The organism is Latilactobacillus sakei subsp. sakei DSM 20017 = JCM 1157 (assembly GCF_002370355.1).
GTDB classification, from domain to species: domain Bacteria; phylum Bacillota; class Bacilli; order Lactobacillales; family Lactobacillaceae; genus Latilactobacillus; species Latilactobacillus sakei.
In genome coordinates this window covers 1,730,142-1,787,812 of record NZ_AP017929.1, presented here as the reverse complement: position 1 = coordinate 1,787,812, position 57,671 = coordinate 1,730,142, and the positions used below count along the sequence as shown (strand labels likewise).

Sequence of the window (57,671 nt, the reverse complement as noted above, 5' to 3'; positions counted from 1 at the left end):
GTGTTGAAACCGTGACGGCCAGTATTGACCAATTAAATTTTATTGCGCCGTTTAAATTACAGGATTCGTTGTGTATCGAAAGTTACGTCGTTGGTGTTGGTCACCGCTCAATTGAAGTTTTTACAAAAATTATTGGTGAACATCTACAAACTGGGGAGCGTTTCTTAGGTTTGACGGCTTTTTTAACCTTTGTCACGACGGAAAAAACGCCGAACTTACCAGAGATTGCACCAACGACGGCAGAGGAAGAATTTATCTGTGCGGGTTATAGCCAAAGAAAAGTACAGCGCTTAGCTAATTTTAAAAATCAACAAGCCTTTAATCAACAAATTAATCTCGATTATCCATGGGATTATTAACCGAAAAAGCTAGCCACTTTAGTGACTAGCTTTTTTGATGCCTTCATCAGGAATAATGAATAGTTAATGATAGATGAGTTTTTAAAATACTGGATTGGCAGCACATCTAAATTATGATAAAGTTGACATGCTTTATGATGCGAACAAATCCACGGGAGGTAGTTTTGTTGGGATTTGGCTAAAGATAATGGTTATTACTGTTAGGGTGGTTTATTTTGAGGAGGAGTAGGTGAAATGCAACAGGTCAAACTGTTTTTCTCAAAGGGCTCAAACATTATGTTGAGCATCCTTTTGTTAATTGTTTTTGTGTGTTTAGTGATTACATTGAAGCCACGCGATAGTGGGGTGCAGTCGATCAACTTAGATCGTGATCGATTGCAGTATCGTGGGGCGGTTGAAAAGGGCCGTTTCAGTGGTGATGGCAAACTAATGTTAAAAAATGGCGACTATTATACCGGCCAATTTAAAAATGGTCGGTTTGAAGGCGCTGGTCAATTTATTTCTCATGAAGGTTGGCAGTATAAAGGCCAATTTAAAGCGGGTGCACCTTATGGTAAAGGTGAACTGAAGAAAAACCATGTGACTTATAAGGGGGATCTCGTTAATGGGAAGTATCAAGAAAGCAAGAATTAGATGGTTTAGTTTAATTCGCATTTTTGGCCTAGGGATGGTTTTATACTATCACTATTTTAAAACAAGATATGCCGGTGGCTTTGTTGGGGTTGATGTCTTTTTTACCTTTTCAGGTTACTTAATCACAGCACTATTTATTGATGAATTTATCCGGCGCGATAAAGTGAAACTATGGGCATTTTATCGGCGTCGGTTTAACCGGATTTTTCCGCCATTATTATTAATGGTTCTAATCGCGGTGCCACTGTCTTTAATTGCGAATCCGGATTTAAGAACGAACTTAACGAAACAAATTACCGCCACTTTAAGTTTTACGACGAATTTTTATGAAATTAGTACAGGTGGCAGCTATGAAACTAATTTCATTCCGCACTTATTTGTGCATACTTGGTCATTAGCAGTTGAAATGCATTTTTATTTAATTTGGGGCTTAATTGTCTATCTTGTTTCAAGAACTGTCAAAAGTGCGAAGTATTTCAGAACGGCTATCTTCAGTGTTTCGTTTGTTTTATTTGCCGTTAGCTTTCTATCAATGTTTACGCAAATTAAAGGTTTATCTGAATATTCACCAATTTATTTCTCAAGTTTAACGCATGGTTATCCATTCTTTGTCGGTGCGATGATTGGGAGCTTTTGTGGGGTTGGTCAATCAGCACAAGGCTTTAATCAATTAACGAGTCACTTGGCCTGGAAGACACCATTAATTGGTTTCGTGGTCAGTGCGTTGTTATTATTTGGTTTAGGAACGCGTATGAAGTTTGATCAAGCTAGTACGTATGCTTATGGCATCTTACTAGGGAGTTTAATCACAGGATGTCTCATTATTTTTGCACGTCTATTGCATGATAAAGCACCCAACGTGGCTGAACCACGCTTCATTACTTATCTAGCGGATATTAGCTATGCAATGTATCTTTTCCACTGGCCATTGTACATTATCTTTTTAAGTTACTTTAACAATAATATTAAAGCAGTCGTGGCGGCCTTAATTGGCTCGGTTATTTTCTCAACACTGTCTTATTATTACATCGAACCGCTTTTGATGGGCAAACCAGTTGCTTACCAAAAGGCGGTCGGTGGTCCGTTGTTGTTTGCGATGGTGATTTTAGGTGTGGTGACAGCCAACTATGCAGTTGACGCACCACATATGTCTTCTTTGGAACAACATCTCTGGGTCGGTAATCTTTATCAGGACGCTGATCAAATTCAGGCGGTTCACGCTAAGGTTAGTCAACCCAAACAAACGGTGCCAGTTAGCCAAACTAACTATAATGTGCCCCAAGGCATTAGTATTATCGGTGACAGTGTCACATTAGGCGCACGGAGTTACTTATTAGAACACGTTAAAAATAGTGACATTAACGCTGAAGGTAACCGTCGAATGGACCAGGCGTATGACGTATTGATGAATCAACAAAACAATAATCAATTGCGAGAATATGTCGTGATCTGTATCGGGACGAATGCTTTTCCAGATTTCAAAGAACAAATCGATAAGATTATTCATGATTTGAAAAAAGGACATCGTCTAATTTTTATGACCCCTTACGATGGTCATGCGGATGCGACTTATGATAGTACCAAAATCGCAGTCTATGAACGGACGTTACCGGCTAAATACCCATTTATCACGGTGACGGATTGGAATAAGATTGCTGCTAGCCATCCAGAAGTTTTTGAAGGCACTGATGGGACGCATTTCGGTGGCATTGAAAAAGGCAATATTTTATATACTAAGGGCATTAATGATGCCATTAAGACGGCTGGTAAGAAGACCGTTAAAGCATAATTTCAAAAAGAGCACCAATTAGTTAGTTTTTAATCGCTAGCTGATTGGTGCTCTTTTTAGTATCAAAGTAATAGTGGTACTTGAAATAACTGTTACGTCCCTTAACTGTTGGTATGAGTGGTTTTTTGATGAAGTAGACTTATGGTTGTAACTTGGTTGTAATATGAATGTAACATTATTGGTCTATACTATAACCTATTAATAAAACACGGGGTAATTATAAAAAATGTCTTTCAAAAAAGTAATCACAAGTGCAATTGTAATGAGTATGGTAGCCGTTTCAGCACTAAACACAGTCGCAGCTAATGCAGCAACAGTTGATGAAACACAAGAAGCCATTACAAATAATAAAAGTGAAACAGCCAAATTATTAAAGGATATTGCAACAGCCAATGCTGATAATATCAAACTACAACAACAAATCACTGATAACACAACTAAAATTGAAACGACTAAAACAAATATTGATCAATCAACACAAAAAATCGCAACCTTAAAAACACAAATCACAAGCGCAAAAGCTGAAGTTCAAAAAAGAACGACAGTGCTTAAGGCCCAACTTGTTGCATTACAAAAACAAACAGGGGACACTGTCAGTGGCAATGTTTACTTTGATTTTGTCTTAAACTCAAAAGACTTTTCTGATCTTGTTGCAAGATCATTCACAGTCAATAAGTTGAACCAAGCAAGTAAATCAGCACTAGAAGATGTTAAAGCAGCTAAAGCAGAATACTCAAATTTAATGACAGAACAAGAAACAACTAAATCTAATTTACAATCTGAAAAAACAAGTCTTGAAGCACAACAAACTGATTTGAAGGCCATGAAGGCTAAATCAGATCAACAACAAGATGCATTAAACCAAAAGGTTAATGACAATAAGGCAACATTAGAAGCGCTACAAACACAATATGATGAAGCTGCTTCTGCTTTAAAAGTTGCTAACGATACTAAGGCTAAAGAAACAAAAGTAGTAAAGACTGCTGTTTCTACTAAAGATACTTCAGATAAAGCAGAAGCAACAAGTACTTCAAACGATAGCAAAGCAAGCACTTCAAGTAAAATTGAAAATAAAACAAGCGACAATAGTGAATCAAAGAAATCTAATGACGATAGTGATAGCCAAGGCGACGGTAGCACACATGGTAACGTTGCTGGCAACTCATACGCATGGGGTCAATGTACTTGGTATGTTAAGCAAGTTGCACCTTGGGCTGGTAATAACTGGGGTAATGGCGGTCAATGGGGTGCTTCTGCATCAGCAGCTGGCTTCCGTGTCGATCATACACCATCAGCCGGTGCAATCATTGTCTTTGTACCTGGTCAATCTGTAGGTGGTCAATGGACTGCTGATCCTACGTACGGTCACGTTGGGTATGTTCAATCAGTTAGTGGCAGCAGTGTCACAATTACGCAAGGCGGGATGGGTTTTGCTAACGCAGCTGGCCCAAATACTGCAACACTTTCAGATGGCGGCAGTTACATGTATATTCACCGTTAATCTTTAAATGATGATCTTAAAAGTTTAGTGAAAAAGGCTTATTCTTTCGGGGGATAAGCCTTTTTTGTTGCAACTGGTTATTTCAGGATGAAAGTTCAGGTAGCGTTCCTTTTTAAGATAACAATATTGTCACTTCTAATGCTAGCATAAGTATTGTACATTATTAATAACGAGAGAAGATTATCATTTGGGGAGGGTAATTAGGTGGCGAAACGAAAATTAGTGATGATTGGCAGTGTTGTCATTATATTAAGTGTTTTTTTAGCGGGTGGCTATGTTGTTAAAGAGCAAATTGATCAGAAAGCAGCTCAACAAGAAAAAATCGAAAAACAAACGCAACAACGAAAACGTCAAAGTGAAAAAGCGGCGATGGTTAAATCTGAAAGTATTCAAAAACAAAAAGCGCGTGAAAAAGAAGCGACTAAGCCAATGCCAACGGTGGTTGCTGATAATGCGTTAGATCAATATTTTAAGCAAGTTAACTTTTCAGGAACAGCATTAATTGTTAAAGATAACAAAATTATGCTTAATAAAGGGTATGGCACAGCTAATGAAGCGGCCAAAAAATTAAATACACCGGACACGTTATATCCAATTGCGTCAACTGAAAAAGCACTGATCGCAACCGGTATTTTACAATTAAATCAACAAGGCAAGTTGAAGGTTACCGATCCAGTGGCGAAATATTTACCCAAATTTCCTAATGGTCAGCAGATTAAATTGACGGACTTACTGCATCATACTTCTGGCATTGTTGGACGTAATCAGGACAATCAAGAAAAGACCAGCGACCAATTATTAGCTGAGATTATTGAAAATGGGACTAAGGGCCAACCAGGCAGTTGGCACTATTTAGATGCTAACTATATTGTTTTGGTTAAGATTTTAGAAAAAGTGAGTCATCAAAATTACCAAGATTACTTACAAAATAAGATTATCAAACCAAGTAAAATGATGCATACTGGGTTTATGTCAGCGCAATACCCACAGTTAGCAAATGCCTCTATCGGGTATGAAACCAAAGGTGGTGTTAAAAAGGCTGAAATGTTACCGAATTTTAGCCAGCTCTATGGCGTTGGAGATATGTATATGACGGCTATGGATATGTACCGTTTTGATAAGGCACTTTGGACTCACAAATTAATTAACCAGCAGCAAACCGATTTAATGTTTAAACCGGGTAGTGATTCTCATTATGGGATGGGCATGTATAATGATCCGGCATTAATCGTCAATCGCGGCTATCTTTCTGGTTGGAGTGTTTCAAACGGCTTTAGTCATGGCGGCCGAATTTATATTGTATTATTCTCGAATGTTAAGAACGATAAAACGTCGTTAAGTAAGATGAATAGTGATTTATACAGTAAATTAGTGGCAACAATATAAGTTTAAAAGACGGGGAGCGAAGGGCTCAACCGTCTTTTTTTGTGACTTTTAACCCACTATAATGATTGTGTGAAATTTAATTTAGGCAAAACGCTTCCATTTTGGATACCGGTAATCTATAATAAAAAACAAGGAAACGTTTTCCAAAGAAATTTTGTTAAAGGAGGATTAAAATGACTGAAAAATACATTCTTGCGATTGATGAGGGGACGACAAGTACTCGCTCAATCATTTTTAACCACGATGGTCAAAAAGTCGCGGATGCACAACGTGAGTTCCCGCAGTACTTTCCTGAACCCGGTTGGGTAGAGCATAACGCTAATGAAATTTGGAACGCCGTTTTATCAACTATTGCAAACGCTTTTATTAAATCTGGCATTCAACCGAACCAGATTGCGGGGATTGGGATTACTAATCAACGTGAAACGACGGTTATCTGGGACAAGGCAACTGGCCTACCAATTTACAATGCGGTGGTTTGGCAATCGCGGCAAACCAACGATATTGCTGAAAAGCTTAAGACAGATGGTTACGAAGATTTAATCCATAAGAAGACGGGCTTGATTGTTGATGCCTATTTCTCAGCAACCAAGATTCGCTGGATTTTAGATCAAGTGCCAGGCGCACAAGAACGTGCTGAAAAGGGCGAATTGCTCTTTGGGACAATTGATACTTGGATTACTTGGAAATTAACCGGGGGTGCAACGCACGTCACTGATTATACTAATGCCAGTCGGACGATGATTTTTAACATTCACGACTTGGACTGGGACGACGACATCTTGAAGCTGCTCAACATTCCACGGGCAATGTTACCTGATGTGCGGCCAAATTCTGAAGTTTATGGTGAAACGGCGCCTTATCATTTTTATGGCAGCAGCGTACCAATTTCAGGGATGGCCGGTGATCAACAAGCTGCCTTGTTTGGTCAATTAGCTTTACAACCCGGAATAGTCAAGAATACTTACGGGACAGGCTCATTTATCGTGATGAACACTGGTGAAAAGCCAACGATGTCTGAAAATAACTTATTAACGACAATCGGTTATTCAATCAATGGTAAAGTGAACTACGCTTTGGAAGGCTCAGTCTTTGTCGCTGGTTCGGCCATTCAATGGTTGAGAGATAGCATGCAATTAGTTGAGAAATCTTCAGATTCCGAAGCTGCTGCTAAAGCTTCAACGAGTTTAAATGAAGTTTACGTTGTACCAGCCTTTACTGGTTTAGGTGCACCTTATTGGGACGCTGAAGCACGGGGCTCGATTCTTGGTATCACGCGTGGGACGAACCGTCAGGATATTATTAAAGCAACACTGCAATCATTAGCTTATCAAACACGTGACGTTGTTCAAACCATGCAAAAAGATACGGGGATTGATATCAAGATGCTACGTGTCGATGGGGGTGCTGCTAATAACAACTACCTCATGCAATTCCAGGCAGATATTTTAAATAGTGCCATTGAAAAAGCCGCAAACTTAGAAACAACGGCCATGGGTGCTGCCTTCTTGGCCGGCCTAGCTGTTGGTTTTTGGCAGGATACAGATGAATTAGCGCAAATCTTCTCTGTTGGGCAGCGTTTCGAACCTAACATGCCAGAAGAAGAACGTGAAGATCTATATGCCGGTTGGCAACAAGCCATTGAAGCAACAAAAATTTTCAAACATCGTCCATATAAGATGAACGAATAAGGAGGATTATTATGACATTTTCATTAGAAAGCCGTCAACAAGCCATTCAAAACTTAAAGAACGAACAACTTGATTTATTAATTATTGGTGGGGGGATCACTGGTGCAGGGGTCGCCATTCAATCTGCCGCATCTGGTATTAAAACGGGTTTAATCGAAATGCAAGATTTTGCTGAAGGGACATCATCACGTTCAACGAAGTTAGTCCATGGTGGGATTCGCTACTTGAAGACTTTCGACGTCGGGGTTGTTGCCGATACTGTTAGTGAACGTGCGGTTGTTCAAGGCATCGCACCTCACATTCCACGGCCTACACCAATGCTTTTACCAATTTATGATGAACCTGAAGCAACTTATGACATGTTCAGTGTTAAAATTGCGATGGATTTATACGATAAATTGGCAGGGGTTACTGGGACACAATATGCTAACTACACAATTGATCGTAAAGAAGTGCTTCAACGCGAACCTGGTTTGAAATCAGATCGTTTGATGGGTGCTGGTGTCTATTTGGACTTTGTGAATAACGATGCCCGTTTAGTAATCGAAAATATCAAAGAAGCTGACGAATTAGGCGCAACAGTTGCCAGCCACGTTAAAGCTGTTGGGATGACTTATGATGCTAATGGCCGCGTTAATGGCTTGAAAGCACATGATGAATTAACAGATGAAACATTCGATATTCATGCCAAATTAGTGATTAATACAGCTGGCCCTTGGGTTGATAAAGTTAACGCTTTGAATACTGAAGTGAAAGCGCAAGAAACACTTCGTCCAACTAAAGGAATTCATTTAGTTGTTGATAGCAGTCGCTTATCAGTGCCACAACCAACTTATTTTGATTCAGGTCTCCATGATGGTCGCATGATTTTCGTTGTGCCACGCGAAGGCAAGACATACTTCGGAACAACGGATACAGATTACACAGGCGACTATAAACACCCACGTGTTGAACAAACCGACGTTGATTACTTATTAAAGGCTATCAATAACCGTTATCCTAGCGTTGATATCGCATTAAACGATATTGAAGCAAGCTGGGCTGGTTTACGACCATTAATCTCAAACAACGGTAGTTCTGATTATAATGGCGGTGGTGCTAATAGTGGTAAGGTTTCAGAAGAATCATTCAATAACCTAATCAAGACTGTTGATGACTATGAAAATAAAACAGCTGCTCGTGCTGATGTTGAAAAAGCAATCAGCCAATTAAGAACAGCCCATGCTGAAGAAACGGTTAACCCTTCACAAGTCTCACGTGGGAGTTCACTTAAAGTGGCTGAAAACGGCTTGATGACTTTATCAGGTGGTAAGATTACGGATTACCGTAAGATGGCTGCTGGCGCATTAGAAATGATTCGTGATATCTTGAAGAAAGACTTCAACGAAACGGTTCGTGAAATTGATTCTAAGAAGTTACAAGTATCAGGTGGTCATTTTGATCCTAATAACGTTGAAGAAACACTGAAGTTCTACACGAAAGTAGCGATGAGCAAGGGTATTTCAGAAGATGATGCCACTGACTTAGCTAATCGCTTTGGTTCAAACGTTAGCCGTGTAGTTTCATATGCAGATCAAGGCACAGCTGAAGGTTTGAACTTGAAGGAAACGATTAGTTTGAGATATTCAGTTAACGAAGAAATGACGTTAACACCAGTTGATTATTTATTACGTCGGACAAACTTCGTCTTATTCCACAATGATCAATTGGCAGCCATCAAACAACCAGTTATCAACGAAATGGCCCGTCTCTTGAACTGGGATGCTGCTGAAAAAGAACGTCAAACAGCACAATTAGATGCCGCAATTGCTGAAGCACAACTCGACTATTTAAAATAGTGAGTTGAATAAGGAGGAAACCTTATGGATAATTCAATAATGGTCCAAGCACTAGGCGAATTAGTCGGTACATTTATCTTAGTCCTCTTAGGGGACGGAGTCGTTGCCGGCGTTAGTTTAGCAAAGACTAAGGCCAACGGTGCTGGTTGGATTGCAATTACGTTAGGTTGGGGGTTTGCCGTAACGCTAGGTGTTTACGCATCAGCATTTATGGGTCCTGCCCATTTAAACCCAGCGGTCACGCTCGCCTTTGCAATCATCGGTAAAGTATCATGGTCTGTTGTATTACCATTTATCATTGCCCAAATGATTGGGGCTTTCTTGGGGGCAGTCGTTGTCTGGATTCAATACTACCCACATTGGCAAGCGACAGATGACCAATCAGCGATTTTAGGGACTTTTGCAACCGGTCCTGCAATTAGAAGCCCATTTGCCAACTTAATGAGTGAAATTATTGGGACATTTGTCTTAGTATTCGCATTGTTAGCATTGACACGGGGCCAATTCACAGAAGGCTTAAACCCACTCGTAGTTGGTGTTATCATTACTGCAATCGGGTTATCACTTGGTGGAACAACTGGGTATGCAATTAATCCGGCTCGGGATCTAGGCCCACGGATTGCGCATGCAGTTCTACCAATTGCCAACAAGGGTGATTCTGACTGGCAATACAGTTGGATTCCAGTTATCGGCCCATTCGTTGGTGGGATTTTAGGGGCATTATTGTTTGTCCTGTTACCATAATAAACGCCTTTAAAAAGAGTGACTCATTCATTAATGAGTCACTCTTTTTTGTTCGTCTTTTTAAATAACTAATATTTTACGAAAGATATTTATTAATTATTTTGCACGTAACACGTACAATTTATAAAACTATAATAAAATAATACGGATTTCCCTTTGACTTATGCCGTCGTCGTTGTTAAAATCAAACCATAATCAATTAAGAAAGCAGGCTAATCGAATGACTGATGTAGCGATTGTGATGGGATCGATCTCTGATTGGGAAACAATGCAGGAAACGGCTCAGATTTTAACGGATTTGAATGTGAGTTATACCAAAAAAGTCATTTCGGCACACCGGATGCCAATTGAAATGATTGCTTTTGCGCAAAGTGCGGCGGAAGAAGGTTATCAAGTGATTATTGCAGGTGCCGGTGGTGCAGCACATCTACCGGGGATGTTGGCTGCTAACACTGTTCTGCCCGTTATCGGGGTACCAATTCAAAGCAAGGCGCTCAATGGGATGGACTCATTGTTGTCAATTGTCCAGATGCCAAGTGGTGTGCCGGTGGCAACGGTAGCGATTGGTAAGGCAGGCGCAATTAACGCTGGTTTGTTGGCAACCCAAATCTGCGGGCTTAAAACACCAACTTATCAAAAGGCATTAGTGCAATACAAACAAGCACTTCATCAAAAGGCGGTGGCAAGTAATGACCAACTTAACTAAACAAATTTTACCAGGACAAGTCATTGGGATTATTGGTGGCGGTCAATTAGGACAGATGATGACCTTGGCCGCTAAGTCGATGGGCTTTAAAGTCATCGTTCTTGATCCGCAAGTTGATTGTCCGGCCGGTCAAGTGGCCGATGACCAAATTGTTGCGGCTTACGATGACGAGAATCAAATCATTGAATTGGCAAAACGTTCGGATGTCGTGACTTATGAATTTGAAAACGTCGATGCAACGACGATTGAAAAAGCACAACAACTAACGCAAATTCCGCAAGGAACCAAGGCGTTACGGATTGCACAAGACCGTGTTTTGGAAAAACAATTCTTAGCAATCGAGAAATTACCGCACGCCGCTTTTAAAGTCGTAACATCGATTAGTGAATTAACTAAAGCGGTCGCTGAGATTGGCTTACCCTGTCTCTTGAAAACGGCCCGAGGTGGGTACGACGGTAAAGGGCAACTTGTCTTAAGACGGGCCAGTGATATTGAAGCCGCTAGAGCACTTCTGGATTTTGGCGTTTGTGTGTTAGAAGAAATGGTGACTTTTGATCAAGAGATTTCAGTCATGATTAGCCAGAATTGGGCAGGGCAACAGGCACTTTTTCCAGTCATTGAAAACCAACACCGGCATAACATATTACATATTAGTATTTGCCCTGCACGGGTACCGGCGGCGGTTGCACAAGAGGCTAAGAAAATTGCCCAGAAAATTGCGACCGAAATAGAATTGGTGGGGACACTCGGGGTAGAGTTCTTCGTGACCCCAACTGGCCAGTTGTTTGTAAATGAAATCGCACCAAGACCGCATAATTCGGGTCATTTAACGATTGAAGCTTGTGACTTGTCGCAATTTATGGCGCACATCCGGGGGGTTTGCAATTGGCCACTTCAAACGCCGCGTCTTTGGCAATCAGCTGTAATGGTCAATGTCTTGGGCCAAGATGTACCAGGTGCGCTGGCTAAGAGCTGCCAGTCAACTGATTGGTCTTATCACGATTACGGTAAGGCTGAGCGCAAAGAAAATCGGAAGATGGGGCATATCACCCTGTTGACTGATGATCTAAACAAAACACTTTCTGAAATTGAAGCAACACAAATTTGGGCATTACCAAAGGAGCAGACAAAATGATTGAACGTTATACAAATCCTGAAATGGGTGCCATTTGGACCGATCACAACAAGTATGAAGCATGGTTAGCAGTTGAAATTTTAGCGGATGAGGCGTGGTCTAAATTAGGGCATATTCCGGCAGAAGATGTCGCTAAGATTAAAGCCAACGCGCAATTTTCAATTCCTCGCATTCTAGAAATTGAACAGGAAACAAGACATGATGTGGTGGCGTTCACTCGGGCCGTTTCGGAATCACTAGGTGCTGAACGAAAATGGGTTCATTATGGGTTAACGTCTACTGATGTCGTTGATACGGCTTACGGCTATTTATTGAAACAAGCGAACGCCATTTTACGAGCTGATATCGACGCTTTGATAGAAGTGATTGGTAAGTAAGCTAAACGTTATCAAGATACAGTTATGATGGGGCGGACACATGGTGTGCACGCTGAACCGACGACTTTTGGTTTGAAATTAGCGCTTTGGTATTCCGAATTAAAACGCCATAAAGAACGTTTTGAAACAGCGGCAGAAGGCGTTGAAGCCGGTAAAATCAGTGGGGCTGTGGGGACGTTTGCGAATATTCCACCGTTTGTTGAAAGTTATGTTTGTGATCAATTGGGGATTCGGGCTCAAGAAATTTCAACTCAAGTCCTACCGAGAGATTTACATGCTGCTTACGTTGCTGAAATGGCGTTATTAGCGACATCTATCGAGAAATTCGCGACTGAAATTCGTGGTTTACAAAAATCAGAAACGCGCGAAGTGGAAGAATACTTTGCTAAAGGTCAAAAAGGTTCTTCAGCAATGCCCCATAAACGCAATCCAATTGGTTCTGAAAATATCACAGGCTTAACGCGGGTTATTCGCGGTCATATGGTAACGGCTTATGAAGATGTGGCACTGTGGCATGAACGCGATATTTCACATAGCTCCGCTGAACGGATTATTTTACCGGATACAACCATTTTATTAGATTACATTCTCAAACGGTTTACAAAAATTATGACGAACTTGACGGTCTTCCCAGAAAATATGAAACGTAATATGGGTCGGACTTTTGGTTTGATTTATAGCCAACGCGTGTTATTGAAATTGATCGATCACGGCCTTTCAAGAGAAGCGGCCTATGATTTGATTCAACCTAAGACGGCCCGTTCTTGGGATGAACAAATTGATTTCAGACCGTTATTAGAAGCCGACGAACAGGTAATGAGCATTCTAACGCCAGCTGATTTGGATGATGCGTTTGACTATCATTATCATATTCGGCATGTGGCCGAAATTTTTGAGCGTGTTGGTTTGGGTTAAAAATAAACGAACTTTGAAATAGCGATCATTTCAAAGTTTTTTTATGGCAAAACTAAAAACGAACAATTATTAATTATTTTATAAAATAATATGTCTATTGGAGGAAGAAACGATGAGTGAAACGTTACTTTATTCAGGGAAAGCCAAGGACTTATTCTCAACTGACGACCCCGAAGTCTTAAAAATGATTTATAAGGATCAAGCAACTGCTTTAAATGGTAAGCGGAAAGAACAGATTACTGGCAAAGGGGAAGTTAATTATGAAATTTCAAAATTAATTTTTGCTTACTTAAGTCAACAAGGGATCGAAACCCATTTAATCAAAAATGTATCTGAAACCGAACAACTCGTCAAAAAAGTCACCATTATCCCGTTGGAAGTGGTCTTGAGAAATGTGGTCGCCGGAAGCTTTGCACGGAAGTTTGGTCAACCGTTGGGACAACGATTAGAACAACCGATTATTGAATATTATTACAAAAATGATGCTTTGGACGATCCGGCTATTAATATCTCGCAAGCAACGGCTTTGAAACTGGTGACACCTACGGAAGTGGCTACGATTGAAGCGATGACGAAACAGATTAATACTTTGTTGATTAAGTTATTCAATGAAATTGGTATTGATTTAATTGATTTTAAATTGGAATTTGGTCGATATCAAGGACGCTTAATTTTAGCGGATGAATTTTCACCAGATAATTGTCGGCTTTGGGATCAGAAAACACACTCATCATTAGATAAGGATGTTTTCCGCCAGAATAAGGGCGACTTAGTCACGGTCTACGAGACGGTTTTACAACGCTTAACAAAAATGATTGGGGGTTTTGCAAATGTATAACGTGCAAGTTTATGTCACCTATAAAGATTCAGTTCTAGATCCACAAGGTCAAGCGGTTCAAGGTGCGATTCAACGCTTAGGTTTTGAAGGGATCAGTCAAATGCGAATTGGTAAGTTTTTCGAAATGCAAGTGACTGGTACGGATCAAGCCGCTGTGATTGATAAAGTTGAAGCGATTTGCGATCGACTATTGGCTAATCCAAATATGGAACAATACCGCTACGACTTACAATTGGTGGAGGACGCAAAATGAAATTCGCAGTGCTTGTTTTTCCAGGATCGAATTGTGATGCCGATTTATACCACGCAATTGTCGATGTCTGCCATGAAGAAGCGGCTTATGTCTCTTACACAGCAACTAGCTTAGCCGGTTTTGATGCGGTGCTAATTCCAGGTGGCTTTTCATACGGTGATTATTTACGCAGCGGCGCGATTGCTAAATTGGCACCAATTATGACGGCGGTGGTGGCTTTTGCTAAAGCGGGCAAACCGGTTTTAGGAATCTGCAACGGTTTCCAGATTTTGACGGAAGCGGGCTTATTGCCAGGAGCGTTGTTGCCCAATCGCCAAACGCATTTCATTTGCGAAACGGTAACTTTGCAGGTTGAAAATAGCGACACACGCTTTACAAATCAATATGCAAAAGGGACCACGATTGCGTTGCCAATTGCTCACGGTGAAGGTAATTATTATTGTGATCCAGAAACGTTGGCCCAATTGCACGCCAATCATCAAATCGCATTTACTTATACAACTGACGTTAATGGTAGTTTAGACAATATCGCGGGCATCACGAACGAAGCGGGAAATGTTTTAGGGATGATGCCACACCCTGAACGTGCAGTCGAAGCCTTATTGGGCAGTGCGGATGGGCTGGGTGTCTTCCAATCAATTTTGACAACTTTGAAAAGCGGGGTAGTAACTCATGGTGAATAATCCAACGGCAACTGAGATTCAACAAACCAAGTTATACCAACAATGGGGCTTAACCGATAGTGAATACGAATTGATTTGCACTAAAATCTTAAAACGGTTGCCAAACTACACAGAAACGGGTCTCTTCTCAGTCATGTGGAGTGAACACTGTTCTTATAAAAATTCCAAGCCAATCCTTAAAAAGTTTCCAACGGATGGTCCCTACGTCTTACAAGGGCCAGGGGAGGGGGCCGGTATTTTAGATATTGGTGATGGTCAAGCTGTTGTTTTCAAGGCTGAAAGTCATAATCATCCCTCTGCTGTTGAACCTTATGAAGGGGCAGCTACTGGTGTCGGTGGGATTATCCGCGATATTTTTTCAATGGGTGCAACGCCAATCGCGATTTTAGACAGCTTGCGGTTTGGGGAACTCAATGATAACCAAACCAAGTATTTGGTCCAGGAAGTGATCGCTGGGATTGGTGGTTACGGTAATTGTATTGGGATTCCAACAGTTGGCGGTGAAATCAGTTTTGATCCGTGCTATCAAGCTAATCCGCTGGTGAATGCGATGTGTGTCGGTTTGATTGAACAAAAGGATATTCAACAAGGTAAAGCGCGGGGGGCTGGCAACAGCGTATTGTACGTCGGCGCCAAAACAGGCCGCGATGGGATTCACGGGGCCACCTTTGCATCGGATGAATTTGCAGAAGGGAAAGCAACGCAACGCTCGGCCGTTCAAGTCGGCGATCCATTCATGGAAAAATTATTGATGGATGCCTGCTTAGAATTAATTTTGCAACATTCAGATTGGTTGGTCGGGATTCAAGATATGGGGGCAGCTGGATTGGTTTCATCAACTGCTGAAATGGCGGCTAAAGCGGGAACCGGGATGATTTTAGACCTTGACCAAGTACCACAACGCGAAACCGATATGTCTGCTTATGAAATCATGTTATCCGAATCGCAAGAACGAATGGCTTTATGTGTTAAAGCCGGTTATGAAGACCAAGTGATTACCTTATTTAAAGGCTACGACTTAGATGCCGTTCGGATTGGCGAAGTGACAACCAAAGAACAATACCAACTATGGCACCAAGGCCAATTGGTTGCTGATTTACCAGTAGCATCCTTAACAGATGCCGCACCGGTCTATCATAAGGACCAAGCAAAACCAGAACGCTTAGCAACTTTTGCCGCCCAAGCGCCTTATGTGCCTAGATTGACGGACACTCAGGCAATTTGGTTGGCACTATTAAAACAACCAACAATCGCGGATAAAAGTTCGTTCTACCACCACTACGATGCCCAAGTGAAAACCAATACCGTCGTTTTACCTGGTAGTGATGCAGCCGTAGTGCGCATTCGTGGCACCAAAAAGGCCCTTGCGATGACGACTGACTGTAACGGTCGCTATCTTTATCTAGATCCCCACGTGGGTGGCCAAATTGCAGTCGCTGAAGCAGCTCGAAATATTGTCGCTGCTGGTGGGCAACCATTAGGGATTACGGATTGTTTAAACTACGGTAACCCTGAGAAACCGGCTGTTTTCTGGGAATTTGATCAGAGCGCGCAGGGAATTGCCGCTGCTTGTGAGACTTTTGGCACCCCAGTGATTTCGGGAAACGTCTCACTGTATAACGAATTTAACGGAGAAGCGATTTACCCCACACCAATGATTGGGATGGTCGGTTTAATTCGGGACATCGCAGATGTTACCACGCAAGATTTTAAACAAGCCGATGATTTAATTTATTTGATTGGTGAAACTGACGATAACTATGCAGGTAGTGAATTACAAAAGATGCAACAAGGCACTATTTCAGGTCAACTGGGCCATTTCTCATTAGCAACGGAAAAGGCTAATCAAGATCTTGTTTTAAAAGCCATTCAACAAGGGTTGGTTGCTAGTGCACATGATCTATCAGAAGGTGGCTTAGCAGTCGCGCTTTCTGAAGCAACCTTCAAACAAGGTTTGGGGTACCGCGTACAAGTAGATTTGGCTAGTCGTCAATTATTTGCCGAAACACAATCGCGGTTTATTGTGACGGTTAAAGCGACCGACCAAGTTGCTTTTGAACAGATTAGCCACCAATCAGCCCAATTGATTGGTCGGGTAACGGCTAAACCAGTAATGCATATTCAAACGAAAGATGAAACGATTGACTTGACCATTGAAGCGGCCAAGGATGCTTGGGAGGCGGCTTTACCATGCTTAATGAAATCAGAAGCTTAAATGAAGAATGTGGTGTCTTTGGGGTTTGGGGCCATCAAGATGCCAATCAATTAGCCTATTTCGGCCTTCATAGTCTTCAACACCGTGGTCAAGAAGGGGCAGGAATTGTCACTAATGACTACGGCCAGTTAATGGGTTATCGTGATCGGGGCCTACTAGCGGATGTTTTTCGGAAACAGGAAAATTTAGCCCAATTAACAGGTGAAGCGGCTATCGGTCACGTTCGATACGCAACGGCGGGTAGTCACGGTTTAGAAAATATTCAACCTTTCTTGTTTGATTTTGCCGATGGTCAATTTGCATTAGCGCATAACGGCAATTTGACCAATGCGGTCACGTTACGGCGTCAATTGGAAGATGATGGCGCCATTTTAAAGTCTAGTTCTGATTCAGAAATTTTAATGCATCTCATTCGGCGAGCGGCTGGTCCGGATTTGCACACTAAGGTTAAAACAGCCCTCAACCAAATTCACGGTGGTTTTGCCTATGTGCTATTAACGCAGGATTCTTTGATTGCGATGCTTGATCCTAATGGCTTCCGGCCATTGTCGATTGGGCAAATGGCCAATGGGGCGTATGTTGTTGCCAGTGAAACGTGTGCGCTGAATGCGGTCGAAGCGACTTTTATTCGGGACGTACAACCTGGTGAAGTCGTGACAATTGATCGAGATGGCTTACATTCGGATTTCTTCACGACCGAAACGACCCATTCGATTTGCTCGATGGAATATATCTATTTCGCACGACCAGATTCTGATATTTGCGGGATTAACGTCCACGCAGCGCGGAAGCGAATGGGTAAACGATTGGCGGCGGAAACGGGCGTTGATGCCGATATGGTAATCGGGGTACCTAATTCATCGCTCTCCGCAGCGAGTGGGTACGCGGAAGCCAGCGGCCTACCATATGAAATGGGGCTCGTTAAAAATCAATATGTCGGTCGGACCTTTATTCAACCGACACAAGCACTGCGAGAGCAGGGTGTTAACCGCAAGTTAGCAGTTGTTAAAAGTGTCGTGGCAGGTAAACGAATTGTGTTAGTTGATGATTCGATTGTTCGTGGGACTACTAGCAAACACATTGTTAAACGTTTAAAAGAGGCTGGGGCGCTAGAAGTACATTTACGAGTTGCTTCACCGCCGTTGAAATACCCGTGTTTTTACGGGATTGACATTCAAACGCGTGAAGAATTAATCGCTGCGCGCCAAAGTGTGGCTCAAATGTGTGAAACAATCGGTGCTGATTCGTTGGCCTTTTTGAGTCAAGAAGGTTTGATTGATGCGATTGGCTTACACCAAGATGCACCGTATTCAGGGTTATGTATGGCGTATTTTAACGGCGATTATCCAACGCCGCTATACGATTATGAAGCAGATTATCAAGCGAGTCTAAAACAAGATAAGGAGTAATCGAGATGACAGATGCTTACCAAAAAGCGGGCGTCGATGTGACGGCTGGTTACGAAGTCGTTGCCCGCATCCAAAAAAAAGTAGGGGCTGATAATCACAATATTGGCAGCTTTGGCGGACAATACGCGCTAGAAATGGCCCAGTATCAAAAGCCGGTGTTGGTCTCGAGTACGGATGGTGTCGGTACGAAATTGATGGTGGCTTTTGCGGCTGACCAACATGCGACCATCGGGATCGATTGTGTGGCGATGTGTGTCAACGACATTGTTGCACAAGGTGCGCAACCGTTATACTTCTTAGACTATTTAGCGACTGGTAAAACTGATCCCGATAAGATTGAAGACATCGTCGCTGGCGTGCTTGAAGGTTGCAAGCAAGCCAATATGGCTTTAATTGGCGGTGAAACGGCCGAAATGCCTGGTATGTATGCGGCTAAGCACTATGACGTGGCCGGTTTTGCAGTTGGGATTGCTGAACAAGATGCGCTAGTGACCGGCAAAACGATCCAAGCGGGCGACGTGCTGATTGGATTAGCGTCTAGCGGTATTCACTCCAATGGTTATTCGTTGGTTCGCAAAATCTTTTTTGAGCAAAATAATTTGACGGTGGCCAGCCAATTACCTGAGTTGCCGGGTAAACCACTGGGAGACTGGTTATTAACGCCTACTAAGATTTATGTTGAAGACTTACAGCCACTACTGCAACAACGGGTGATTAAAGGCGCCGCGCATATTACAGGCGGCGGTTTTATCGAAAACGTCCCCCGGATGCTGCCGGCTGATTTAGCGGCCCACTTAACGTTGGGCAGTTGGCCAATCCTACCGATTTTTAAGGCCTTACAACAATATGGGCAACTTGCTGAAATGGAGATGTATAACATCTTCAATATGGGGATTGGGATGGTCTTGGCGGTTGCGCCAGAAGAAGCACCAGCCGTTTTAGCGCAATTGAATGCCAAACAAGAACAAGCTTATCAGATTGGGACCGTTCAAAAACGGCAACAAGCGGCGGTTGAATTGGTGACGACCAAATGAGAGTGGCAATTTTTGCATCTGGCACAGGCAGTAACTTCGAAGCAATCGCCGATAATCAACGCTTGTAACAAGCGGGTCTTGAAATTGTCCAACTGATTTGCGATCGTCCGCAAGCCGCCGTGATTGAAAAGGCGCAACGGCGCCAAGTGCCGGTGTCGGTTTTGGCACCACGTCAGTTTGAAAATCGTCAAGCTTACGAACAGGCTGTTGTTACTCAGTTGGCGCCTTTGGCAGTTGATTATATTATCTTGGCGGGCTACATGCGAATCATCACGCCCGTTTTACTAGGGGCTTATCCTCAGCGGATTATCAATATCCATCCGGCATTGCTACCGTCTTTTCCGGGGATTCATGGGATTGAAGATGCGTATCGTGCCAAAGTGAGTGAAACTGGCGTGACGGTCCACTATATCGATGAAGGGGTGGATACGGGGCCGATTATCGCCCAAGCAACCGTTCCGGTGAAACCAAATGATACGTTAGCAACGCTAGAAGCACGCGTTCACGCGGTTGAACATCAATTATATCCAGCTGTGATTTATGATTTAATTCAAAAAAATAATTAAAGGGAGCTTTTAACACATGAAAAGAGCATTGATTAGCGTTTCAGACAAAACGGGTATTGTGGCATTTGCCCAAGGATTAGTAGCGGCAGATTTTGAAATTATTTCAACCGGTGGCACTTTTAGCGCCTTGGAAAAAGCGGGTGTGCCAGTGACGCCCATTGATGAAGTGACCCATTTTCCTGAAATGTTAGACGGTCGGGTTAAAACCCTCCATCCCAATATTCACGGTGGTCTATTGGCTAAGCGTGATGAACCAACACATATGGCGGCACTTGCTGAACACGAGATTACACCGATTGATCTTGTCTGTGTTAACCTCTATCCCTTTAAAGAAACGATTCAAAAACCAGAGATTACCCAAGCGCAAGCGATTGAACAAATTGATATTGGTGGTCCATCAATGTTGCGTTCAGCTGCTAAAAACTTTAAGTCAGTGTACGTCGTGGTGGATCAAGCCGACTATGACGAAACATTGGCACAATTGCAACAAGATGATGTCACTTACCGCCGCCATTTAGCCGCTAAAGCATTCCGGCACACTGCTGCATACGATAGTTTGATTGCCGGGTATCTATCAGATGCCGATGCGGTTGAATTCCCTGAAAAACTTTCCTTAACATACGACTTCAAACAAGCGTTACGTTACGGCGAAAACGCCCATCAAAAAGCTGCCTTTTACCAAAGTGCTTTACCAAGCGCCTTTTCGATTGCTTCTGCCCATCAATTGCACGGGAAAGAATTGTCTTACAATAATATTAAGGATGCAGATGCAGCGATTAAAGTCGCCGCAGAATTCAGCGAACCATGCGTGGTGGCGATGAAACACATGAATCCTTGTGGCGTTGGTTTGGGAACAACTATCTACGATGCTTGGCAAAAAGCTTTTGCAGCCGATTCCGTCTCAATTTTTGGTGGCATCATTGCCTTGAACCGCGAAGTAGACGTTCAAACAGCCAATGCTTTGCATGAATTATTCTTGGAAATTGTTATTGCCCCAAGCTTTGCACCAGAAGCGTTAGCAATTCTTGAAAAGAAAAAGAATATCCGTTTGATGACACTTGATTTTGAACAAGCCGCTAAAGCGGATCGGTTCGAAACAGTTTCGGTCTTAGGTGGTCTATTGGTTCAAGAAAGAGATCGCTTAACGGATCAAGCATCTGAATTGAAGACGGTCACGACTAAAGCCCCAACTGAAGATGAAAAAGAAGCGCTCCTATTTGCGCAACGCGTGGTAAAACACGTCAAAAGTAACGCGATTGTTGTCGCAACTAAAGATCAAACGTTGGGCGTTGGTGCCGGTCAGATGAACCGAGTTGGCTCCGTTAAAATTGCGTTGGAACAAGCACTAGCTAATGGGATGCAAGCACCATTCGTGTTAGCATCAGATGCCTTTTTTCCAATGGACGATAGTGTGGCCTACGCTGCTGAACACGGCATTACAGCGATTATTCAACCTGGTGGATCAATTAAAGATCAAGATTCAATCGACATGGCGAACCAAAAAGGGGTCAGCATGGTCTTTACAAATCGACGTCATTTTAAACATTAAGAGGTGGCAATTAAATGGATATCTTGGTGATTGGCAGTGGTGCGCGTGAGCATACACTGGCACGTGAACTACTAAAAAGTGAACAAGTTGAACAGGTCTATTGCTTACCTGGGAACCCGGGGATGCAATTGGACCAGATAAAAACGGCCGCAATTGACGTCAATGATTTTGAGCAGTTAATTGTGTTTGCTAAAAAACAGGCGGTGGCTTACACCGTCGTTGGCCCAGAACAACCGTTAGTCGCTGGGATTGTGGATGCTTTTCAAGCCGCGGGTTTAGCAATTTTTGGCCCGGCGAAGCAGGCTGCGGCATTGGAGGGTTCAAAAACATTTGCCAAAAAAATGATGGCTCAGGCCCAAGTGCCCACCGCACAATATCAAACGGTGACTAACGAATCAGAGGCGCTATACGCGTTGGAAGGGCGCTCATTGCCAATCGTCATCAAGGCGGATGGCTTAGCCGCTGGTAAAGGCGTTGTCATTGCCGAAAGCTTGGCGGATGGCTTAGCAGCCGTTCGACGGTTCTTCAAACAAGGGCGCCGTCAGATCCTCATCGAAGACTATTTGATCGGGGAGGAGTTCTCGCTAATGGCGCTAGTAGCTGATGATCAAGTTTACCCGTTGCCAATTACCCAGGATCATAAGCGGGCCTTTGAAGGTGACCGGGGGCCGAATACCGGTGGGATGGGCGCCTATTGTCCAGTACCGCAAATTAGTGATCAAATGGTACAAACGGCAGTTGAAACGATTATCAAACCAGTTGTGGCAGCGATGGCCGCTAATGGCACACCGTTTACCGGCGTTTTATATGCAGGATTAATTGCGACCGCAACTGGGATCAAAGTAATTGAGTTCAACGTACGCTTTGGCGATCCGGAAACTCAAGTGGTGTTACCACGTTTGCAAGGTGATTTAGCGCAAGTCTTTCAGCAATTATTAACCCATCAGCAACCGACTTTGGACTGGCAAGCAGATGGTGTGACGTTAGGGGTTGTGGTGGCCGCTAAAGGGTATCCAAATCAAACGCCGGCAATTTTTCAGTTGGCACCAACTGCTCGTTTTAAAGCGGCTAATAGTCAGTTTAGCTTTGCCGGTGTGGTAGCAACAACCGGGGGCTTAATGAGTGCTGGTGGCCGTTTATATACGGCCGTTTATACGGCACCCACAATGGCGCAAGCGCGGGTCCAAATTGAAGCCGATTTACAATCGGTGGCCAATCCGCAAAGCTTTTTCCGCCGAGACATTGGGTTTAAAAGTCAAATGTAAGAAAGCGAGTACAAATGTTTGCTAATCACTATGTAAGTGCTATATCATGATCCTATTGACAAAAAGAAAGAGGCAATTATTATGACATATCATACAAGTGACGCAGAACACCCAGTTGATGTTTTAAACCTAGCATCGCTAGAGGGTCGTGTGAAGGAACGAATGGAAGCAGGTGCCTTTGGCTATATTCGTGGCGGTTCAGAAGATGAATGGACAATGGCTGAAAATACCAGTGCCTTCAATCAAAAAAAGATTATGCCCCGTGTTTTACAAGGGGTTGAACATGCTGATTTGCACACAAAATTGTGGGATATTGATTTGAAGACGCCGATTATTCAAGCCCCTTCAGCAGCACAAGGCTTAGCCCACGAAAAAGGTGAAGTAGATACTGCCAAAGGGATGGCCGCAGCTGGTTCAATCTTCTCAATTAGTACGTATGCTAATACACTTGTTGAAGATGCAGCCGCAGCTGCGCCTGATGCACCACAATTCTTCCAACTTTATATGAGTAAAGACGATCAATTTAATGAATTCTTACTACAAAAAGCAGTTAAAGCAGGCGTTAAAGCGATTATTTTAACAGTGGATTCGACATTAGGCGGTTATCGTGAAGCAGATATCCAAACAAAATTCCAATTCCCATTACCAATGCCTAATTTAGCAGCTTATAGTAACTCAGATGGTGCTGGCAAAGGCATTTCAGAAATCTATGCTGCTGCTAAACAAGGCATTGTCCCAGAAGATATTCAAAAGATTAAAGAAATCACGCACTTACCCGTTATCGTTAAAGGAATTCAATCACCTGTTGATGCTGAATTAGCCATCCAAGCAGGCGCTGATGGTATTTGGGTGTCAAATCACGGTGGTCGTCAACTAGATGGTGGACCTGCTTCTTTTGAAGTTTTACCATTAGTGGCACAACAAGTTGCCAAACGGGTGCCAATCATCTTTGATAGTGGCGTTCGTCGTGGTGAGCACGTCTTTAAAGCACTTGCTAGTGGGGCTGATTTGGTCGCAATTGGGCGTCCAATTATTTACGGATTAAACTTAGGGGGCGCACAAGGCGTAACCTCTGTGATTGATCATTTGAACCATGAATTGTCAATCACAATGCAATTAGCTGGTACTAAGACAATCGATGCCGTCAAAGAAACGACATTACTTGATTAATTTGGATTCAAAAGCGCTAGGACTTTTGTCTAGGCGCTTTTTTTGTCAGGAAATCTTCTCTTTTCTTTTGAAAAACGATCAATGATTATTCATATTTAACCACTAAACTATGGCTATTATGTTAATAGAAAGCGTGGTGTGGATGATGAATAAAATGGGTGTCTTTATGAGTTTAGTTGTGACGTTCGTGGTCGGGGTGGTTGTTGGCTGGCAAGTTTTAGGAACTAAGGCAGTGACGCAAGAAAAATTGCCAACAACGACTGAAATATCGCAAAGTCGCCAAACCAATAACTTACAACCTGATCAAAATAGTGATGAAGGTCCAACGGAAGATCAGCCGCAAACAAGCGAGAGTCAATCGACGGCGGATGCAACAACGGTTTAATCTGGTGGGCATTAATGCTATACTAAAGGTCCTTGGCAGGGGCACAAACAGCACAAAAAGAGGCGGACTTCAGGACAAATGTAAATTTGCCTGAAAGTCCGCCTTTTGTTGTTTAAAATTAATGCCGGTTGACAGTCGGTAAGTCCGCTAAGAATAGTTCGCTTGCGACTAAGCCGATTAAACTTAAAATAAAGTAAATCCAGTGGGCACCGCTCCCCCAACCAAAGAGGCTAGCGTCAATGCCAACTAAAATAATGAAAATAAGACAATTAAGCACTAGTCCGATTCGAAATGTTAATTGGCTAGCAACTACAGCGAATAATACGATTGAAAGAAAAATAGTAAAGAATGCAGAAATCAAAATAACGACCACCTAACACTGTCCGATTTAAGATACTTGTTTCATTCTACTATAAGAAATAGCCGACGACAATTAAATTTAGGTGTGAGTTATTGAATCGAAAGAGATCCGATTAAAAAAACGAACTTTAAAAGCAAATGCTAGACAGTTATCAAAAAAACAGGCTATACTAGACGCGAAGTAGCCAAAGAATGGGGGAACCGAAATGGTTCGTGAAAGCAATCCTGAAACGACCGACCCACGTGTTCAGCGGACAAAACAGCAATTACGCCGAGCGCTGGTTGAACTATTAAAAACAGCGACCACTAAAGAAATTTCAATTCAAGCGATTACTAAAAATGCACAGATTACCCGGGGGACTTTTTACCTCCATTATGAAGATAAAACAGATTTTATTCAAAAAGCAGTACAAGATTTAATTCGGGATTTATACCAAACAGTGACAATCCAAAATGATAAGTTGGCGCAACCCTATCAGCAAATCAATTTATTAGCGTTATTTGAATATGTTGAACGCCGCCAAGATGCCTTTAAAGTATTCCATAAAAATGATATGAGTTTGGCTTTTAAACAGCAATTAACGACCGAAATGCGGCGGCGAATTGAAGCCTATCTCAATAATTTATTTCAAGAGGCAACCCAGTCTGATCAGATTGAATTGAGTATCACAGCCGATTATCTTGCTGGTGCGAGTTTAGTGCTCGTTTTCAAGTGGATTGAAGATGGATTAGTCTATTCACCACGCTACATGGCTAAGATGCTTTATCAACTTGTTCAGATGCCAAACATGGCTTTTAATGTGGCTGGATTCTTCGTTGAAGCGTAAATAGCTATTGACTCGATCGCAAATATTTGATATCATATGAACGTTGTAATTGTGAGCTCCACAGCTGCAACCGCGCATACTAAGGCATTAAGTACTATTATTAGTCACCTTAGTTGGCGAGTCTAAGAAAAAATAGGAGGTGCACACATGTACGCAATTATCAAAACAGGTGGCAAACAATATAAGGTAGAAGCTGGTCAAGCAATCTACGTTGAAAAGTTAGCCGCAGAAGCTGGCGAAAAAGTAACTTTTGATCAAGTTATTTTAGTTGGTGGTGAAACAACTAAGGTTGGTACACCAAACATTGATGGTGTTACTGTTGATGGTACTGTTGAAAAACAAGGGCGCGAAAAGAAAGTTGTTACTTTCAAATACAAACCTAAGAAACACAGTCATCAAAAGAAGGGTCATCGTCAACCATATACTAAAGTGATGATCGACGCTATCAACGCCTAATTGAGGGAAATAAGATGATTAAGGCTGACTTTATCGTCAATGCGGATTCGCAAATTATTTCTTTTCAAATTACGGGTCATGCTGACTCGGGTCCTTACGGGAGTGATATCGTTTGTGCAGCTGTTTCAGCCGTCTCAATTGGGACGATTAACAGTTTGCAAAAGCTCGCTGGTTTTGAACCAGAGGTAGAAGCAGATAACCTAAATGGTGGTTTGTTAACCTGTCAAGTGCCGGCAACGGTTACGGGACAAGCTTTGGCAACGGCGCAAATTCTCTTGCAGAATTTGCAACTGACGCTCGAAGATATTACGCAACAATACGGGCAGTACATTCAAGTACAAACAAAACGTAAATAGACAGTTAATAAACAGGAGGTGCATTTAGATGTTACAAATGAATTTACAATTCTTCTCTCACCATAAGGGTGGCGGTTCAACAACTAACGGCCGTAACTCTGCAGGTCGTCGTTTAGGTTCTAAACGTGCTGATGGCCAAACTGTTACAGCTGGTTCAATCCTTTACCGTCAACGCGGTACAAAGATTCATCCAGGTGAAAATGTTGGTCGCGGTGGCGATGACACATTATTTGCTCTTGTCGAAGGTGTCGTTCGTTTCGAACGTTTCGGTAAAAACAAGAAGAAAGTTTCTGTTTATACAGCAGAAGCTAAATAATGCTTTAAAAACACTCACATTTCGTGAGTGTTTTTATTTGCTTAAGATTTGTCAGGCTGATTTGTATAAATCGGCCATAACTGGTATACTTGTAACTCAAGCAACAAACCATTGACAATCTAACTGTGAGTGCGAATCGCTAACAAGAAGCGATTTAGCATAACTGAAGGGATTGGCTTTGGCCAATCCCTTTTTTACATACAATCAGTTTAAACGACTGGAAAGACTTGCTTTTAAACCTGATTTCTTGCTATGATTAGGGCAATGGCATCCTTTTAAAAAAGTACGGAGGAAATATTAATGTTATCAGTTAACGATTTTAAAAACGGCTTAACAATCGAATTTGACAACAACCTATGGCGAGTGGTTGAATTCCAACATGTTAAACCTGGTAAGGGTGGCGCTTTTGTCCGCTCAAAACTTAAGAATTTAAGAACCGGCGCTAACCAAGAAAAAACATTCCGTTCAACTGAAAAAGTTGAAAGAGCAATCATTGATACGAAATCAATGCAATATCTTTATGCAGATGGTGACAACCACGTCTTCATGGATACAGATACTTATGAACAATTAGAATTACCAGCAGCACAAATTCAAGATGAATTAAAATTCTTGAAAGAAAACATGCAAGTTTCAATCATGATGTTTGGGAGCGAAACCTTAGGGGTTGAACTACCTAAGACAGTTGATTTGGCAGTTGCTGCAACAGAACCTGGTGTGCGTGGCGATACATCTTCGGGTGGTACAAAACCAGCAACACTGGAAACAGGCTTAGTGGTTCAAGTACCATTCTTCATTAACGAAGGTGATGTATTAACAATTAATACGTCAGATAGTACTTACATTTCGCGTGCCTAACAGCAGCGTTTAACTGCTGGTAAGAATTTGTTAGGAGGGTTATTGATGGCTGAAGAAACAAATATTGTACTAGATACGCAAGAAAATTCATTGGGTAAGATCCAAATGGCACCTGAAGTGGTGGAAGTCATTTTAGGCATTGCCGCAAGCCAAATTGAAGGCGTTCATCAGATGCGTGGAACGATTTCATCATCGATTAACGAATTATTTGGTCGTTCAAATCATGGTAAGGGTGTCACTTTAAAAGTGATTGATGGCAAAGTTAATGCAGACGTTTATGTCTACCTTAATTATGGCGTTTCTGTCCCTAAGGTGGCCCTTGCCATGCAAGAAGCCTTGAAAGAACAGTTATTATTTATGACTGATTTAGAATTAGCGGAAGTCAACGTACATGTTGTTGGCGTCGTAACCGAAAAAACACAAAATATTATTGATCCAGATGATTTATTTAACGATGAAACACCTGATCTAAATGGAGACCAACCTTAATGCCTAATTTTAATCGACACCAAATTCGACAAGCAGCTTTTCAAGTGCTGTTTACACTCAATGCGAATCAATCTTTAGAATTAGAGGATGCTTATCAAGCCGTCTTGACGATGGATCAATTTGATGCTGAAGAAGTGACACCAGTTGAAGTGCCTGCTTACTTGGCTTTCTTAGTATCAGGTGTAACTGAAAATCAAGCCGCTCTTGATGCAGCATTAACCCCTTATTTGAAAAAAGGTTGGCAGCTTTCTCGGTTGGCAAAACCAGACCTTATTATTTTACGATTAGGTTTGTTTGAAATGCAAAACTCAACCGAAGCACCTGCTAAAGTCGCTTTGAATGAAGCACTTGAACTTGCAAAACAATTTACAGATGATCAAGCAAAAGGTTTTATCAACGGCGTGTTATCTAAATTCGTTGAAGCTTAGTCATAAAATGACAAAATAAAAGTAAATTGATTAACTAGTAAAATACGAACGAAATTCCTCAAAACACGTTAAAAGTATTTTTTTAGCGTGTTTTTTTAGGTTTAATGATAATTTATCAACCCGAAATGCTAAAAAAACGACTGTTTATGTTAAAATGGAATTATCAAATATCGATATATAGGGGCTGTAAATTTTGGAATTACTAGATGGTAGAGCACTTGCAAATGAATTGACACACGCACAACAAACAGCGGTTAAAACACTTAAAGTACAAGGTGTAACGCCTAAATTAGTAGTCATCATGGTCGGCGATGATCCAGCGAGTGCGATTTATACGCAAAGTAAGCAAAAAAGAGCAACCAAAATTGGAATGGCTTCAGAATTGAAGCGTCTATCAGCTGAAACGACCGAAGCTGAATTGTTGGCCTTAGTAAAAACGCTGAATGACGATCGTACCGTTGATGGTATTTTGGTGCAATTGCCATTGCCAAAACAAATTAATGAAGATCATGTCATCCAAGCAATCGATGCCAAAAAAGATGTTGATGGTTTTAGTCCCGTTAATATTGGACAATTATGGCTCAACCAACCAGGCTTAGTGGCCTGCACCCCTAATGGGATTATGCGCTTATTGGCTGCCCACAAGATTGACGTAGCCGGTAAAAACGTTGTGATTGTCGGTCGGAGTAATATTGTCGGCCGTCCTTTAGCAGCGTTGATGCTCAATGCTAACGCGACGGTGACAATCGCCCATAGTCGCACAGCAAATCTAAAAGCCTTAACTAAAACGGCCGATATTTTGGTAGCAGCCATTGGTAAACCACACTTTTTCGGCGTTGATGCTGTCAAAGAAGGGGCAGTGGTCATCGATGTCGGGATTAACCGCCTTGAAGACGGCTCTGTTACTGGCGATGTTGATTTTGAAGCTCTTCAAACACACGTCAGCGCGATGACACCAGTACCACGAGGTGTCGGGCCAATGACGATTACAATGTTAATGGAACAAACGATTGAAATTGCAAAGGAACGTGTCAAACGTGGTTAAACCAACTGATTATTTAACAGTCACCGCTTTAACGCAATATTTGAAAGCTAAATTTGAACGTGATCCGTATTTGGATCGGGTTTATTTGACTGGTGAAATTTCCAACTTCCGCTTACGGCCTAATGCGCATCAATATTTTAGTTTGAAGGATAATAAAGCTAAAATTAGTGCCATTATGTTTAAGTCGGCCTTCGAAAAAGTGAAGTTTACGCCGGAAGAAGGGATGAAAGTCCTCATAGTCGGCCGAATTTCGCTATACGAAGCCTCTGGTAACTATCAAATCTACGTTGAACGCATGGAACCTGATGGCTTAGGTGCCCTGTATCAAGCCTACGAACAATTAAAGGCAAAGTTAGCAACCGAAGGCTTATTCGATGCCCCTAAGCAACCTTTAGTCCGTTTCCCTAAAAAAATTGCGGTCATTACGAGTCCTTCCGGGGCAGTGATTCGCGACATTATTACGACTACCCAACGACGCTATCCAATTGCACAGTTAGTGTTGTTCCCAGCAGTTGTTCAAGGTGACGGTGCGGCTGATGTTTTAGTTGAGCGACTTAAACAGGTTAATGAACACGGCGACTTTGATACGATTATTATCGGTCGGGGTGGCGGCTCGATTGAAGATTTATGGCCGTTTAATGAAGAACGTGTTGCACGGGCGATTGTGGCCAGTCAGATTCCGGTCATCTCATCAGTGGGTCATGAAACCGATACGACGATTGCTGATTTGGTCGCAGATGTTCGAGCAGCCACACCAACTGCAGCAGCCGAATTAGCAACCCCCGTTTTAACGGATGAAATTTTAAAATTACAACAACAGCGTTTACGGTTATATCAAGCCTTTTCAAAAACCGTTGCGCTTAATAAAAAACAACTCGATCATTTACAAAATAGTTATGTCTTGAAACAGCCTAAACGTTTGTATGATGGCTATCTCCAAAATGTTGACCAACTACAACGACGCTTATTGACTGCACAACAGCAACTCTTAAAGGACCGGCGCCAACAGGTTCAATTGTTGCAACAACGGTTATCGGCACAATCACCACTGATGGCGGTGCAACAAGCGCAAAAAGACGTTACTGAACAACAAAGACGTTTAAACCAAGCGATGAACCGCTTAATGGCTGATCGCCGGCAAAAGGCAGCACAAGTCATTGCAGCACTCGATTTAGTCAGTCCGTTGAAGATTTTAGGCCGCGGGTTCGCCTATGTCACGGATGATCAGCAACAAATGTTGAAAAAAGTGGCAGATTTTAAGGCCCAACAACCGATTGAATTACACGTTCAAGATGGGTTAGTAACAGCTGAAGTTGTCGCAACCCATAAAGGAGAAGAATAAAATGGCAGAAAAAAATTAACGTTTGAAGAAAATTTAGCGCAATTAGAAGTGATTGTTAACGAGTTGGAAACGGGCGATGTCCCGCTTGAAAAAGCAATGACGGCCTTTCAAGAAGGTGTCAAACTCAGTCAAACACTTGAAGAAACATTGAGCCAAGCTGAAAAGACAATGGCTAAAGTAATGGCCGATAACGGCGAAGAAGTGCCATTAGATGCTGAGGAGCAACAGTAATGGCTGATTTTAAACAATTAGCGGCACGTGAATTACCGCAGTTTGACGCTTATTTAAAACGTGAATTAGCGAGAATTCAAGAACCAACTTTGCAAAAATCGATGACGTACTCGGTCATGGTAGGTGGTAAACGATTACGGCCACTTTTGTTATTTGCAGTCTTGGAAAGTACCGGTCAAAGCATTGATGAGACAGCTTTTAGAGCAGCGGGTGCGCTTGAATTAATCCATAGTTACTCGTTAATCCACGATGATTTACCTGCAATGGATAACGATGATTTACGGCGCGGCCAACCGACGAACCATAAGGTCTTTGGTGAAGCTGAGGCTATTTTGGCTGGTGATGGGTTATTAACACTTGCGTTTGAATGGTTAGCGACATTAAACGTAACCGCTGAACAACGAATCGAACTTGTCAGATTACTAGCGCAAGCGGCCGGTGCCAACGGGATGGTTGCGGGGCAAGTCGAAGACATTGAAGGCGAGCACAAAGCGTTGACATTAGCGCAGTTACAACAAGTTCATCATCTTAAAACAGGTTGTTTAATTGAAGTCGCGGTGGCCATGGGCGCTGTCCTAGCACAACTTGGTGAGGTTGAAACAACTGCTTTACGCGGTTTTGCGCAACAATTTGGTTTGGCCTTTCAGATTCAAGATGATATTTTAGATGTCACCAGTACCACTGCGGAAATGGGCAAAGCTGTTCATAAAGATGCCGCAGAACAAAAGAATACCTTCCCCATTTTATTGGGGTTGTCCGGTGCGCAAGAAGCACTCCACACGACTTGCCAACAAGCACAACAACAACTGGCGCAAGTCACGACTTTTGACCGGACTTTATTAAATAGTTTTTTGGACTATTTCAACGAATAGGAGAACAGATGAAAAAAGAACGGGTAGACGTACTATTAGTACAACAAGGTTTATTTGAATCACGGGAACAAGGCAAGCGGGCAATTATGGCTGGTGAAGTTTATGGGAAAAATGATGAACGAATTGACAAGCCCGGCGAAAAAATCGACGCTGAAACCGTATTAAGAGTTAAAGGGCACAAAATCCCATACGTGGGTCGCGGTGCTTTGAAATTGGCGAAGGCCATCGATGTTTTTGATATCGATCTTAAAGATAAATTAACGCTGGATATCGGTTCATCAACAGGTGGGTTCACCGATGTTGCGTTGCGTAATGGCGCACGGCGCTGTTATGCGCTTGATGTGGGTTATAATCAATTGGCCTGGAAGTTGCGTGAAGATCCCCGCGTAGTTGTTATGGAACGGGTTAACTTCCGTTATAGCCAACCAGAGGACTTTACTGATGGATTACCAGACTTTGCAATGACCGATGTTTCCTTTATTTCGTTGCATAAGATTTTGGTACCTTTAAAACCAATTCTCAAACCTAATTGTGATGCGGTGGCTTTAATTAAGCCCCAATTTGAAGCGGGTCCAGCTAATGTAGGTAAAAACGGCATTGTCCGTGATCCTAAGGTTCATAAAAATGTTGTGACAGATATCGTCAACTTTAGTTTAGCAACAGGCTACGATGTTTTAGGCCTTGATTTCTCACCAATTAAAGGTGGCGAAGGGAACATCGAGTTCTTGATCCATCTTAGAAATACAGAAGCCGAGACGGGCACACTTGCTGAAAGTGTGAATATTGATGCGGTTTTAGAACGAGCTTATGCAGAATTAAAACGACCTTCTGGAAAATAATGCATAAATCTTTGTGTTTTATGTATAAATACGCTATCATGTGAGTTAGAATTGTTATTCACAAGAAGAGGTGTTTTTGATGCGTAAAGTAGACCGACAACGACTGTTGAGAAATTTAATTCAAACTCATGAAATTGAACGCCAAGAAGATTTTGTTAAACTCTTGCAGGCGGAACAAATTGAGGTCACGCAGGCCACGATTTCGCGTGATATCAAAGAAATGCAACTGGTAAAAGTCCCTAATACGGACGAAGGCTATCACTATAGCTTACCGCTTGAAAAAAAATTAGATGTTAAAGAAAAATTGCGACGGACATTACGGGATGCCTATGTGACCCATAATCAACAGGATTATTTTGTGGTGATTAAGGCGCACCCTGGTAATGCGCCAGCAATTGCAAGTTTATTAGATCAATTACAATCCGAAGATATTTTTGGGACAATTGGTGGCGATGACACGGTCCTGATTATTTGTAAATCTGAGGAACAAGCAAAACAGTTCAGATTATTTATCGAAGACTTGCTAAAGTAATTTAGCAAGTTTTTTTAAGATTAGGACCAGATGAAAGGGGCATTTTCAAATGCTACAAGAATTAGTCATTCACGACTTTGCAATTATAGATCAATTGGCCATTAGTTTCGATGAAGGGATGACGGTTCTTTCTGGTGAAACTGGGGCCGGGAAATCGATTATTATCGACGCGGTTGGCCTACTCGCTGGTGGTCGGGGGTCACAGGATTTCATCCGAACCGGTGCGAAAAAAGCGACGTTAGAGGGCTTGTTCACATTACCCGAAAACGGCACGACTGCCGCGCTTTTAGCTGAATATGGGATTGAACACGATGATCAAACCATTTTATTACAACGTGATTTGGCATTAAACGGGCATAATGTTTGCCGCGTTAATGGGCATCTGGTCAATACCACGACGCTTAAAAAGATTGGAGAAACATTAGTTGATATTCACGGTCAAAACGAACATCAAGAATTAATGTATCCTGATCGCCATCTAGGCTTGTTGGATGAGTTTGCCCACACAACCTTGGCGAGTGCTAAGGCGGCCTATCAAGAAACCTATCAGGCTTACCGGCAAACGGAAAAAGCGTTGAAGAAGAAACAACAAAATGAGCAGGAATGGGCCCAACGCCTTGATATGCTTAAATTTCAAACTAATGAAATTGACGCCGCGCAATTACAACCAGATGAAGAAAGTAAGTTAATCGAAGAACGCGCGAAACTCAGCAACTTCCAACGGATTAATCAGGCCTTGCAAGCTAGTCGCGCCATTTTATCTGGTGAAGAAGGCAACGCGCTAGATCAAATCGCGATTGCGATGAATCAGATGCAAGAAATCGCGGAATTAGATCCTGAATTCAAAAGAATTGCCGATAATCTACAAACAGGCTATTACACACTGCAAGATAGCGGTAGTGATATTAGTCGGGAAGTCGATAATCTTGAATGGGACGAAGCGCGCTTGGATGAAATTGAACAGCGCTTAGAAACGATCAATAATCTCGAACATAAATATGGCGATTCAATTCCTGAAATCTTAGCTTATGGGGCGCAAATTACCAAAGAATTGCAAGCGATGCAGGCCACAGAAGCCAATGCAAGCGAATTAGAGCAACAATTTGAACAACAACAAGCCCAATTGCTGCAAGAAGCAGCCGTTCTTTCTGAGAAACGCCAAGCTGCTGCTCAACAGTTGGAAAAGGCTGTTCACCAACAACTCAAAGCTCTCTATATGGCTAAAACGGTTTTCAAAGTTGAATTTGCCACGGTTGATAATCAGCAATTTATGCGCAGCGGTCGGGACAAAGTTGAATTTTATATTCAACCTAATCCGGGTGAGAAGCTACGGCCGCTTGCCAAGACTGCTTCTGGTGGGGAATTATCCCGATTGATGTTGGCGCTTAAAACGATTTTCTCAGAATCACAAGGCGTTACCAGCATTATTTTTGATGAAGTTGATACTGGGGTCAGTGGGCGTGTTGCGCAAGCAATTGCCAATAAAATTAGCGAAATTGCCCAACACTCACAAGTCCTCTGTATTACGCATTTGCCACAAGTAGCGGCGATGAGTGATCATCAATACCAAATTCAAAAACAAATTAAACAAAACCGCACAGAAACATCAATCCAAAAGGTAACCGGTAAAAAACGCGTTGCTGAACTGGCTCGTATGTTGGCGGGGACAGAAGTGACGGAATTAACGCTAGAACACGCCCAAGAATTAGTGGACCTCGCAGAAACTGCTAAAGCACAGATTAGACAAGCTTAATAAAGAAGGGGTTAGGACTTGTTGTCCTAACCCCTTCTTTAACGGTCATCGTCTATTGTTAGTTATTTTTTGAGATGTAGCGAATTTGATTTAAAGTAACGATTTTATAAAGATTAGAGTGATTTTCTTTTAACAAGTAAGTTTTATCATCAAGTTGTTTAATCAAGCGCCCATTGACTTGTTCGATGTGCTCGGCCACGTTAAATTGGATAGCCAAACGGTAATGGCGATCAAAAGCTTGCATCATATAAAGTTGAATTTGGCTAGGTTGCATCTGGGGTTGTTCGATTAATTCTTGGGCATCATCGAGTTCGAAAAAGCGTTGATACCGTTTCACCAATTCATGACTAAAGCCGACTACTGCTGATTGTTTGATTTCCATAACGTGTTGTCCTCCGAACATTTGTTTGTATTTCCATTATACGAACAAATGTTCTAATCTGCAAGCGCAAATTTAAATTTTTTTCGTGTATAATAGATTAAACGATGAGAAAGGGTGATTTGATGAGTGATATCAACTACGAAATTATGGCTGAAATTGGGGCCATTAGTGAAAATAAGGCGGGCTGGAAGAAAGAATTGAACTTAATTGCTTGGAATGGTCGCGCACCTAAGTTTGATTTACGGGACTGGGCACCCGATCATGCGAAGATGGGCAAGGGCATCACGCTCACCAATGAGGAAGTTGCACAATTGCAAACAATATTAAATGAGATGAACCTAAAGTAGACTTGTAATTGGCAGTCATCTAGTGATAAAATAGAACTTAACTATTTTATAAAAGAAGAGGGAATTACGTAGATGTCCAATCGAGGAATGTTGATCGTTTTATCTGGCCCATCAGGGGTTGGTAAAGGAACTGTCCGTCAAGCAATGCTAGAAGATGAATTTCGTGATTTTCACTATTCAGTTTCGATGACGACTAGAAAGCCAAGACCAGGCGAACAAGATGGTGTTGACTACTATTTTGTGAGCAAAGAAGAATTCGAGCAAGAAATTGCAAATGATGGTATGCTAGAGTATGCACAGTATGTTGATAATTATTACGGCACACCGATGAAGTATGTCAATCAAACCTTAGAATCAGGCCGCGATGTCTTATTAGAAATCGAAGTCCAAGGTGCGATGCAGGTTCGTGAGAAGTGTCCAGATGGCGTGTTTATCTTTTTAACACCGCCTGATTTATTGGAATTACGCAATCGAATCCAAAAACGTGGCACTGACGATCAAGCAACGATTGATAAGCGCATGCAAAAAGCAGCCGATGAAATTCGGATGATGGAAAATTATGATTACGCTGTTGTCAATGATGAAATTCCAAACGCCGTTCAACGGATTGAAAAGATTATTGAGAGTGAACACTTACGAGTACCACGTGTGATTGATCAATATAAGAAAATGATAGGGGAATAATAAAATGATTGTATATCCTTCAATTGATAAGTTACTAGAAAATGTTAACTCACGCTATTCATTAGCCGTTTTAGCAAGCAAGCGAGCACATCAAATCGAAGCTGGCGATTTGAAAATGTTATCAGAATACAAATCACCTAAAACCGTAGGGATGGCAATGGAAGAAATTGCTGCTGGCAATGTAACCATTGATCCTGATTCATTGATGCTTGAAAAAGATGCTGAAAAAATGGATAAGCTTTCTCAAAAAGATGGCGAATAAGAATAATTAGCGAACCGCATTTTTAGTTTATTCATCGTGGGATGTCTAAATTAAGAGGCGGTTTTTTTATTTAAAGGAGGTTTTTAAAATGGTGAGTTTAGAAAACAAACACGTTACGGTTTACGTAACCGGTGGGATTGCGGTGTACAAGGTCGCTAGTTTAGTGCGTCAGTTGATTAAAAATGGGGCAATTGTCCGCGTGGCAATGACGCAGGCTGCCACCGAATTTGTGACACCATTGACCTTTGCGACATTAACGCGGCAAGAAGTGCTAACTGATTTAATGACGATGAATCACCCAGAACAAGTCGCCCACATTCACTTAGCTGACTGGACCGAATTGGCAATTGTTGCACCTGCGACGGCCAATATTGTTGGCAAATTAGCGAACGGCATTGCAGATGATTTCGTGACCACGGCACTTTTGGCAACTACGGCGCCTAAATTATTGGTGCCCGCTATGAATGAACATATGTGGTTAAATCCTGCGACACAACGCAATTTAACACAATTAAAAGCAGATGGGATTGCGATTGTGCAACCCGCTACTGGTTTTTTAGCGGAAGGCTATGAAGGCCAAGGGCGTTTTCCAGAAGAAGATGTGATTATGAGTAATGTTTACCGCCAATTAACCCCTAATCGTTTGCAAGATAAAGTGGTTTTAGTGACGGCCGGTGGGACGCAGGAACCTTTGGATCCGGTTCGCTATATTGGCAACCGGTCATCTGGTAAAATGGGGTATGCGATTGCTGAAATGGCGGCTCAAATGGGCGCTAAGGTTACTTTGATTAGTACGCGGCCAGAACTGGCTGTCCCTGCTAATCTGGCACAAGTCATCTATGTCCGAACGGCAGCCGAACTGCAAGGGGCCGTTGCTAGTTTATATAATGAAGCGGATGTCGTGATTATGGCAGCCGCTGTCGCTGATTTTAAACCGGCGCAATACGTTTCACAAAAAATTAAAAAACAAGTTGGTCAAACTGATATGACGCTTGAACTCAATCGAACGCCGGATATTTTAGCGACGTTGGGTCAAGAAAAGAAAAAGCAATATCTAGTGGGCTTTGCAGCTGAAACCAATGATTTGATGGCGCACGCGCAAGTCAAATTAACGGCTAAACAGGTCGATTTATTAGTGGCCAATGATGTCAGCCAAACCGACCGGGGCTTTGGCGCTGACCAAAATGCGGTCACTCTTTTACGACCAAATCAGGCACCAGAAGCATTACCATTGGCTTCCAAAAAAGTGATTGCCACACAAATTTTAGAACGGATCAGTACAGCGCTTAGCTCAAAGGAGGAATAGCATGCCACAGATTGCTAAAGTAATCGTTGATGTGCCGACAATGCAAACTAATCGGCCATATGATTATCAGGTACCGGTCACTTTAGTTGATGTCATTCAACCTGGGATGCGGGTTATTATTCCGTTTGGAAATGGTGATCGTAAGATTCAGGGCTTTGTCTTGCAAGTTTTAGACCAGCCAAGCTTTACGGGCCAATTAAAGGCAATCGAGGCAGTTGTTGATTTAACGCCAGCGGTTAACCCTGAATTACTATCACTTTCAGATTGGTTAGCACAACAGACGTACGCTTTTCAGATCACGTGTCTGCAGACGATGTTACCCAGTGTGATGCGGGCTAAATATACGAAAACTGCGACGTTAATTGATGAAATTCCAGCGGACTTACAGGCCAGTCTGTTCAATGGCAATGACGAGTTGACTTTTGATCAGAATCTAGCGCCTGATAAGTTAAAACAACTCATGCAATTGCAGCGCCAAGGTAAAATTAGCGTCACTTATCACGTTGATAACCGGGCACAAGTTAAGCAATTAACGGCGATTGAGCCCGCACTGAGTTTTGAACAATTGGAAGAAGCACGGATGGGTTTACGAAAGTCAGCCCAGAAGCAAAGCCAATTAATCAGTTATCTGCAAACGCTGATTGATCAAGAGGCACCAACTTTATTAAAAACGATTTTAGAAAAAACAACTTTTACGCGGGAAAATATTCGAATCGGTGCGGAAAAAGGCTGGTTACGCCAAGTTAAGGTGGAAGCTTACCGGAATCCGTACGCTAATGCTGTTCAACCAACCCACAAAATGACGCTAACGAGCGAACAAAAAACCGCAGTTGATGCGGTCGTTCAATCCGCATCAACGGATGCCTCAGAAGTATTCTTAATTGAAGGTGTCACCGGCAGTGGGAAGACCGAAGTTTATTTACAAACAATTGATGCGGTCTTGCAACAAGGCAAGACCGCACTGATGTTAGTCCCTGAAATTGCTTTGACGCCGCAGATGGTGCAACGCGTGAAGGGCCGCTTTGGTGATTTAGTTGCTGTGTTACATAGTGGCTTGTCTGAAGGTGAGAAATACGACGAATGGCGGCGCATTGAACGCAAAGAAGCGCGCGTGGTCGTCGGTGCCCGCTCAGCCATTTTTGCGCCACTTGAAGATATTGGCGTGATTATTATGGATGAAGAACATGAAGCCAGTTATAAACAAGACGAAAGTCCGCGTTATCATGCACGCGACGTTGCGATTTGGCGGAGTCAGTATCATCACTGCCCCGTCATTTTAGGCAGCGCCACGCCATCGTTAGAATCCCGCGCTCGGGCGCAAAAAGATGTCTACCATCTGATTCGCCTGACGCAACGGGTGAACCAACAAGCCTTACCAGCTGTTGAACTAGTTGATATGCGCGAAGCGATGAAGGTTCAAAAAGCCAGCAACTTTTCACCGGCGTTATTAGCCGGCATCAAAGAACGGCTGCAAAAGGGCGAACAAAGTGTGTTACTCCTAAATCGTCGCGGTTTTTCATCATTTATCATGTGTCGGGATTGCGGGTTTGTCTTGCAGTGTCCCAACTGTGATATTTCGTTGACGTTACACATGGATACGCATTCGATGAAATGCCATTATTGTGGGCACGAAGAAGCCATTCCTAGGATTTGCCCTAGCTGTCAGAGTCGCCAAATTCGTTATTTTGGGACTGGCACGCAAAAAGTCGAAGCTGAATTACAAGAATTAATCCCTGAAGCACGGATTTTGCGGATGGACGTTGATACGACTCGGAAAAAAGGCGCGCATGCTAAATTATTGAAAAAATTTGGTGATCACGAAGCTGATATCTTATTAGGGACGCAGATGATTGCCAAAGGCTTAGATTTCCCAGATGTAACGTTAGTCGGGGTGATCAACGCTGATACAGCTTTGGGTTTACCGGATTTTCGGGCGAGTGAGCGGACTTTCCAATTATTAACGCAGGTTAGTGGTCGTGCGGGTCGTGCGGATAAGGTGGGGCAAGTGATTGTTCAATCTTATAATCCCGAGAATTACGCGATTCAATTTGCTAAACAGCACGATTATGAAGGATTTTATCAATATGAAATGGCGGTGCGCCACCGTGGCGGCTATCCGCCTTATTACTTTACGGTGAAGGTGACGGTTAGCCACCCTGAAGAAGCACTTGCCGCAAAGAAGAGTTTTCAAATTGCCAAACAGATGCGACCGATTTTATCCGACCAAGCACTGATTCTCGGGCCCACCCCGAAATCAATTGCGCGGATTAATAATCGTTATTTTTACCAAATTGTGATTAAATATAAACAGGAACCACAACTTCAGGCTAAATTAGCCGAAATACTAGAGACCACCCAAATCGATACTCGTCACGGGTTTAAGATTGGGCTGGATAATGAACCTCTACAATTTACTTAAAAGTGAGCGTGATTGATTAATGACATCCATCGTATTTATGGGAACACCCCAATTTTCAGTACCAATTTTAGAAGCCCTTGTGGCAAACGACTACCAAATCTTGGCAGTTGTGACACAACCGGATCGGAAAGTCGGTCGTAAACAAGTGTTGCAACAAACACCTGTTAAAGAAGCTGCGGTTCGACTAAATCTACCAGTATTCCAACCAGAAAAACTGAGTGGTAGCCCTGAACTGGCTGACGTAATTGCCTTACAACCGGATTTAATTGTAACGGCAGCTTACGGTCAATTCTTACCAACAAAATTATTAGAAGCCGCTAAAATCGCTGCGATTAATGTTCATGGCTCATTATTGCCTAAATACCGTGGTGGCGCCCCAATTCAATACGCCGTTTTAAATGGCGACTCAGAAATCGGGATTACTATCATGCATATGGCTAAGAAAATGGATGCCGGCGATATGATTGAACAAGCCAGTATTCCAATTGAAGCCACAGACGATACCGGTAGTTTATTCGATAAGTTAAGCTATGTTGGTCGGGATCTTTTACTAAAGACTTTACCTGGGATTATTGCACAAACAGCCCCTCGGACACCGCAAGATGAAGTGCAAGTGACCTTTGCGTATAACATTACTAAGGAACAAGAACAATTAGACATCAACCAACCTGCTGAACAGTTGGTTAACCAAATTCGCGCTTTACGGCCTCAACCAGGAGCTTGGTTAGCCGTTAATGGCCAACGGACTAAGATTTGGCAAGCGACAGTTGCAGAAACAACAACTGATCAAGCAGCCGGCGTAGTTGTCGCGCTAAATAAAAAAGATTTCGAATTAGCGGCCGGTAACGGGACTGTTTTAAAAATCACTGAAATTCAACCGGCCGGTAAAGCCAAGATGCCAGTGCAATCTTATTTAAATGGGGTTGGCAAGCAACTAGCAGTCGGTCAACAAGTGGTGGTGCAAGATGCCGAATAAGACACCGCGCTACTTAGCTGTTGAAATATTGACGGCAATTGCCAAACAAAATAGTTATTCAAACTTGGCATTAGACCAAGTGATCAATAAGAATCGATTAAACCCACAAGATGCTGGCTTTTTAACGCAGCTTGTTTACGGTGTTATTCAGCATGAATACACGTTGGATTATTATTTAGCACCTTTCATTCAAAAGCCGAAGAAAATGGACAACTGGGTTCGCCAAGTTCTCAGAACAGCGGTTTATCAACAAGTTTATTTGGATCGCGTGCCAGAACATGCTATTTTTTACGAAGCAACTGAAATTGCTAAAAAAATGGGGCATGCGGGGGTTGCTAAGCTCGTGACGGCGATTTTGCGGCAGTTACAACGCAGTGGTTTACCGGATCTCAATGCGATTGCTGATCCAATTGAACGTCTTAGCGTGCAATACAGCGTGCCGCAATGGTTGGTGGCAAAACTGCAAGCTGATTTAGGGGATGATAAACTCGAATCATTGCTCGCAACAATTAACCAACCAGCCAACGCTTCATTGCGAGTTAATACGCGGGTCAATACGGTTGATGCCGTATTGGCTGAGTTACAACCGCAGTTTAATGACCTCCAACCGAGTCAGATTGCTAAGGTTGGCTTAGTCGCACAAGGCGGTCATTTGGCCAGTGGTACGTTATTTGAAGCGGGCGATTATACGATTCAAGATGAAAGTTCAATGTTAGTCGCACCTAGTTTAGATATTCAACCAGGGGACCAAGTATTAGACGCTTGTGCCGCACCTGGTGGCAAGACAACGCATATGGCAACTTATTTGGATGCGCAACAAGGCGGTCAAATCACGGCCTTAGACATTCATGACCATAAAGTGCGTTTGATTGAACAAAATGCGAAGCGGCTCCATGTTGAAGATGTTGTTAGCGCTCAAGCACTAGACGCACGTAAAGTGGGCGAACAGTTTGGTGAGGCACATTTCGATAAAATTCTAGTCGATGCACCTTGTTCTGGGTTAGGGTTAATGCGCCGGAAACCAGAAATTAAATATAGCCGCCAACCAGCGGACTTGATGAATCTACAACGAATCCAATTAGCAATTCTAGATGCCGTGGCGCCTACTTTGAAAGTCGGCGGACGCCTAACTTATAGTACGTGCACGATTGTTCCGGAAGAAAATCAACAAGTGGTGGCGGCCTTCATTGCTAACCATCCGGAGTTTGAAATTGAACCAGTACCACTTGAATTACCATTAGCGCAGAATCAAGCAAGTCCTTTTGTCCAAATCTATCCAGATGATTACCAAACAGACGGCTTTTTCATCGCTTGTTTGAAACGACGGGCATAACTACAATTGAGGTGATTTTTTATGGAAGTTGCATATCAAACAGATGTCGGTCAACAGCGACAGAATAATCAAGATTATGTTGGTTTTTATACTAATCAACGCGGTGTTCAATTTGCAATTGTTGCCGATGGAATGGGCGGTCATTTAGGGGGCGACGTGGCCTCTGAAATGGCTGTTTCCCATATCGGACATGAATTTGAAAAAACAGATGATACTGATATTGAAGCGATGGTTAAGTGGTTGATTTTTGAATTACAAAGAGAAAACCAACATATTTTAGCCAAAGCGAATCAATATGACGATTTATCGGGGATGGGCACGACCTTAGTGGCAGTCTTAATTTCCGGGACGCACTATTTAGTCGCTAATATCGGCGATAGCCGCGTTTACCGTCTCAGACGCAATACGTTACGTCAATTAACGGAAGACCACTCATTGGTCAATGAACTGGTTAAGCAAGGGGAATTAACGGCAGAAGCCGCTAAGCATCATCCTCAAAAGAATATCATCACGCGCACACTGGGTGTTTCTCAAGAGGTTGATGCAGATGTGACGATTTATGAATTCGAACCAGATGACTACTTACTTTTATGTACAGATGGGTTGACCAATATGGTCGATGACGATCAATTGCAACAAACCTTGATGGCAGAGATGACGCTGGAAGAAAAATGTGCCGCCTTAATCCAAAAAGCGAACGAAGCTGGCGGCATGGATAACATTACGGCACTCATCTTACATCACGAAGGTGAGGTGCCTACGCCATGATGGAAACAGGGTACGCTGTAGCGGGGCGTTATAAGATTATTCGCCCCATCGGTGAAGGTGGCATGGCTAATGTTTATTTGGCGCAGGATCTAATTTTAGATCGGCAAGTGGCAGTTAAAGTTTTACGATTAGATCTCCGAAATGATCCGGATACAGTCCGACGGTTTACGCGAGAAGCGTTGGCAACGACTGAATTAAATCATCCGAATATTGTTAGTATTTACGATGTTGGTGAAGAAAACAGTATGCAATACATCATTATGGAATATATTAAGGGCACCGATCTTAAGAAATATATCGTGGAACACTTTCCAATTCCTTATCAACGCGTAATTGATATTATGACGCAGATTTTATCTGCGGTTCAAAACGCACATGCGCATAATATTATTCATCGGGATTTAAAACCACAAAATATTTTGGTTGATGAAGACGGCAACGTTAAGATTAGTGACTTTGGGATTGCGATTGCGCTCAGCGAAACGGCGATGACTCAGACCAATACGTTGTTGGGGTCTGTTCATTATCTCTCACCGGAACAGGCAAGAGGTTCGATGGCGACGAAACGGTCTGATATTTACTCGTTAGGAATTGTGCTTTATGAGTTATTGACGGGGATGGTGCCTTTTGAAGGCGAGTCCGCTGTTTCAATTGCGATTAAGCATTTCCAAGATGAAGTCCCACCAGTACGCAACTATGATCCACGTATTCCGCAAGCCTTGGAAAATGTCGTTTTAAAAGCGACTGCCAAGGATCCGGATGAACGCTATAGTGGTGTTGATGCAATGATGGCTGACTTAGCAACTTCTTTATCAGCTAGTCGTGCGCACGAACCTAAATTTGTGCCATCAAAAGCGGATGATTTGAGTGAGACTAAGGTGATTCCCGCACTAGATCCAGAAGGCATTACGCAAACCAACAATGATGAGGAACAAGTTAAAGAAGCGGAACCAACTCAGAAAAAGGTTAAAAAGCCAGCTAAGTCTAAACGTAAGTGGTGGCTACTAGGTGGCGGTGTTGTTTTATTGCTGTTATTAGCAACGGTGATTGCTTTTGCAGTTCAGGGGAGCGAAGTAACCGTCCCTGATTTAACGGATATGACACAACAAAATGCGGAATCTGCTTTGACCGATAAAAAACTGAAGGTCGGCACGGTTCAAAAAACAACGAGTCAGAAATACAGTAAGGGCCACGTCATTCGAACAACGCCTAAAGCGGGCCTGAGTGTAAAATCAAGAAGTACGGTTAATTTAATTGTCAGTTCAGGACGCCAAAAGTATAAGATTAAAGACTATACGAACCAAGCATATAGTGATGTTCGGGATGCTTTGAAGGATAAAGGCTTGAAAGTTAAACGGAAATACCAAAGTTCATCTGAAGTGAGTCCTGGGTTGATTATCGATCAAAGTATTGCGGCTGGCAAAAGGGTCGTTCCAAGTAAAACGACGATTACCTTAACAGTCAGCAGCGGCAAACCTGGTTTTGCATTGCATAATCTAAGCAACTATACAAAGCAAGGGATTCAAGACTATGCTGCACAAAATGGTTTAACGGTCGTATTCTCTGAAGAATATTCATCAAGTATTTCTGAAGGAATGGTAATCAGTCAATCGCCTGCAAGTGGTACAATGGTTCAAGAAGGTGATAGCGTAAGCGTTATCCTTTCAAAAGGCGAGCAACCAACTGAACATCATTCTATTGTGACGTCGAGTTCAAATTCAGTTATCGAGTCGAGTGCGCCTGAATCAAGTCAATCGAGTGAAAGTAGCGCGAGTGAGTCAGAGAGCGAATCAGAGAGTGAATCGGAAAGCGAATCAGCAAGTGAATCGATCAGTAGTTCAGCTAGTCAAAGTAGTCAATCGAGCGTTCAATCAAAGTAATCTTTAGATAAAATAAGTTACTACCGTATTTTACTGGAGGATTAAGCAATTTTAGTAGATAACCACAGAACAGGTTAAAAAATAATGGGAGGTGACCTATTGCAGACCGGACAGATTATTCGTGCCCTCAGTGGGTTTTATGATGTACAAAGTGAGCACAAAATTTATCGAACACGGGCTCGAGGTAATTTTAGAAAACGGAAAATTACGCCATTGGTCGGCGATTTCGTTGAATTTGAAAGTGAAAGTCAAACAGAAAGCGGCTATATCTTAGAAATTTTAGACCGCAAAAATGAAATGATTCGACCACCAGTAGCGAATATCGATCAGGCAGTTGTCATTGTTTCGGCAGTCGAACCTGATTTTTCGTTAAACTTATTAGATCGTTTCTTGATTTATTTAGAAAGTTTGAATATTCAAGGCCTCGTTTATTTGACGAAAACCGATATGATTTCTGACGAAAAATATCAAGAGATTAAGCAATATTTGGATTACTATGAAAAAGTGGGTTATCCAACTTTTGCACCCAGAACGGCATTTACACCAGAGATTATTCAAGCGATTGAAGACACATTCCCTGATAAAACGACCGTCTTTACGGGACAAACAGGGGCTGGTAAATCAACATTGCTCAATCATATTGATCCTAAATTGAACTTAGCAACGGCTGAAATTTCACAAAGTTTAAACCGTGGGAAGCATACGACGCGCCATATCGAACTAATTCCATTGAATGATGGTTTGGTTGGCGATACACCAGGCTTTTCATCACTGGGTATTTTAAATGTGACGAGTGAAACTTTAGTGAGTCGTTATCCTGAATTTAGAGAAATTGGACAAGATTGTAAGTTTAGAACTTGCCAACATGTGATGGAACCTAAATGTGCGGTTAAAGCGGCCGTTGATGCTGGTGAAATTATGCAAAGTCGCTATACGAACTATTTGCAATTCCGGGCCGAATTAAAGGATATCCGGCCTGTTTATAAGAAATCAAAATAAGAAATTGGATGGGAGTTTTTAAAATGACACAAATCGCACCTTCGATTTTAAGCGCAGATTTTATGAATTTACAACGGGATGTTCAAAATCTTGAGGCAGCAGGTGCCGACCTATTGCATATTGATATTATGGATGGCATGTTTGTGCCTAACATGTCTTTTGGCGCCCAAGTGGTCAGCGGTATTCGTCCGCTAACACAACTAGGCTTAGATGTTCATTTGATGGTTGAACAACCAGAACGCTACATTGAACAATTCATAACAGCTGGTTCTGATTTAATCATGATTCACGCAGAAGCAACAGAACATCTTTATCGTGGTCTTCAAATGATCAAAGATGCTGGTGTTAAAGCTGGGGTGGTCATCAATCCAGGGACGCCAGTGAGCTACATTGAATCTGTTTTACCATTGGTTGATCAAGTTTTAGTAATGACGGTTAATCCTGGTTTTGGTGGTCAAAAATTCATTCCAGCAATGTTAACGAAGGTCGCTGAATTAGCGTCTTATCGTGAAGCACACGCTGATGCTGATTTTACAATCGAAGTTGACGGTGGCGTTAACGACCAAACAATCGCAGCCTGTGCCAAAGCGGGCGCTGATGTCTTTGTAGCGGGTTCATACACATTTGCTGGTGATTTAGCAACACGAATTGAAACCCTTAAGAAGGCTGCTAATGAAGCGCGTTAATTTATTGGCAGGTGGTCCAGTTGATCAGTGGGCATCGGAATTAGCAACAATCACAACCGTCCCAGGACAATGGATTACGGCCGATCGTGGGACGTTACGCTTATTACAACAAGGTGTGACACCTACGATTGCGGTCGGTGATTTTGATTCCATTACCCCGGCTGAAAAAGAACAGGTGCTAGCGGCGGTCAGTGATATTCGTTCGGTTCAAGCCGAAAAAGACGAAACAGATACGCAATTAGCGTTATCAATTGCCTTTGAAGAACTACAGGCTGACCGTGTGGTGGTCTACGGTGCGACTGGAGGCCGAATTGACCATTTCTTAGCCAATCTCTTTATGGCGGTCGAAGAACGCTTTAGAACGGTCCTCAATCGCATTGAGATGCGTGACCGACAAAATACGATTCAATTCTATGCGCCGGGGACGTATGAGCTGACAAAAGAGGCTGATAAAAAGTACCTCGCGTTTATCCCGCTCGTGCCAACGACGGATTTAAATTTAGTAGATGAGAAATATCCACTCACACATTTTGATACGAAGGTTCCAATCTCATGGGCCAGCAACGAATTCATCGGCGAAAAAGCGCATTTTAATTTTAAAACGGGCATCGTAGCGGTGATTCAAAGTAAGGATTAAAAGAGTGCGTTTGAAACGGTTTGACTTTGAGCATTAGCACAGCTCGGCGAATAACTGCTGCAAGCAGTTGTTTGACGAGTGACGCTAAGCGCAGAAGTCAGTTTCAAAAAGCACGTTTAAGCCATTAAAATTCGAATATAAAAAGGCTCGACAAATTTATTTTGTCGAGCCTTTTTTGATGGAAACGTGCTTTTGCCAGTAACTTTCTGCGCTTTGCTACACTTGTCAAACCGGCGATTTCATCGCCAATTCGCCAAGTTAGGCAAATGCTCAAAAGCTAATCACTGGCAACGCACTCTATTTTTGCGCAAAAAAATAGATTGTCCGAAGACAATCTAAGAAACGAAATTAAACACGAGTAACTTTGCCTGATTTCAAAGCACGAGCAGAAACCCAAACACGTTTAGGTTTGCCATCAACTAAGATACGTACTTTTTGTAAATTTGGCTTCCAAGAACGACGAGATGCGTTCAAAGCGTGTGAACGCTTGTTGCCAAATGATGTTTTACGGCCGGTAATAACGTCTTTTGCCATGGTCTATTCCTCCTTTTAGTAAAGCCGGTAGAAGAATTAACGAGAAACATAATATGATTCAGTTAGTCTTAATAGTTGCATGCATGCACACCGGCTTACACAATTCACTTAAACAATTTACCATAATAGTTGAGCTAATGCAAGAACTCTTACAAGGAAAATTACTTGACAGGTCATTTTTTAAGGGTAGTATCTAATAAAAGCATGCGTTATACTAAGCAATACAGGTTCGTTAAAGTACTTTGAAAGTTATCGGAGCTATGCTAAAATAACATTAAGTATGTCACAAGGAGGCTATTTTAATGGCTGTTAAAATTAAGACCCAATACGGCGATATCGATATTACGAATAATGTGATTGCCACTGTCGTTGGCGGTGCTGCAACTGATATTTATGGCATCGTTGGTATGGCAAGCAAGAATCAAATTCGTGACAATTTAAATGAAATTTTAAATCGTGAAAATTACAATCGGGGCGTTGTTGTTCGTCAAGAAGAAAATGGCGTGGCAATCGACGTTTATATTATTTGTGGTTATGGCATTAAGATCTCAGAAGTTTGCCGTAATGTTCAAAGTAAAGTGAAATATAATCTTGAAACAATGTTGGGTGTTAGTGCAAACTCAGTTAATGTCTATGTTCAAGGTGTACGTGTATTAGAAGACTAAAATAATGAGCGGAGCTGGTGGTTAAAGCCAGTTCTATTTGTTTTCGTTCGAGGAGGAACATTCGTGAAAGTTACTGAAATTACAGCAACCGAGTTTCAAGCAATGATGCGGGTTGCTGCACATCGCTTAACTAAAAATGCAGAATTTGTGAATTCATTAAACGTTTTCCCGGTACCTGATGGGGATACAGGAACTAATATGAGTTTAACTTTTCAAAGTGGTGCTAAGGCGGTTAATGAAAATAATGCGCAAGCAGTTGGTGAATTATCAAAGAGCTTAGCTAAGGGTCTATTAATGGGTGCCCGCGGTAACTCTGGTGTGATTAGTTCACAAATCTTCCGTGGCTTTTCAAAGAGTATGGAAGAAAAAACAAGTTTAACGGCCCAAGATTTAGCAGATGCTTTTACAAGTGGCGTTCAAACAGCGTACAAAGCAGTTATGAAACCCGTTGAAGGGACTATTTTAACAGTTGCGCGTGAAGGTGCTAAAGCTGGTGCCAAAGTCGCTGCACAAACAGATGATATTGGTGCAGTTGTTGAAGCGGTCGTTGAAGGTTCTAAGAAGGCTTTATTGAAGACGCCTGAATTATTACCCGTCTTAAAAGAAGTCGGCGTCGTCGATTCTGGTGGCCAAGGCTTAGTTTTCATATATGAAGGTTTCTTAGAAGGTTTAACAGGTCAAGCACCTGCCAAAGATCTTTATACACCCGATGAAGCTGAAATGGATGAAATGGTTAATGCTAATCATCACCAAACAGCACAAATGGGGACTGAAGAAATCGAAAATGGTTACTGTACAGAAATCATGGTTGCACTTGGCGATGGCACAACTGTTGATCGCGAATTTGACTATGATGAATTCAGAAATCATTTAAACGGTATTGGCGACTCATTATTAGTTGTTGCCGATGATGAAGTGGTTAAAGTCCATGTGCATACAGAACATCCAGGAACAGTGATGGCTTATGGTCAACATTTTGGTTCATTGATGAAGATCAAAGTGGACAACATGCGCTTGCAACATGATACAATTGTTGAAAATGATCAACAAGCAGCAGCCCCCGTTCAAGCGGAACCAGTTGATACTGGGATTATTGCGATTTCAGCTGGTGCTGGTGTGGCAGAACTCTTCAGAAGTTTAGGGGCCACTTATATTTTAAGTGGTGGTCAAACAATGAATCCAAGTACGCAAGATATTTTGGATGCCATTCAAGCAGCTAACGCGAAGAAAGTTATTTTATTACCAAATAATAAAAACATCTTCTTAGCGGCGGAACAAGCTGCCGAAGTTGCTGAAATTCCGGTTGAAATTGTTCAAAGTCGGACGATTGCACAAGGGATGACAGCTCTCTTGTCATTTGACCCTTCTGCAGAATTGCAAGCTAACCAAGCAGCAATGACTGAAGCACTTGATACGGTGATTAGTGGTCAAGTGACACAAGCCATTCGCGATACAACGCTTGATGGTCTTGAAATTAAAAAAGACGATTACATGGGGATTATCGACGGTAAGATTAAGGTCTCAACTGCTGATCGCCAAACAGCTGCCATCGAAATGGTCCAAACTATGTTGGATGAAGACAGTGAAATCGTCACAATTATCGTTGGTGAAGACGGTGATATGACAGAAGCTGAAGCCATTAGTGATGCAATCATGGCCCAAGACGATGAATTGGAAGTTGAAATTCACGAAGGTGACCAACCTGTTTATCCATATTTAATTTCAGTTGAATAATTAATCAAATAAAACAGGAATGGGGCTATTAAAAATACCTGATTCCTGTTTTTTAGTAGAAGTGCGTCATTAACGATTAGCTTCTGAGCATTTACTTAGTGTTGTGAATAAGCGACGTAGTCGATTATTTGCAATACGTAGTAAAGCACAGGAAGCTGTTAATGAAAGCACGTTAAAAAAGAAGTGTGTTTGAAACGTTTTGACTCTGAGGATTAACTTGATTTGGCGAATTGGCGATGTAATCGCTGATTTGACAAATGTTGTTAAGCGCAAGAGTCAGTTTCAAAAAGCACGTTAAAAAAGAAGTGCGTTCAAACCGGTTATCATTCGAGGACTAGCCTAGTCCAGTGAATGAGTGATGAAGTCATTCGTTTGCGGGACATAGCTAGCCACAGAAGGATGGTTTGAAAAGCACGTTTAAGTCATCAAAAAACGGAGGTGCTGTCAGTGTTAAGTTTAACGGATTCTGTGACTGTTTTAACGGGTGTTGGCCCGAAGCGTTTGACAGCCCTCAATCAATTAGGAATCGCAACAATCAGTGATCTATTGTATTATTTTCCGTTTCGTTACGAGGATTTAAAGGTTAAGGATCTCTCAGAAGCGGTCGATCAGGAAAAGGTCACCTTAAAAGGAACCGTTGTCGCTGATCCAGTCGTCAGTCGTTGGGGACCGGGTAAGACACGGCTAAACGTCCGGTTATTGATTAATCATGATGTCATTATGGTGACTTTTTTCAATCAACCCTACTTGAAGGATAAATTTGAAGCAGGCGTTGATATTGCTGTTTATGGTAAATGGGATGCTAGACGGAATAGTTTAACCGGGATGAAGGTTTTAGCGGTTCAATCGGCTGATAATCCTTCGTTCGCGGCGATTTATTCAGCCAATAAAAACGTGCGTCAAGGCACACTCGTAAAATTGATTCGCGAAGCGTTTGATAATTATCGCAATGTCATTCCGGATTTGATTCCGGCCGATATTCGCGAGCGGTATAAGTTAGTTTCTGAAGTGGAACTGATTGCTGGAATGCATTTTCCGGAAAGCTACCCAGAAGCCAAGCAGGCGCGACGCACCGCCATTTTTCATGAATTCTTCTTGTACCAACTGCAATTGCAGGCGATTAAACAAGCAGACCGCCATGTTGAAAATGGCTTAGCACTGCCTTATCAAAACGCAGCCCTCAAGGAATTTATTAAGACATTACCGTTTGATTTAACGGATGCTCAAAAGCGGGTGGTCAACGAAATTTGTTTAGACCTTAAGGCACCGGCACATATGAACCGTCTTTTACAAGGGGATGTTGGGTCTGGGAAGACGATTGTCGCGGCGATTGCGATGTTTGCTGCGGTGACGGCCGGTTTCCAAGCGGCCTTAATGGTGCCCACCGAAATTTTGGCGGAACAACATTATCAGAGCCTACAAAAGCTTTATGCACCAATGAATGTGACGGTTGGGTTACTAACTGGTTCGACAACCGCCAAGGAGCGCCGGACGTTGTTGGCGGATATTGAATCCGGTCGGATCAATATCATTGTCGGAACGCACGCACTTATTCAAGATGCCGTGGTTTACCACAAGTTAGGCTTTGCCGTCATCGATGAACAACATCGATTTGGGGTCAATCAACGGCGCGTGCTACGTGAAAAAGGCTTGCAGCCTGATATGCTGGCAATGACAGCGACACCGATTCCGCGGACCTTGGCAATTACCGCCTATGGCGAAATGGATGTTTCGACCATCGATGAGTTACCTAAAGGTCGGATTCCAATTGAAACCAGTTGGGTGCGTAGTAACCAGGTTGAACAAGCGCTCTCGTTTGTTCAAAAACAATTGGCTGACAACTCGCAAGTTTTTGCGATTACGCCGTTAATTGCGGAGTCGGAACAAATGGATCTCAAAAATGCGGAAGAAATCTACGCGACTTTGGCGGATCGGTTTGAGCCGCAGTACCATGTGGCGCTATTACACGGTAAGTTGAAGGATGACGAGAAAAACCGGATTATGACGGCTTTTTCAAATAACGAGATTCAACTACTGGTTTCAACGACCGTCGTTGAAGTCGGGGTCGATGTGCCTAATGCGACCGTGATGATGATTTTCGATGCTGACCGGTTTGGCTTAGCCCAACTTCATCAATTGCGTGGCCGGGTTGGTCGGGGCAAGAAAAAGGCCTACTGTCTATTGATTGCTGATCCTAAGAACCAACAAGGTGTTGATCGAATGACGATTATGACTGAAACGACCAACGGCTTTGTCGTCGCGCAAAAGGATTTAGAGTTGCGAGGTCCCGGTGAGGTCTTTGGTGATCGCCAATCAGGATTACCAGTTTTCAAGGTTGGTGATCCAGTCGCTGATTTTGCCAGTTTACAGGTCGCACAGCAAGAAGTACAAAAAATCTTCACGGTTGATCCTACTTTTAGCCAACCGGCGTACGCGCCTTTAAAAGCGTATCTCGCACAACAAAAACAAAACTATCAAACATTAGATTAATGAAAGAAGAGGAAGTAGCATGAAAGTAGCAGTTGATGCAATGGGCGGCGATTTCGCGCCTCAATCAGTAATCGAAGGGGTTTTACAAGCCCGTTCAGAATTTACGGACCTAGATTTTATTCTATATGGCGATCAAGCACAGATTGAACCCTTAATCGATGATATGACGCGCTTAACAATCGTGCATACCACAGAAAAAATTGCGAGTGATGACGAACCAGTCCGCGCTATTCGCCGTAAGAAGCAGGCCTCAATGGTTTTAGCCGCCCAAGCGGTTAAGGATGGCCAAGCAGATGCACTCTTCTCATTAGGGAACACAGGGGCCTTATTAGCAGCCGGGTTATTTATTATCGGCCGGGTAAAAGGAATTGATCGTCCAGGCTTAATGCCCACTTTACCATCGATTAATTCTGATCAAGGTTTCAATATGTTAGACGTTGGTGCCAATGCTGAAGCTAAGCCAGAACACTTGCATCAATACGGTTTAATGGGTAATTTCTATGCTAAAGACGTCCGGGGCATCGAAAATCCGCGAATCGCATTGTTGAATAACGGGACAGAAGCGACTAAGGGTGACGAATTGCATAAGGCAACGTACCAACTCTTAGCGGATGATCCAGATTTGAATTTTGTCGGGAACGTTGAAGCTAACGATTTATTAAAAGGTGTTGCTGATGTTGTTGTGACGGATGGCTTTACTGGCAATGCAACGTTAAAAGCAATCGAAGGCACTGCCACAATCGTCATGTCACAAGTGAAACACGCGATTATGGATGCTGGGGTCAAAGAAAAAATTGGTGGCCTATTATTAAAAGGGAGTGTCGGGGGTATCAGAGAAAAATTTGATACGTCCATTTATGGCGGGGCTGTTTTACTTGGCTTGAAAGCACCCGTTATCAAGGCGCACGGGGCTGCCGATGCACGTACAGTCTACTATACGGTTAAACAAATTCATGCGATGTTAGCTAATCAAACGGTTCAAAAAGTCATCGATTATTTCAGTGACCAAGCTGCGCAAAAGAATTCTAATTAAATAGCTAGACAATGTCTTTCAAAGGCGTTACAATGACTTTCGCAGGCATAAAATCGATTGCTTGAAAGAAACGTGGAAGTTATGTATAATCACTGGATACCCAAAATAATTAGGTGCGAAAGTGTTTCAATTTGGAGGTTTTTAACATGAGTGAACAAGAAATCTTTGATAAGATTGCAGCAATTATTGCTGACCGATTTGAATTGAACTTTAAAGCAGATCTTGATGCTGATTCAATTGATATTGTTGAGTTCGTCTTAGAATTGGAAGACACGTTTGGTGCCGAGATTCCAGATGAAGAAGCTGAAAAAATCGCAACAGTGGCAGATGCCGTTGCATACATTAAAGCGAAGACCAAATAAAGTAGTCAATTGGACCGTGATAATTCACGGTCTATTTTTTTTGAGAGTGTGCTATCAGTTGGGTATATCCTGCGGATTAACAAAGAGTGGTGAATGATTGCGCAGCAATCGTTTGACATGCGACGTTAACCACAAGGATATGACTAATAGCCCACGTTTAGTATAGGAGGGGGAGCTAAAAGTCACTTTTGGCTACCCTTCCTATTTTTTTGTCCCCAAACAAGACAGAAAACTTTTCGAAGTTACAAAATAGCGCTATGATTAAGCTTGTCAATCCTTTCAGGGTTAAGAATAGATAATTGAAAATGAGCATTTTCACATAATAATCGTTATTATTTATGAGAGATTCTAATTTTCTAATTACGAACGTTGGTAATTCAACTAAATTAAATTAGAATATTTTAATCTTTATTATTTACTTTTCATTTTCAATCAGGTATGATTATTTTTAACAACTGAAGGGAGTGTCCACATGAGACGAGAAAAGGGTTTAGTATTAGGTGTAACGACGGTGGCGATAACATTATTATTGGCAGCGTGTGGTTCCTCAGGTAGCAAGAATGCAGGTTCAACAGATACGGTTAGTTTTTCAACAACCGATGTGATTTCAACGATGGATCCTGCATTGAACACCGACGTGATTGGGGCGCAGGCGTTAACGGACACGATGGAAGGTCTTTACCGTTATGAAGGCAAGACCATTAAACCAGCGATTGCGACGAAAGTGGTTAAACCAACTAATAATGGGTTAACATATACTTTCCCATTACGCAAAGATGCAAAATGGAGTAACGGCAAGGCTGTTACAGCGGAAGATTTCGTCTATGCATGGCGCCGAGTTGTCGATCCAAAAGTTGGCTCACAATATGCTTACATTTATGAAGGTATTGAAAATGCAGTAGCCATCACTTCAGGTAAACAACCCGTTAGTTCATTAGGGGTAGTTGCCAAAGATAAACACACATTACAAGTTACTTTAGAAAAACCAATTCCATACTTCAGTCAATTAATGACCAGTTCAACATTCTTCCCAGTTTATCCAGATGCTGTTAAGAAAGCGGGTAAGAGCTACGGGACAAATGCTAAGACATTAGTCTTCAACGGCCCTTACAAGTTATCTGGTTGGAACGGCCCAGATAGTGCTTGGAAAGAAGTTAAAAATACTAACTACTGGAATGCTAAGGCTGTTAAAGTGAAAACTTTGAAATACCAAGTAGTTAAGGACCCATCAACTGCTTTGAACTTATTCCAAAGTAATAAGCTTGATCGCACAAATATCAGTGGCGATACTGCTAAACAAATGAAGAATGATTCTCATTATTCAACCCAACAACAAGCTGCTACATTCTATATGCAAGTTAACCAAGCTAAGAACCCAATCTTCAAGAATGCCAAGATCAGACAGGCAATCTCAATGACGATTAACCGTAAAGAGTTGGTTAACCAAGTGTTAGGCGACGGTTCTGCACCAGTAGCTTCATTAACGCCAAAAGGCATGAGTTTCGATCCCACGACTAAAAAAGATTTCACAAGTGAGTTAAATGCCGAGGGCAAGAAAAATACAACCTATAATCCTAAAGAAGCAACGAAGCTTTGGAAGGAAGGGTTAGCTGAAACCGGTCAAACGGGTAAGACGTTTAACTATACATTATTAGGTGATGATACGGATACTGCTAAGAAACAAGCAGAATATCTCCAAGATACGCTTGAAAAGAACTTACCTGGTTTGAAGGTAACACTTGCCAACGTACCATTTAAGACACGTTTAACACGTTCGGATAACGGTGATTTCGATATGGTTGTCAGTGCTTGGAATGCTGATTTCCCAGATCCAATTACATTCTTAGACTTATTCGTGACGGGTGGCGACAACAATAACGGTAAGTGGAGTAATCCTGAATTTGATGCTCAAATCAAAGCAAGCAAAACAGAAAATGCCAATAACGACAAAGCAAGATGGCAAAATCTCATCAAAGCCCAAGATATTATGAATAAAGAATCTGGTGTCATTCCATTGTATCAATCAGGACGTGCGTACCTCACTAACTCAAGCGTCAAAGGGTTAGATTACGGCCCTTCTGGAAATTACAATAATGTCTCACTTTATTTAAAAAAATAAACTGACTTTATAAAAGATGGGTTTCGGCGTTGAAAAACAATGAAGCCCGTTTTTGTTAGGAGCGAACTTATGAGTAAATATTTGATTAAACGGATTTTTTACCTAGTATTAACGCTATTCATTGTCGCTTCTGTGACGTTCTTCATGATGAAACTGATGCCTGGGACGCCATATACGAATCAACAAAAGATGAGCGCTGATCAATTAAGAATTATGAACGAACAATACGGTTTGAATAAGCCGTTGTTCCAACAATATATTATTTACCTGGGTGGTTTGTTGCACGGTGATTTTGGAACGTCCTTCCAATTTAATAATCAACCGGTTGCCAACCTCATCATGACGCGTTTAGGACCCTCACTTCAAATCGGGGCCCAAGCCATGCTTTTAGGGTCCGTTTTAGGGGTTTTATTAGGGGCAGTTGCGGCAATTCGCAAGAATACTTGGGTGGATGGCGTGGCGACGTTCTTTTCAATCTTAGGGATTTCAATTCCCAACTTCGTCTTAGCTGTTTTACTCCAATTCTTCTTAGCTTTCAAATTACAAATGTTCCCAATCGCTTTATGGGATGGTTGGTCATCTAGTATCCTACCGTCGTTAGCGCTAGCAGTAGCGCCATTAGCCAATACGGCCCGGTTCATGCGGACTGAAATGGTCGATGTCTTAAGTAGTGATTACATCGAATTGGCTAAGGCCAAGGGGAACTCTAAGTGGCAAACTGTTGCTAAACATGCACTTCGTAATTCGATGATTCCGGTTGTGACAATCATTGGCCCAATGGCGGTCAACTTAATGACTGGTTCATTGGTTGTTGAAAATATCTTCTCGATTCCCGGTATTGGGGAACAATTTGTTAAATCAATCATGACCAATGATTATCCAACTATCATGGGCTTGACGATTTTCTACT

55 protein-coding genes, 3 pseudogenes and 1 other annotated feature (2 of these 59 cut by a window edge) are annotated in these 57,671 nt (G+C 42.3%); of the genes and pseudogenes, 55 read left to right on the top strand and 3 right to left on the bottom strand.

Annotation, left to right across the window (positions count from 1 at the left end; translation table 11 throughout):
- The 22 genes and pseudogenes from LEUCM_RS08960 to LEUCM_RS08855 form a co-directional block, all read left to right on the top strand.
- Window positions 1–359, top strand: partial view of an acyl-CoA thioesterase gene (locus LEUCM_RS08960; protein WP_025015888.1) — the 3' portion only. 151 nt of this gene lie to the left of the window's left edge; 359 of the gene's 510 nt are visible here — the last part of the coding sequence; its start codon lies off the left edge, out of view; it ends in the stop codon at window positions 357–359.
- Between the two features lie 234 nt (window positions 360–593).
- Window positions 594–992, top strand: coding sequence for an MORN repeat-containing protein (locus LEUCM_RS08955; RefSeq protein WP_016264830.1), 399 nt, complete (start codon window positions 594–596; stop codon window positions 990–992).
- Window positions 964–2,781 carry an acyltransferase family protein gene (locus LEUCM_RS08950; protein ID WP_025015887.1) on the top strand — a complete coding sequence of 606 codons (1,818 nt, stop codon included), beginning with the start codon at window positions 964–966 and terminating at the stop codon, window positions 2,779–2,781. Before LEUCM_RS08955 ends, LEUCM_RS08950 begins: the two co-directional genes overlap by 29 nt.
- A gap of 226 nt (window positions 2,782–3,007) precedes the next feature.
- Entirely contained in the window at window positions 3,008–4,282 is a 1,275-nt protein-coding gene (locus LEUCM_RS08945) for a CHAP domain-containing protein (RefSeq protein WP_016264832.1), read from the top strand.
- Between the two features lie 204 nt (window positions 4,283–4,486).
- Complete coding sequence (locus LEUCM_RS08940) at window positions 4,487–5,668, top strand: serine hydrolase domain-containing protein (protein ID WP_025015886.1); 1,182 nt, start codon at window positions 4,487–4,489, stop codon at window positions 5,666–5,668.
- 173 nt (window positions 5,669–5,841) lie between these two features.
- Window positions 5,842–7,359, top strand: coding sequence for a glycerol kinase GlpK (glpK, locus tag LEUCM_RS08935; protein WP_025015885.1), 1,518 nt, complete (start codon window positions 5,842–5,844; stop codon window positions 7,357–7,359).
- 11 nt (window positions 7,360–7,370) lie between these two features.
- A complete protein-coding gene (gene glpO, locus LEUCM_RS08930) occupies window positions 7,371–9,197 on the top strand; it encodes a type 1 glycerol-3-phosphate oxidase (RefSeq protein WP_056936390.1) in 1,827 nt (608 codons plus the stop codon).
- Window positions 9,198–9,221: 24 nt separating this feature from the next.
- Entirely contained in the window at window positions 9,222–9,941 is a 720-nt protein-coding gene (locus LEUCM_RS08925; RefSeq protein WP_011374360.1) for an MIP/aquaporin family protein, read from the top strand.
- A 220-nt stretch (window positions 9,942–10,161) separates the two neighbouring features.
- Window positions 10,162–10,647, top strand: coding sequence for a 5-(carboxyamino)imidazole ribonucleotide mutase (gene purE, locus LEUCM_RS08920; protein WP_016264836.1), 486 nt, complete (start codon window positions 10,162–10,164; stop codon window positions 10,645–10,647).
- Window positions 10,631–11,782 (top strand): 5-(carboxyamino)imidazole ribonucleotide synthase, encoded by a 1,152-nt coding sequence (purK, locus tag LEUCM_RS08915; protein WP_025015884.1) that lies wholly within the window; start codon window positions 10,631–10,633, stop codon window positions 11,780–11,782. The genes purE and purK overlap by 17 nt, the downstream gene beginning before the upstream one ends.
- Window positions 11,779–13,074: pseudogene (purB, locus tag LEUCM_RS08910) on the top strand (adenylosuccinate lyase). The gene purK and the pseudogene purB overlap by 4 nt, the downstream one beginning before the upstream one ends.
- 112 nt (window positions 13,075–13,186) lie before the next feature.
- Entirely contained in the window at window positions 13,187–13,912 is a 726-nt protein-coding gene (gene purC, locus LEUCM_RS08905; protein ID WP_011374364.1) for a phosphoribosylaminoimidazolesuccinocarboxamide synthase, read from the top strand.
- Window positions 13,905–14,165, top strand: a complete 261-nt coding sequence (gene purS / locus LEUCM_RS08900; protein ID WP_025015883.1) for a phosphoribosylformylglycinamidine synthase subunit PurS — start codon at window positions 13,905–13,907, stop codon at window positions 14,163–14,165. The genes purC and purS overlap by 8 nt, the downstream gene beginning before the upstream one ends.
- The gene (gene purQ / locus LEUCM_RS08895; RefSeq protein WP_025015882.1) at window positions 14,162–14,848 is read left to right on the top strand and encodes a phosphoribosylformylglycinamidine synthase subunit PurQ; all 687 of its coding nucleotides are present in this window, start codon (window positions 14,162–14,164) and stop codon (window positions 14,846–14,848) included. The genes purS and purQ overlap by 4 nt, the downstream gene beginning before the upstream one ends.
- Window positions 14,838–17,063 (top strand): phosphoribosylformylglycinamidine synthase subunit PurL, encoded by a 2,226-nt coding sequence (purL, locus tag LEUCM_RS08890; RefSeq protein WP_056936392.1) that lies wholly within the window; start codon window positions 14,838–14,840, stop codon window positions 17,061–17,063. The genes purQ and purL overlap by 11 nt, the downstream gene beginning before the upstream one ends.
- Complete coding sequence (purF, locus tag LEUCM_RS08885; RefSeq protein WP_025015881.1) at window positions 17,039–18,472, top strand: amidophosphoribosyltransferase; 1,434 nt, start codon at window positions 17,039–17,041, stop codon at window positions 18,470–18,472. The genes purL and purF overlap by 25 nt, the downstream gene beginning before the upstream one ends.
- Before the next feature lie 5 nt (window positions 18,473–18,477).
- Window positions 18,478–19,506, top strand: a complete 1,029-nt coding sequence (purM, locus tag LEUCM_RS08880) for a phosphoribosylformylglycinamidine cyclo-ligase (RefSeq protein ID WP_025015880.1) — start codon at window positions 18,478–18,480, stop codon at window positions 19,504–19,506.
- Window positions 19,503–20,072, top strand: a pseudogene (gene purN / locus LEUCM_RS08875) (phosphoribosylglycinamide formyltransferase). The gene purM and the pseudogene purN overlap by 4 nt, the downstream one beginning before the upstream one ends.
- A gap of 16 nt (window positions 20,073–20,088) precedes the next feature.
- On the top strand, window positions 20,089–21,621 hold the full coding sequence (gene purH / locus LEUCM_RS08870; RefSeq protein WP_016264845.1) for a bifunctional phosphoribosylaminoimidazolecarboxamide formyltransferase/IMP cyclohydrolase: 1,533 nt from the start codon (window positions 20,089–20,091) through the stop codon (window positions 21,619–21,621).
- A 14-nt stretch (window positions 21,622–21,635) separates the two neighbouring features.
- Window positions 21,636–22,886 carry a phosphoribosylamine--glycine ligase gene (purD, locus tag LEUCM_RS08865; RefSeq protein WP_016264846.1) on the top strand — a complete coding sequence of 417 codons (1,251 nt, stop codon included), beginning with the start codon at window positions 21,636–21,638 and terminating at the stop codon, window positions 22,884–22,886.
- A gap of 81 nt (window positions 22,887–22,967) precedes the next feature.
- Entirely contained in the window at window positions 22,968–24,056 is a 1,089-nt protein-coding gene (locus tag LEUCM_RS08860) for a lactate oxidase (RefSeq protein ID WP_025015879.1), read from the top strand.
- 142 nt (window positions 24,057–24,198) lie between these two features.
- Window positions 24,199–24,441: a hypothetical protein gene (locus tag LEUCM_RS08855; protein ID WP_133285967.1), complete on the top strand. Its 243-nt coding sequence runs from the start codon at window positions 24,199–24,201 to the stop codon at window positions 24,439–24,441.
- Between the two features lie 118 nt (window positions 24,442–24,559).
- Here the strand turns inward: LEUCM_RS08855 and LEUCM_RS08850 are convergent, their stop codons facing one another.
- On the bottom strand, window positions 24,560–24,802 hold the full coding sequence (locus tag LEUCM_RS08850) for a hypothetical protein (RefSeq protein ID WP_011374377.1): 243 nt from the start codon (window positions 24,800–24,802) through the stop codon (window positions 24,560–24,562).
- 205 nt (window positions 24,803–25,007) lie between these two features.
- On the opposite strand from LEUCM_RS08850, the gene LEUCM_RS08845 reads away from it, so the two are divergent.
- From LEUCM_RS08845 to recN, 14 genes and pseudogenes are all read left to right on the top strand, one after another.
- On the top strand, window positions 25,008–25,628 hold the full coding sequence (locus LEUCM_RS08845; protein ID WP_025015877.1) for a TetR/AcrR family transcriptional regulator: 621 nt from the start codon (window positions 25,008–25,010) through the stop codon (window positions 25,626–25,628).
- A 58-nt stretch (window positions 25,629–25,686) separates the two neighbouring features.
- Window positions 25,687–25,762: a sequence feature (ribosomal protein L21 leader region), on the top strand.
- Window positions 25,763–25,775: 13 nt separating this feature from the next.
- Window positions 25,776–26,084, top strand: a complete 309-nt coding sequence (gene rplU / locus LEUCM_RS08840; RefSeq protein ID WP_004265609.1) for a 50S ribosomal protein L21 — start codon at window positions 25,776–25,778, stop codon at window positions 26,082–26,084.
- A 14-nt stretch (window positions 26,085–26,098) separates the two neighbouring features.
- Window positions 26,099–26,440 carry a ribosomal-processing cysteine protease Prp gene (locus tag LEUCM_RS08835; RefSeq protein ID WP_011374380.1) on the top strand — a complete coding sequence of 114 codons (342 nt, stop codon included), beginning with the start codon at window positions 26,099–26,101 and terminating at the stop codon, window positions 26,438–26,440.
- Window positions 26,441–26,468: 28 nt separating this feature from the next.
- A complete protein-coding gene (gene rpmA, locus LEUCM_RS08830) occupies window positions 26,469–26,756 on the top strand; it encodes a 50S ribosomal protein L27 (protein WP_011374381.1) in 288 nt (95 codons plus the stop codon).
- A 300-nt stretch (window positions 26,757–27,056) separates the two neighbouring features.
- Entirely contained in the window at window positions 27,057–27,614 is a 558-nt protein-coding gene (efp, locus tag LEUCM_RS08825) for an elongation factor P (RefSeq protein ID WP_016264850.1), read from the top strand.
- 45 nt (window positions 27,615–27,659) lie between these two features.
- Window positions 27,660–28,103, top strand: coding sequence for an Asp23/Gls24 family envelope stress response protein (locus tag LEUCM_RS08820; RefSeq protein WP_025015876.1), 444 nt, complete (start codon window positions 27,660–27,662; stop codon window positions 28,101–28,103).
- Entirely contained in the window at window positions 28,103–28,531 is a 429-nt protein-coding gene (gene nusB, locus LEUCM_RS08815) for a transcription antitermination factor NusB (RefSeq protein WP_011374384.1), read from the top strand. Before LEUCM_RS08820 ends, nusB begins: the two co-directional genes overlap by 1 nt.
- A gap of 193 nt (window positions 28,532–28,724) precedes the next feature.
- Window positions 28,725–29,576, top strand: coding sequence for a bifunctional methylenetetrahydrofolate dehydrogenase/methenyltetrahydrofolate cyclohydrolase FolD (gene folD / locus LEUCM_RS08810; protein WP_082267624.1), 852 nt, complete (start codon window positions 28,725–28,727; stop codon window positions 29,574–29,576).
- A complete protein-coding gene (xseA, locus tag LEUCM_RS08805) occupies window positions 29,569–30,918 on the top strand; it encodes an exodeoxyribonuclease VII large subunit (RefSeq protein WP_056936393.1) in 1,350 nt (449 codons plus the stop codon). The genes folD and xseA overlap by 8 nt, the downstream gene beginning before the upstream one ends.
- An 18-nt stretch (window positions 30,919–30,936) precedes the next feature.
- Window positions 30,937–31,149: pseudogene (locus LEUCM_RS08800) on the top strand (exodeoxyribonuclease VII small subunit); the annotation flags it as partial.
- The gene (locus LEUCM_RS08795) at window positions 31,149–32,021 is read left to right on the top strand and encodes a polyprenyl synthetase family protein (RefSeq protein ID WP_025015874.1); all 873 of its coding nucleotides are present in this window, start codon (window positions 31,149–31,151) and stop codon (window positions 32,019–32,021) included. The pseudogene LEUCM_RS08800 and the gene LEUCM_RS08795, both read left to right, overlap by 1 nt.
- An 8-nt stretch (window positions 32,022–32,029) precedes the next feature.
- A complete protein-coding gene (locus tag LEUCM_RS08790) occupies window positions 32,030–32,860 on the top strand; it encodes a TlyA family RNA methyltransferase (protein ID WP_025015873.1) in 831 nt (276 codons plus the stop codon).
- A gap of 79 nt (window positions 32,861–32,939) precedes the next feature.
- Window positions 32,940–33,392: an arginine repressor gene (argR, locus tag LEUCM_RS08785; protein ID WP_025015872.1), complete on the top strand. Its 453-nt coding sequence runs from the start codon at window positions 32,940–32,942 to the stop codon at window positions 33,390–33,392.
- Between the two features lie 49 nt (window positions 33,393–33,441).
- Window positions 33,442–35,145: a DNA repair protein RecN gene (gene recN / locus LEUCM_RS08780; protein WP_056936394.1), complete on the top strand. Its 1,704-nt coding sequence runs from the start codon at window positions 33,442–33,444 to the stop codon at window positions 35,143–35,145.
- A 58-nt stretch (window positions 35,146–35,203) separates the two neighbouring features.
- Here the strand turns inward: recN and LEUCM_RS08775 are convergent, their stop codons facing one another.
- Window positions 35,204–35,527 carry a hypothetical protein gene (locus LEUCM_RS08775; RefSeq protein WP_025015871.1) on the bottom strand — a complete coding sequence of 108 codons (324 nt, stop codon included), beginning with the start codon at window positions 35,525–35,527 and terminating at the stop codon, window positions 35,204–35,206.
- A 122-nt stretch (window positions 35,528–35,649) separates the two neighbouring features.
- Between LEUCM_RS08775 and LEUCM_RS08770 the strand changes: the two genes are divergently transcribed.
- The 12 genes from LEUCM_RS08770 to LEUCM_RS08715 all read left to right on the top strand — a co-directional run bounded on the left by LEUCM_RS08770 (window position 35,650) and on the right by LEUCM_RS08715 (window position 47,824).
- Entirely contained in the window at window positions 35,650–35,874 is a 225-nt protein-coding gene (locus LEUCM_RS08770; RefSeq protein WP_025015870.1) for a YdbC family protein, read from the top strand.
- A 72-nt stretch (window positions 35,875–35,946) separates the two neighbouring features.
- Complete coding sequence (gene gmk / locus LEUCM_RS08765; RefSeq protein WP_011374394.1) at window positions 35,947–36,558, top strand: guanylate kinase; 612 nt, start codon at window positions 35,947–35,949, stop codon at window positions 36,556–36,558.
- A gap of 4 nt (window positions 36,559–36,562) precedes the next feature.
- Window positions 36,563–36,820, top strand: a complete 258-nt coding sequence (gene rpoZ, locus LEUCM_RS08760) for a DNA-directed RNA polymerase subunit omega (RefSeq protein ID WP_011374395.1) — start codon at window positions 36,563–36,565, stop codon at window positions 36,818–36,820.
- Window positions 36,821–36,908: 88 nt separating this feature from the next.
- Window positions 36,909–38,126 (top strand): bifunctional phosphopantothenoylcysteine decarboxylase/phosphopantothenate--cysteine ligase CoaBC, encoded by a 1,218-nt coding sequence (coaBC, locus tag LEUCM_RS08755; RefSeq protein WP_016264860.1) that lies wholly within the window; start codon window positions 36,909–36,911, stop codon window positions 38,124–38,126.
- 1 nt (window position 38,127) lies between these two features.
- Window positions 38,128–40,545, top strand: a complete 2,418-nt coding sequence (priA, locus tag LEUCM_RS08750) for a primosomal protein N' (RefSeq protein ID WP_016264861.1) — start codon at window positions 38,128–38,130, stop codon at window positions 40,543–40,545.
- A gap of 19 nt (window positions 40,546–40,564) precedes the next feature.
- Window positions 40,565–41,521: a methionyl-tRNA formyltransferase gene (fmt, locus tag LEUCM_RS08745; protein WP_025015869.1), complete on the top strand. Its 957-nt coding sequence runs from the start codon at window positions 40,565–40,567 to the stop codon at window positions 41,519–41,521.
- Complete coding sequence (gene rsmB / locus LEUCM_RS08740; RefSeq protein ID WP_056936395.1) at window positions 41,511–42,854, top strand: 16S rRNA (cytosine(967)-C(5))-methyltransferase RsmB; 1,344 nt, start codon at window positions 41,511–41,513, stop codon at window positions 42,852–42,854. The genes fmt and rsmB overlap by 11 nt, the downstream gene beginning before the upstream one ends.
- A gap of 21 nt (window positions 42,855–42,875) precedes the next feature.
- Window positions 42,876–43,622, top strand: a complete 747-nt coding sequence (locus LEUCM_RS08735) for a Stp1/IreP family PP2C-type Ser/Thr phosphatase (protein ID WP_025015868.1) — start codon at window positions 42,876–42,878, stop codon at window positions 43,620–43,622.
- On the top strand, window positions 43,619–45,502 hold the full coding sequence (pknB, locus tag LEUCM_RS08730; protein ID WP_025015867.1) for a Stk1 family PASTA domain-containing Ser/Thr kinase: 1,884 nt from the start codon (window positions 43,619–43,621) through the stop codon (window positions 45,500–45,502). The genes LEUCM_RS08735 and pknB overlap by 4 nt, the downstream gene beginning before the upstream one ends.
- A 99-nt stretch (window positions 45,503–45,601) precedes the next feature.
- Entirely contained in the window at window positions 45,602–46,501 is a 900-nt protein-coding gene (rsgA, locus tag LEUCM_RS08725) for a ribosome small subunit-dependent GTPase A (protein ID WP_011374402.1), read from the top strand.
- A 23-nt stretch (window positions 46,502–46,524) separates the two neighbouring features.
- Window positions 46,525–47,187 carry a ribulose-phosphate 3-epimerase gene (gene rpe / locus LEUCM_RS08720; RefSeq protein WP_016264866.1) on the top strand — a complete coding sequence of 221 codons (663 nt, stop codon included), beginning with the start codon at window positions 46,525–46,527 and terminating at the stop codon, window positions 47,185–47,187.
- Window positions 47,174–47,824, top strand: coding sequence for a thiamine diphosphokinase (locus LEUCM_RS08715; RefSeq protein WP_016264867.1), 651 nt, complete (start codon window positions 47,174–47,176; stop codon window positions 47,822–47,824). Before rpe ends, LEUCM_RS08715 begins: the two co-directional genes overlap by 14 nt.
- Window positions 47,825–48,172: 348 nt before the next feature.
- Here LEUCM_RS08715 and rpmB read toward each other — a convergent pair whose 3' ends face one another.
- Entirely contained in the window at window positions 48,173–48,358 is a 186-nt protein-coding gene (gene rpmB / locus LEUCM_RS08710) for a 50S ribosomal protein L28 (RefSeq protein ID WP_004265581.1), read from the bottom strand.
- A 302-nt stretch (window positions 48,359–48,660) separates the two neighbouring features.
- Between rpmB and LEUCM_RS08705 the strand changes: the two genes are divergently transcribed.
- The 7 genes from LEUCM_RS08705 to opp3b form a co-directional block, all read left to right on the top strand.
- Window positions 48,661–49,023: an Asp23/Gls24 family envelope stress response protein gene (locus LEUCM_RS08705; RefSeq protein ID WP_016264868.1), complete on the top strand. Its 363-nt coding sequence runs from the start codon at window positions 48,661–48,663 to the stop codon at window positions 49,021–49,023.
- A 63-nt stretch (window positions 49,024–49,086) separates the two neighbouring features.
- Window positions 49,087–50,757 (top strand): DAK2 domain-containing protein, encoded by a 1,671-nt coding sequence (fakA, locus tag LEUCM_RS08700; protein WP_025015865.1) that lies wholly within the window; start codon window positions 49,087–49,089, stop codon window positions 50,755–50,757.
- A 441-nt stretch (window positions 50,758–51,198) separates the two neighbouring features.
- The gene (gene recG / locus LEUCM_RS08695) at window positions 51,199–53,247 is read left to right on the top strand and encodes an ATP-dependent DNA helicase RecG (RefSeq protein ID WP_035148531.1); all 2,049 of its coding nucleotides are present in this window, start codon (window positions 51,199–51,201) and stop codon (window positions 53,245–53,247) included.
- Window positions 53,248–53,266: 19 nt separating this feature from the next.
- Window positions 53,267–54,280 (top strand): phosphate acyltransferase PlsX, encoded by a 1,014-nt coding sequence (gene plsX, locus LEUCM_RS08690; RefSeq protein WP_016264871.1) that lies wholly within the window; start codon window positions 53,267–53,269, stop codon window positions 54,278–54,280.
- A 146-nt stretch (window positions 54,281–54,426) separates the two neighbouring features.
- The gene (locus tag LEUCM_RS08685) at window positions 54,427–54,642 is read left to right on the top strand and encodes an acyl carrier protein (protein ID WP_025015863.1); all 216 of its coding nucleotides are present in this window, start codon (window positions 54,427–54,429) and stop codon (window positions 54,640–54,642) included.
- Between the two features lie 472 nt (window positions 54,643–55,114).
- Window positions 55,115–56,761, top strand: coding sequence for a peptide ABC transporter substrate-binding protein (locus LEUCM_RS08680; RefSeq protein ID WP_025015862.1), 1,647 nt, complete (start codon window positions 55,115–55,117; stop codon window positions 56,759–56,761).
- Window positions 56,762–56,830: 69 nt separating this feature from the next.
- Window positions 56,831–57,671: the 5' portion of an oligopeptide ABC transporter permease gene (opp3b, locus tag LEUCM_RS08675; protein ID WP_011374411.1), read on the top strand. The gene runs 95 nt beyond the window's last position; 841 of the gene's 936 nt are visible here — the first part of the coding sequence; the start codon lies at window positions 56,831–56,833; its stop codon lies beyond the right edge, outside the window.

Coding starts and splice junctions, on each gene's coding strand:
- LEUCM_RS08955 (WP_016264830.1), top strand. CDS start 594: ATGCAACAGGTCAAACTGTTTTTCTCAAAGGGCTCAAACATTATGTTG.
- LEUCM_RS08950 (WP_025015887.1), top strand. CDS start 964: ATGGGAAGTATCAAGAAAGCAAGAATTAGATGGTTTAGTTTAATTCGC.
- LEUCM_RS08945 (WP_016264832.1), top strand. CDS start 3,008: ATGTCTTTCAAAAAAGTAATCACAAGTGCAATTGTAATGAGTATGGTA.
- glpK (WP_025015885.1), top strand. CDS start 5,842: ATGACTGAAAAATACATTCTTGCGATTGATGAGGGGACGACAAGTACT.
- glpO (WP_056936390.1), top strand. CDS start 7,371: ATGACATTTTCATTAGAAAGCCGTCAACAAGCCATTCAAAACTTAAAG.
- LEUCM_RS08925 (WP_011374360.1), top strand. CDS start 9,222: ATGGATAATTCAATAATGGTCCAAGCACTAGGCGAATTAGTCGGTACA.
- purE (WP_016264836.1), top strand. CDS start 10,162: ATGACTGATGTAGCGATTGTGATGGGATCGATCTCTGATTGGGAAACA.
- purK (WP_025015884.1), top strand. CDS start 10,631: ATGACCAACTTAACTAAACAAATTTTACCAGGACAAGTCATTGGGATT.
- purC (WP_011374364.1), top strand. CDS start 13,187: ATGAGTGAAACGTTACTTTATTCAGGGAAAGCCAAGGACTTATTCTCA.
- purS (WP_025015883.1), top strand. CDS start 13,905: ATGTATAACGTGCAAGTTTATGTCACCTATAAAGATTCAGTTCTAGAT.
- purQ (WP_025015882.1), top strand. CDS start 14,162: ATGAAATTCGCAGTGCTTGTTTTTCCAGGATCGAATTGTGATGCCGAT.
- purL (WP_056936392.1), top strand. CDS start 14,838: ATGGTGAATAATCCAACGGCAACTGAGATTCAACAAACCAAGTTATAC.
- purF (WP_025015881.1), top strand. CDS start 17,039: ATGCTTAATGAAATCAGAAGCTTAAATGAAGAATGTGGTGTCTTTGGG.
- purM (WP_025015880.1), top strand. CDS start 18,478: ATGACAGATGCTTACCAAAAAGCGGGCGTCGATGTGACGGCTGGTTAC.
- purH (WP_016264845.1), top strand. CDS start 20,089: ATGAAAAGAGCATTGATTAGCGTTTCAGACAAAACGGGTATTGTGGCA.
- purD (WP_016264846.1), top strand. CDS start 21,636: ATGGATATCTTGGTGATTGGCAGTGGTGCGCGTGAGCATACACTGGCA.
- LEUCM_RS08860 (WP_025015879.1), top strand. CDS start 22,968: ATGACATATCATACAAGTGACGCAGAACACCCAGTTGATGTTTTAAAC.
- LEUCM_RS08855 (WP_133285967.1), top strand. CDS start 24,199: ATGATGAATAAAATGGGTGTCTTTATGAGTTTAGTTGTGACGTTCGTG.
- LEUCM_RS08845 (WP_025015877.1), top strand. CDS start 25,008: ATGGTTCGTGAAAGCAATCCTGAAACGACCGACCCACGTGTTCAGCGG.
- rplU (WP_004265609.1), top strand. CDS start 25,776: ATGTACGCAATTATCAAAACAGGTGGCAAACAATATAAGGTAGAAGCT.
- LEUCM_RS08835 (WP_011374380.1), top strand. CDS start 26,099: ATGATTAAGGCTGACTTTATCGTCAATGCGGATTCGCAAATTATTTCT.
- rpmA (WP_011374381.1), top strand. CDS start 26,469: ATGTTACAAATGAATTTACAATTCTTCTCTCACCATAAGGGTGGCGGT.
- efp (WP_016264850.1), top strand. CDS start 27,057: ATGTTATCAGTTAACGATTTTAAAAACGGCTTAACAATCGAATTTGAC.
- LEUCM_RS08820 (WP_025015876.1), top strand. CDS start 27,660: ATGGCTGAAGAAACAAATATTGTACTAGATACGCAAGAAAATTCATTG.
- nusB (WP_011374384.1), top strand. CDS start 28,103: ATGCCTAATTTTAATCGACACCAAATTCGACAAGCAGCTTTTCAAGTG.
- LEUCM_RS08795 (WP_025015874.1), top strand. CDS start 31,149: ATGGCTGATTTTAAACAATTAGCGGCACGTGAATTACCGCAGTTTGAC.
- LEUCM_RS08790 (WP_025015873.1), top strand. CDS start 32,030: ATGAAAAAAGAACGGGTAGACGTACTATTAGTACAACAAGGTTTATTT.
- argR (WP_025015872.1), top strand. CDS start 32,940: ATGCGTAAAGTAGACCGACAACGACTGTTGAGAAATTTAATTCAAACT.
- recN (WP_056936394.1), top strand. CDS start 33,442: ATGCTACAAGAATTAGTCATTCACGACTTTGCAATTATAGATCAATTG.
- LEUCM_RS08775 (WP_025015871.1), bottom strand. CDS start 35,527: ATGGAAATCAAACAATCAGCAGTAGTCGGCTTTAGTCATGAATTGGTG.
- LEUCM_RS08770 (WP_025015870.1), top strand. CDS start 35,650: ATGAGTGATATCAACTACGAAATTATGGCTGAAATTGGGGCCATTAGT.
- gmk (WP_011374394.1), top strand. CDS start 35,947: ATGTCCAATCGAGGAATGTTGATCGTTTTATCTGGCCCATCAGGGGTT.
- rpoZ (WP_011374395.1), top strand. CDS start 36,563: ATGATTGTATATCCTTCAATTGATAAGTTACTAGAAAATGTTAACTCA.
- coaBC (WP_016264860.1), top strand. CDS start 36,909: ATGGTGAGTTTAGAAAACAAACACGTTACGGTTTACGTAACCGGTGGG.
- priA (WP_016264861.1), top strand. CDS start 38,128: ATGCCACAGATTGCTAAAGTAATCGTTGATGTGCCGACAATGCAAACT.
- fmt (WP_025015869.1), top strand. CDS start 40,565: ATGACATCCATCGTATTTATGGGAACACCCCAATTTTCAGTACCAATT.
- rsmB (WP_056936395.1), top strand. CDS start 41,511: ATGCCGAATAAGACACCGCGCTACTTAGCTGTTGAAATATTGACGGCA.
- LEUCM_RS08735 (WP_025015868.1), top strand. CDS start 42,876: ATGGAAGTTGCATATCAAACAGATGTCGGTCAACAGCGACAGAATAAT.
- pknB (WP_025015867.1), top strand. CDS start 43,619: ATGATGGAAACAGGGTACGCTGTAGCGGGGCGTTATAAGATTATTCGC.
- rpe (WP_016264866.1), top strand. CDS start 46,525: ATGACACAAATCGCACCTTCGATTTTAAGCGCAGATTTTATGAATTTA.
- LEUCM_RS08715 (WP_016264867.1), top strand. CDS start 47,174: ATGAAGCGCGTTAATTTATTGGCAGGTGGTCCAGTTGATCAGTGGGCA.
- rpmB (WP_004265581.1), bottom strand. CDS start 48,358: ATGGCAAAAGACGTTATTACCGGCCGTAAAACATCATTTGGCAACAAG.
- LEUCM_RS08705 (WP_016264868.1), top strand. CDS start 48,661: ATGGCTGTTAAAATTAAGACCCAATACGGCGATATCGATATTACGAAT.
- plsX (WP_016264871.1), top strand. CDS start 53,267: ATGAAAGTAGCAGTTGATGCAATGGGCGGCGATTTCGCGCCTCAATCA.
- LEUCM_RS08685 (WP_025015863.1), top strand. CDS start 54,427: ATGAGTGAACAAGAAATCTTTGATAAGATTGCAGCAATTATTGCTGAC.
- LEUCM_RS08680 (WP_025015862.1), top strand. CDS start 55,115: ATGAGACGAGAAAAGGGTTTAGTATTAGGTGTAACGACGGTGGCGATA.